The organism is Paenibacillus xerothermodurans, from assembly GCF_002220865.2.
Lineage (GTDB): Bacteria > Bacillota > Bacilli > Paenibacillales > NBRC-103111 > Paenibacillus_S > Paenibacillus_S xerothermodurans.
The window spans coordinates 1-57,671 of record NZ_NHRJ02000017.1 but is presented as its reverse complement, the minus strand read 5'-3'; the positions used below and the strand labels follow the sequence as shown (position 1 = coordinate 57,671).

The following is a 57,671-nucleotide window of genomic DNA, read 5'->3' as shown; positions in this document are numbered from 1 at the left end:
TACCCGGAAGAAATGAACCGGCAATTGACCGGCGTGCTGTCGGATTTGCATTTTGCTCCTACAGATGTGTCTGCCAACAATTTGCGTAAAGAGAACAAAGCTGAATCGTCCATCTTTATCACCGGCAACACGGTCACCGATGTGTTCCAGTATACGGTGAAAGAAGGCTTCACCCATCCGGTGTTGGATTGGGCTCGCGGCAAAAAGCTGATCCTCATGACGGCCCATCGCCGAGAAGCACAGGGTGAACCTCACCGCGAGATTTTCCGTGCCGTGCGGCGTATTGCCGATGAATTTGACGATATCGCCATTGTGTATCCGGTGCATCCAAGCCCTGCCGTGAAGGAGCCTGCGCATGAAATGTTGGGCGGACATCCGCGTATCAAACTCATCGAGCCTCTGGACGTTTTGGAACTGCACAATTTATATCCGCACACACATATGATTCTAACCGACTCAGGCGGCCTGCAGGAAGAAGCTCCTTCGTTCGGGGTTCCGGTACTAGTTCTGCGCGATACGACTGAGCGGCCGGAAGGAATTGATGCAGGGATTCTGGAACTGGTCGGCACGAGTGAAGAGAAGGTGTACTCGCGGGCTCGGGCGTTGCTTATGGACCCGGTGTTATACGATAAAATGAGCCAAGCGGCTAACCCATACGGAGACGGCAAAGCGTCTGAACGTATAGTAGAAGGCATTTTGTTCCATTTTGGTCACTCTGCCGACCGGCCGAGATCATTCTAACCGTGACAATCCTATGACAAAGTTCACAGCGTACAGTTATACTGTTTGGTTTGAACGCCCGGAAAACGTTGATATTACAAGGTTTTTCTAACTTTATTACCAAAAAAAACGTCACGCATGTTAATTGACAAATGGAGCCCACGTTAGATAAAATAAATAAGGATTGTTAGGGTGTAGTCCATGAATGAGAAGGATCCATACAATCAACCTTGGCGTGCGGCTGCTTTGGTCAGTGCGTTAGGCATAGACATCGTTGCATGCACAGGAATAGGATATCTGGTAGGTAGATGGTTAGGCAGTCGGTTTGGTGATGTGAAGGCTTGGATGATTGGCGGCGTACTGGTTGGATTTGTGATCGGTATTGTGACAATCATACTGGTACTGAAAAAATTTCTGGAGGACAAACGGGAATAATGAGTGACCAGGTAAAGCCCATCGTACGAGCCGCACTGTTGTTTCTTTCTGCCCTGCTTGTTGTCTGGATCCTCATGCCGGCATATCGGACGTACACGGCCGGATTCATGCTGGGCATGGTGATCAGCCTGGTGAATGGTTGGATGCTGCTTCTCAAAATTGAAGCGCTATCCCGGACTGAACAGACCGGTAGGCGGGTTAATTTAGGGACATTGTCCAGGATGTGTATGGCAATTATTGGGGTAATGATTGCGTTAAAGTTGCCTCATCACTTCAATCTCGTTTTTACCATTATCGGCATGTTTTTCGTGCAAGTGGTAACACTTTTCATGGGTTTTATGTTAAATAAAAGAAATCCTTAGTGCATGGAAAGGGGGGAATTATCTAGTGCATGAATTTCCGGTATTACAGCTGGGTGGTTTGAATATTGATATTTCCACTTTTTTAGGCATTATCGTTTCTGGTCTAGTTGTGTTCATTCTTGCACGCTTATGCGTAAGAAACTTGTCTGTGGAAAATCCGTCCAAGTTCCAGAACTTTTTGGAATGGGTCAGCGAATTTGTACACAATCTTATTGCCAGCACCATGCCGCTGGCAAGAGCAAGAGGTTATGTCGCGCTTGGCATGACGTTGATTATGTTCATCTTCGTCAGCAACCTGCTGGGTCTCGTCTTCGGTATTGTCACGACGCATGAAGAACCGCTCACCCTGTTTGGCTACACTGTCGTTTCTGAGCAGATGATTCATGAGGCTCACGGCGATCACGGAGCCGAGGTCGCATGGTGGAAATCGCCGACTGCGGACGTATCCGTCACTTTTGGTTTGGCAGCTATCGTGTTCGTGATGACGCATTACTTGGGGCTTAAGCTGAACACGAAGCATTATCTGAAACACTACTTCGAACCGTTCTGGTTCTTCTTCCCTCTGAATATCATCAAGGAGATCTCGAAGCCGTTAACACTCGGTCTGCGTTTATATGCTAATATTTTCGCGGGTGAGGTGCTGATTGCTACGATCTTGATGGCAGGGGTTTTAGGAACGCCACTGCTTCTTGCATGGCAGGGCTTCAGTATTTTCGTAGGCGCAATTCAAGCATTCTTGTTTACGATTCTTACAATGGTTTACATTTCTCAGGCTACCGTGCATGAAGAAGGCCACTAGCATTTTACGAACTTATTCTCCGTTGCCGGCGTGATAACGCACGCTGCGAGAATAAGATCAAATATCATTTCTTATCATTCATTCCAAAACTAGTAATTATTTCGAGGAGGACTTTTATAATGGAATTTTTGGCAGCAGCTTTAGCAATCGGATTGGGCGCACTTGGCGCAGGTATTGGTAACGGTATGATCGTAAGCAGAACAGTTGAAGGTATCTCCCGTCAGCCTGAGCTGCGCGGTACATTGCAAACTACTATGTTTATCGGTGTTGGTATCGTCGAGGTAGTTCCAATTATCGGCGTAGTACTCGGATTCCTGATCTTCTTCGGTGCTTAATTCCATGACGATTAGGTTTGGCGCGGAAGGCCTAAGCCATCCACGCCTTCGTTTTGCCTGAAATCACTGAAAGGAGTGGCTTAGATGGATTGGCATTGGGAATCGTTTGTGTTTACGATCGTATCTTTTTTCGCGTTGTACTTGCTATTGAATAAATATGCTTTTGGGCCTCTGTTTAAGATTATGGAAGAGCGCAGACGCATGCTGTCTGATCAAATTACTAGCACTGAGCAAAACCGCCGCGAGGCTGAGAAGTTGATGGCTGAACAGCAGCAGGCTTTGCAGGCGGTGCGTAAAGAAGCGCAAGACATTATTGAACAAGCTCGCAAAACAAGCAGCAAGCAAGGCGAGGAAATCGTTGATCTGGCTAAATCAGAGGCGGCTCGTTTAAAAGACGAAGCGCTTAAAGATATCGATAACGAAAAGAACAAGGCTGTCGCAGCTCTGCGTAATCAAGTGAGTGCGATGTCCGTAATGATCGCTTCCAAGATTATCGAGAAGCAAGTCGACGAAAAATCTCAGGAGCAATTGGTTGAACACTACCTGAAAGAAGTAGGGGGCAATCGATGAGCCAGGACACAATTGCAGCTAAAAGATACGCGCAGGCACTGTTTGAGGTAGCCCGCGATCAAAACCGGATTGTTCAAATTGAGCAGGAGCTTGCCTCCACCATTTCCGCAATACACGATCATGCGGATTTGTATAAGCTGATTAGACATCCGGGAATCGGGGCAGATGTGAAAATCGGGCTGATCAAGCAAATCTTTGCATCCCAAATTTCAGAGCCGGTGCTCAATACTATCGGGCTTTTGATCGAAAGAAGAAGAGAAGAATCGCTAGAAGCAGTAGCGAAAGCTTATACGAAGATTGCCAGTGATGCACTGGGTTTGGCTAACGCAACCGTGTACACGGCAGTCGAGTTGACTGAGGCGGAATTGGAAAACATTAGAACCACCTTCAGTCAATTGACAGGCAAACAAATTCGTTTGGAATCGGTTCTTGATAAAAACTTACTCGGAGGCATTCAAGTACGTATAGGCGACCGTTTGTATGACGGCAGCTTGGCGGGTAAACTTGAGCGCCTGCACAAATCTTTGAATCAAACTCAAGCACTGTAGATAGGGGTGAGGAAATTTGAGTATCAGACCGGAAGAAATCAGTACGCTGATCAAACAGCAGATTGAACAATATAAAACCGACATGCAAGTTGTGGATGTAGGTACAGTTATTACGGTCGGTGACGGGGTAGCCCGCGCACACGGCCTAGAGAACGTTATGGCGGGCGAGTTGCTTGAATTCCCTAACGGCGTACTAGGCTATGCCTTTAACTTGGAAGAAAGCAATGTAGGTATCGTTATTTTGGGGCCTTACACGGACATCCGCGAAGGCGACCAAGTAAAACGTACCGGCCGCATTATGGAGGTACCGGTAGGCGATGAACTGCTGGGCCGTGTCGTGAACGCTCTGGGTCAACCAGTCGATGGCAAGGGTCCACTGAACGCAAAGAATTTCCGTGCGGTAGAATCTCCTGCACCAGGCGTTATGGCTCGTAAATCCGTTCATGAGCCAATGCAAACAGGTATTAAAGCGATCGATGCGATGGTTCCAGTTGGCCGCGGCCAACGTGAGTTGATTATCGGTGACCGTCAGACAGGTAAAACTGCGATTGCTATCGATACAATCATCAACCAAAAAGGTTCCGGTATGAAATGTATCTACGTTGCTATCGGACAAAAGCAATCCACGGTTGTTAACGTAGTGGAAACGCTGCGCAAGCACGGCGCTCTTGACTACACAATCGTAGTTACGGCAAGCTCATCCGAACCATCCCCAATGCTCTGGTTGGCTCCTTATGCCGGCTGCGCGATGGGAGAGTACTTCATGTACAAGGGTGAGCATGTGCTCATCATCTATGATGACTTGTCCAAGCAAGCTGCAGCATACCGTGAGCTTTCCTTGCTGCTTCGTCGTCCGCCGGGTCGGGAAGCTTACCCTGGTGACGTGTTCTACTTGCACTCCCGTTTGCTGGAGCGTGCTGCGAAGCTCAGCGATGAGCTGGGTGCCGGTTCCATGACCGCTCTGCCGTTCATCGAGACGCAAGCAGGCGATATCTCCGCTTACATTCCTACGAACGTAATTTCGATCACGGACGGACAGATTTTCCTTGAGTCCGACCTATTCTACTCCGGTCAGCGTCCAGCGGTTAACGTTGGTAACTCTGTTTCCCGGGTAGGGGGATCCGCGCAAACCAAAGCGATGAAAAAGGTTGCAGGTACGCTGCGTCTAGACCTTGCTCAATATCGCGAACTAGCTGCGTTCGCCCAGTTCGGATCCGACTTGGATAAAGCGACACAAACCCGTTTGAACCGCGGTGTGCGTACGCTTGAAATCTTGAAACAGGGCGTGAATCAGCCGTTGTCCATGGAGAAGCAAGTGGCTTCCCTGTTCACGGTTGTAAGAGGTCACCTTGACGAGCTTCCGGTGCAGGACGTCCGCCGTTTCGAGCAGGGCTTCCTTGCTTATCTGGAATCCAACCGTCCTGAAATCTTACAAAATATCCGCGACGCCAAAGATTTGTCGGCTGATACCGAAAAGGCTTTGGTAGATGCGATTCAACAGTTCAAAAAAGGATTCGCTCCTTCTGCATAAATAATATTGTACGGGAAACGAAGAATGCCTCTAGCTGCTCTTTACGGAGCAGCCTGATGGCATGACTGGCACGGGCATCCGTGTGGAATGTGAACACAAGGCTTTTCGAGTGAAAGCTGTTCCTTAGGGAAGGCTTCGAGAGAGAGGTGAGCAAGCAGATGGCAAAAAGTATGCGCGAAATTAAGCGGGAGATCAAATCCAAACAAAACACCAAGCAGATCACAAAAGCGATGGAAATGGTTGCTGCGTCGAGACTTAGAAGAGCACAGATGGCTGCTGAAGCAGCGCGTCCGTACGCGGATAAGCTGAAGGAAGTGGTCGCCAGCATTGCAGCAGGCACCAAAGGCGTGAAGCACCCAATGCTGCAGAAGCGTGAGATCAAGAAAACGGCTTACTTGGTAGTGACTTCTGATCGTGGTCTAGCCGGCGGTTACAACGCTAACGTACTGCGCAAGGTGATGGCGGAGATCAAAGAAAAGCATAGCTCGCCGAACGAGTATGCAGTCTTTGTGATCGGCCGTAAGGGAAGAGATTTTTTCCGCAAGCGTAATATTGAGATAGTTGAAGAAGTTACGGGGCTTTCCGATTCGCCGTCTTTTTCTGATATCAAAGCGGTTGCCGCTGCAGCGGTAAAAAACTATGAACTAGGTTCATATGATCGGCTGTATCTGGTATACAACAGATTTATGAATGCCATCTCCCAAATTCCTACCGTTAAGCAGTTATTGCCAATGGAGGACATTGGCGGCACGGCAGCAGCTAATTATGAGTATGAGCCTTCACCGGAGGGCGTACTGGAAGTGCTTCTGCCTAAGTATGCTGAAACGCTAGTTTATAGTGCGGTTTTGGAAGGAAAAGCGAGTGAGTTCGGAGCTAGAATGACGGCGATGAACAATGCTACGAAAAACGCGACAAAGATGATCAATGGATTGACATTATCATATAACCGGGCGCGTCAGGCCAGTATCACGCAAGAGATTTCCGAGATCGTGGCTGGTGCAAACGCACAAGGATAATGTTTCGTATGGTTCATAGGTAATCAAAGGAGGGAAAACAGTGAACAAAGGACGCGTTGTGAATATTACAGGTCCTGTTGTCGACATCGAGTTTGACCGTGGACAACTACCTGAGATTTTGAATGCTATCAAAATCGATATAAAAGCTGAAAAAGAAGGCGAACGCGACGTTCAACTAACTGTTGAAGCCGCAGTTCATTTAGGCGATAATCTGGTTCGCTGTGTAGCGATGTCCACCACCGACGGTTTGATTCGTGGTGCGGAAGCGATCGACACAGGCGCAGCAATCACAGTTCCTGTAGGGGCGGCAACATTAGGCCGCGTATTTAACGTTCTGGGCGACCCTATTGACGGAGTTAACGAGGTAGATCGCACTATCTCTAGCCCAATCCACAAGAACGCTCCAGCGTTCGAGGATCTGTCCACCCAAGCGGAGATTCTGGAAACCGGTATTAAGGTTATCGACCTGATGGCGCCATATGCTAAGGGTGGTAAAATCGGTTTGTTCGGCGGTGCGGGTGTTGGTAAAACCGTTACGATGCAGGAATTGATCCACAACATTGCTTCCGAGCATGGTGGTATCTCTGTATTTGCCGGCGTGGGCGAGAGAACACGTGAAGGTAACGACTTGTACCATGAGATGAAAGAATCTGGCGTTATCACTAAAACAGCGATGGTGTTTGGTCAGATGAACGAGCCACCGGGTGCCCGTCTGCGTGTTGCCTTGTCCGGCTTGACAATGGCGGAATACTTCCGTGATGAAGAAGGCCGCGACGTGCTTCTGTTTATTGATAACATCTTCCGCTTTACTCAAGCGGGTTCTGAAGTATCGGCTCTGCTAGGCCGTATGCCTTCCGCGGTAGGTTATCAGCCAACACTGGCTACGGAGATGGGTCAATTGCAAGAGCGGATTACGTCTACTAAGAAAGGTTCCGTAACGTCCATTCAAGCGATCTACGTGCCTGCGGATGACTATACGGACCCGGCTCCAGCGACGGCGTTTGCCCACTTGGATGCCACAACGAACTTGGAGCGTAGTATTGCTGCCATGGGTATTTTCCCAGCGGTGGATCCGTTGGCATCATCTTCCCGTATCTTGACTCCTGAGATTCTTGGCGAAGAGCATTACAACGTAGCTCAAGGCGTCAAGAAAATTTTGCAGCGTTACAAAGAATTGCTGGACATTATCGCGATTCTGGGTATGGATGAGTTGTCTGATGAAGACAAATTGGTAGTACACCGTGCTAGACGGATTCAATTGTTCTTGTCTCAGCCGCTTCACGTAGCCGAGGCGTTCAACGGTATCCCTGGACTTTACGTGCCTGTTAAAGAAACTGTACGCAGCTTCAAAGAGATTCTGGAAGGCAAGCACGACGATCTGCCTGAACCGGCATTCCACAACGTTGGTACTATCGAGCAAGCAATCGAAAAGGCGAAAACTCTGTAATACAGAACGACGCCTTCACAAATGGGCTTACTCCGGTAAGCTCATACAACGTACGAAGTGGAGTTTGCCCCGACGAACTCAGCGACTCATTGTCTGACGGCATACCTCGAGGGAAGCCTCAAACAATGATTACAAAGTGGGTTTGCGCAGCAAACTTTTAGGAGGAGTCCAAGTGAGTACTTTCCTATTGGAAATTGTTACGCCTGAACGTAAAGTGTACGCTGAGGAAGTGGACATGATTATCGTGAAAGGCACAGAAGGTGAGCTTGGTATTCTGCCGAATCACATTCCTTTGGTTACTCCATTGAAAGTAGCCCCAGTCACCGTGAAAAAGAACCGTACGGATGAATACATCGCGGTGAACGGCGGTTTTATGGAAGTCCGCAAAGACAAAGTGGTTATTTTGGCGGAAAGTGCCGAGCTGCCGGAGCAAATAGATATTGAACGTGCGAAGCAAGCTAAGGCGCGCGCTGAAGAGCGCCTTGCTTCTAAGAAACGCGAATTTGACGCCAAACGTGCAGAACTGGCACTGCAGCGGGCGATCAATCGCATCGAAGTATTCGGAAGAAAATAGTCTTTTATCTGCAAAAAATGGCGGAGGAACCTGGTTCTTTCGCTTTTTTTGTTGCAGGAAAATATTAGACACTTAACCAGCCATTTGATATAATTGTCTGAGCATTAATGAGTGTAAGTTATGTGATCGATCAGGTTTCTTTATATATGGACGGCCTCAGAAATGATCACTTGAGTACGCTTACAAGCTTTCATGAACGAGACCCTCACAACGTGAACCCATCATCACATGGCGCACCTGGAAGGAACCTTTATCATTGTGGGAGGCGATTCGTTTACGATGTACATCAACAGTTACGTGGTCGTATCCATTTTTCTGATCCTTGGGGTACTGCTTCCGATTGTAGCGCTGACGGCAGGCCGGTTACTTCGTCCCCACAAGCCGGTGGAAGAGAAGTACACCACTTATGAAAGCGGAAACGAACCGGTCGGTGAAAGCCATGTACGGTTCAATATCCGTTATTATCTGTTTGCACTGATGTTCGTCATTTTTGATGTAGAAACTGTATTTTTGTATCCGTGGGCCGTTGCGTATAAGCAATTAGGCTTGTTTGCGCTTGTTGAAATGTGTATTTTCATCGGATTACTGTTAGTCGGATTAATATATGCCTGGAAAAAGAAGGTGCTGCAATGGACCTCAATTTAGAGTCAATCGCACTGGCAGACAGACGGGAGCTTGAGCGCAACGTATTTATGACTACGCTGGAACAGGTCAAGGCTTGGGCGAGAAGCAACTCTTTGTGGCCGCTGACCTTTGGTTTGGCGTGCTGTGCGATCGAAATGATGGGAACCGGGGCTTCACATTATGATTTGGACCGGTTCGGCGTAATATTCAGAACGTCACCACGTCAATCGGATGTAATGATCGTTGCCGGTACGGTGACAAAGAAGATGGCTCCCCTGCTGCGCCGTTTGTACGATCAGATGCCCGAGCCGAAGTGGGTGATCGCCATGGGTTCCTGTGCCACCGCAGGCGGCCCATACGTGAAGTCTTACGCGGTTGTAAAAGGTGTGGATCAGGTCGTGCCTGTCGACGTATATATCCCGGGTTGTCCACCGAATCCTGCTGCACTCATCTATGGGATCAACAAGCTCCAGGAAAAAATTCGTTATGAAGCTAAAACCGGTAAGCAGGTGACGAACCGATGAGCGATGATAACCGCAAAGACACATCACAGGCGGCGGTACCATCTCCAACTGAAGAACAAGCAACAGCAACGGAAGAGCAAGCATCGCCGGCCATTACCGGCAAAGAACCATCCCCTGCTACGCAAAAAGCCTCTTCGCCCACTAGTGCCAGCTCGTCCGTACCAACCGGAGCACAAGCATCGCCAGCGGGAGCATCGCGCAGCGACGCGGAAAAGGAAGCCAAAGCTAAGGCCGCTGCCGAGGCCCGTGCCGCACGTGCCAATGCGAGGGCGAAGAAGAGCGAGGAGGCGGAGGACGCTGCCCCTAAAGAGCCATCTCCGCTCCAGCCGCGACTCGATTATTTTGTAAAGCTGCTGAGGGAATCATTAGGCGAGGATTGTGTGGAAGACGCTTTTATCAACGAGAAAGACGCACATTTGCCGTGTGTGATTCTTGAAAACAGCAAATGGCTGGCAGCGGCCGAGCTGTTGAAGGACCATAGCGAGTTGCAGTTCAACTATTTGCGCAACGTGTCGGGCGTCGACTACGAAACACACATGGAAGTGGTTTACCACCTGCTGTCATTAGTGAGCAAGCACGAACTTTGTGTAAAGGTGAAAACGGAACGTGAAGCTGCCTCCGTGCCTTCCGTGACCCCGGTTTGGCCTACAGCAAACTGGAATGAACGCGAAATATACGATCTGCTTGGCATCGACTTCCCGGGACATCCGGATTTGAGAAGAATCATGATGTCCGATGATTGGGTTGGTCATCCATTGCGCAAGGACTATCAACCGCTTGACCCGGAGGTGTAGAGTGTCTTGATTAGAACGGAAGAACTGCTGTTGAACGTAGGCCCTCAGCATCCGAGTACCCATGGCGTATTTAGAGTCGTGGTCAAGCTCGATGGTGAAATCATTACGCATGCCGATCCGGTTATGGGTTATTTACATAGGGGCACGGAAAAGCTAGCGGAAAATCTAAATTATACTCAGATCATTCCATACACCGACCGGATGGATTATGTGTCGGCCATGACAAACAATTACGTTCTGGTTCATGCGGTGGAAAAACTGGTGGGGTTGGAAATACCGGAGCGAGCTGAATTTTTGAGGGTCATAGTGATGGAGCTGCAGCGTGTGGCAAGCCACTTGGTGTGGTGGGGCACCTATTTGTTAGATATCGGTGCTATGAGTCCGTTTTTATTCGCATTCCGCGACCGTGAAATCATAATTAATTTATTCAATGAGCTGTGCGGCGCACGTTTAACATATAACTATATGCGAGTGGGCGGGGTGAAGTGGGACGCACCGGAAGGCTGGATAGAAAAAGTCCGCCAGTTTATTCCACATATGAGGGCTAGATTAGACGAGTACGGGGACTTGGTGAGCGGTAATGAAATCTTCCTCGCCCGTATCAAGGGAGTGGGGAAATACGACGCGGAAACGGCCATCGCATACGGGCTGAGTGGTGCCAACCTCCGCTGCACGGGCGTGCAATGGGATATCAGGAAGGACCAACCGTATAGTCTGTATGAGCGGTTCGAGTTTGATGTGCCGACTGGCGTCAATGGCGACTGCTATGACCGCTACCTGTTACGATTCGAAGAGATGAGACAGTCACTGCGCATCCTGGAGCAGGCGGTGGAACAGTTTCCGGCCGAAGGCGAGACGATGGGGAAAGTGCCGCGTGTGCTGCGTGCACCGGAAGGTGAAGTATACGCACGTGTTGAATCGCCTCGCGGCGAAATCGGCTGCTACATTGTGTCCAAGGGTAAGGATAAACCCTACCGTTTAAAATTCCGCAGGCCTTCCTTTGTCAATTTACAGATTCTCCCTAAGCTGCTGGTTGGAGAAACCATGACCAACCTGATTACAATACTCGGAGGCATTGATATTGTGGTCGGGGAGGTGGACTGCTAAATGGCGGATTTATTGCAGCAGCAGTTGACTTGGTCGAATTTTGCGATCTTTTTTGCCTGGGGCGTCGTCGTACTGATGGTAGTGCTGGGATTTGTGACGTATGCGATCTACTTTGAACGTAAGGTCATTGGGTGGATGCAGCTGCGGGTTGGGCCCAATCGGGTGGGTCCGCTCGGACTTTTACAAAGTGTAGCGGACGTATTGAAGCTGCTGCTGAAAGAAGACACCATACCGCACAAGGCTGAGAAGGAACTGTTTATTTTAGCACCCGTGATCACGTTTGTGCCGGCATTCGCAGTCATCGCAGTGATCCCTTTCACCGGCACGCTGTTCAGCACCGATATGGACGTTGGTCTACTGTACTACGTGGCGTTGTCAGGCATATCTACTATCGGCATCGTATTAGGCGGCTGGGCGTCGAACAACAAATATGCCCTAATAGGAGGTATGCGCTCAGCTGCGCAGATGATCAGCTATGAAATACCTCTTGTGATATCTGTGATCGGAGTTATTATGATGACGGGCAGCCTCAATCTCAACGTGATCGCCGAGGCACAAGCAGGCGGGTTCTGGCACTGGAATTTCCTTCCTCAACTCATCGGATTCGTCGTGTTTGTGATTGCAGGGGTGTCTGAATTGAACCGGACGCCTTTCGATTTGCCGGAAGCGGAGTCCGAGCTAGTCGCAGGCTACCATGTGGAGTACAGCGGCTTCCGATTCGCCTTCTTCATGTTGGCAGAGTACGTGTACGTGTTCGCTATCGCAGGTCTGACAACCACTTTGTTCTTAGGTGGATGGCATGCACCGTTTCCGTTTCTAGAGTTTATACCGGGAATTGTGTGGTTTTTATTGAAGTTTTCGGCTATCGTGTTCTTCTTGTTCTGGATACGCGCCACTCTCCCGCGTATACGCGTGGATCAGTTGATGGGGTTAGGGTGGAAGGTGCTGCTGCCGCTCGCCCTGGTGAACATTTTTGTGACCGCTGCCTACATGAGTGTCGGACCGATGCTTTCAGTGTATTTCCTCAAATAATGCTCTTGGAAAGGGTGAGAAGACATGAAAGGCATAGTCAAAGGACTGGGCGTAACCCTGAAAAGCATGACACAGAAAAAAGTCACCTACGCTTACCCCGACGTTCCGCTTGAAATGCCTGACCGTTTCCGCGGAATACAGCATTTTGATCCGGACAAATGTATAGTTTGCAACCAGTGCGCTCGAATATGTCCGACGGAGTGTATTACATTGACCGGAAAGCCTAACCCGGACCCCGAGAAAAAAGGTAAGGTCATCGACACTTATGACATTAACTTTGAGATATGCATTTTGTGTGATCTATGTACGGAAGTGTGCCCCACCGAAGCCATTGTGATGACCAACAACTTCGAATTAAGCGCGTACAGCCGGGATGATTTATTCAAAAACCTAGAGTGGTTGAATGACAACAATGTGAACGTCAGGAAGGAAAACAATTCAGCTCTGCCGAAAGGTGGGGCAAAATAATCATGCTGGCGAACATCGTAGCTTTCTTATCCAGCGGGGAAAACGTCACCTTTTTCATCTTCGCCCTTCTCGCCATAGGCGGCTCCATCTTCATGCTCAGCTTCACCAAAGTTGTCCACATGGTGCTGGCGCTCGCGGTGGCGTTTATCAGCTTGGCCGGCTTATATGTGCTGCTGGATGCCGAGTTTGTCGCCTTTGTGCAAGTGTTGATATATGCCGGCGCCATTTCCATCCTAATGATTTTCGGGATCATGATGACGAAGCATCAGGGAGAAGAGGAAGAGCCCAAGCGTCCGGTGTATAACACATTGCTTTTTATCGGAGCGGCCGGACTATTCGGTATTCTGTTCTATGCGATTCAAACGGTTAATTTATCCCCGGGGGAATTTGAGGCCCCACAGGATAATACCATGGAGATAGGCAAGCTGTTATTTAACCAGCATGTCATACCTTTCGAGCTGATGTCGGTACTGCTGACGGTGGCCTTTATCGGTGCTATCGTGGTAGCCAAACGAGAGGAGGATTGATCAGGATGGAATTGGCCACTCCGTATTTGACGCTTGCAGCGATTTTGTTTTGTATAGGGCTGTATGGGGCTTTGTCCAAAAAGAATGCGGTGATCGTACTGTTATCCATCGAGCTGATGCTCAACGCCGTGAATCTAAATCTGGTTGCCTTCTCCAAATTCAGCGTACAACCCGGGATGTCCGGTCAGATCTTTTCTCTGTTCAGCATGACGGTGGCGGCGGCCGAGGCCGCTGTAGGGGTTGCAATTTTGATTGCATGGTATCGTAATCGGGCGACAGCCGATGTCAATGAAATGAACTCGTTGAAACGGTAGCCATGCCGCTAGTACATTCAATTAGTCGCTTACGGCAGATATCCCGGTGCAAGCTGAGAATAGCTGTGTATAGTAAGCTCGGTAAAGCAAGCGAAATAATACTATGCATGTGAGCTTGCCCGGGGTGATCTGAGCAACGCATTAGTGGTAAGCTTGGCTTTGAGCAAGCTCGGAGGAGGACAGAAATACATGATATCGGCCTACTCGCAGTACGCCTGGCTCATCCCTTTGTTTCCTTTGTTATCATTCTTAATTTTAACGGCCATTGGGCGTCAACTAAAGGAACTTGGGGCTTACATCAGCATTACTGCCGTATTCGCTTCGTTTATCGTGTCTCTGCTGGTTTTTGCGGAACGACTTAGCGGGCAGATCGAAGACTACACATGGAACAAACTGCTGTGGCTGCAGCTAGACACGGCTTCCTTGAACTTCGGCTTCGAAATAACCAACCTGAATGCACTAATGCTTGTGATCGTTACTCTTGTCAGCTTGTTGGTTAACCTGTATGCCAGAGGTTACATGCACGGCGATGAACGAATCAATGTGTTTTTCGCTTATATTGCATTGTTCACGTTCTCTATGTTGGGGCTGGTCATATCTGAAAACCTGGTTCAGTTGTACATATTTTGGGAGCTGGTAGGCGTGTGTTCCTTTCTGTTGGTTGGTTTCTGGTACCACAAACCGGAAGCCCGTGCGGCAGCGAAAAAGGCTTTTATTGTCACCAGGATAGGGGATGTCGGCCTGCTCATCGCGATTCTGCTGCTTTTCTGGGCAATGCCCAATCATGCTCTCGATTTTAGCTCCATCCATAACGCTTTCAGCACGGGAAAAATTCCGCCGGATATTGCGACATGGATTGCAATTTTGATCTTTGTTGGTGCGGCGGGCAAATCAGGTCAATTTCCGCTGCACACCTGGCTGCCTGATGCCATGGAAGGTCCGACTCCGATCAGTGCCCTAATCCATGCGGCGACAATGGTTGCAGCAGGCGTATATCTAGTGGCACGCACGTTCGACATATTTCTGGCGTCGCCGGTCGCGTTAACGGTGGTTGCCTGCGTTGGGGCGTTCACTGCTATTTTCGCAGCGACTATCGGGACAGTGCAGAATGATATCAAACGCATTCTCGCATATTCTACCGTCAGCCAACTCGGATATATGATGATGGCTCTCGGCATCGGCACAACAGTTGCCTACACTGCCGGGATATTTCATTTGTTCACGCATGCGTTCTTTAAGGCACTGCTGTTCCTAGGGGCGGGCAGCGTAATCCACGCCGTGCATACTCAGGACATTCACGCGATGGGCGGGCTCGGCCGCAAAATGAAAATTACCGCGTGGACATTCGGTATCGGCGCGCTGGCGATAGCGGGAATACCTCCGTTGTCCGGCTTTTGGTCGAAGGATACGATTTTGACGGAAGCCTATACGCATAACCAGCTGTTGTTCTGGGTAGGGCTAATCGCCGCATGTTTCACCGCGTTCTATATGTCCAGGCTATTTTTTCTCGTCTTCTTAGGCAAACCGCGCCATCAAAGTCATGTGCACGAGTCGCCAGCCACTATGACCATTCCGCTTATTATTCTAGCCGTGCTAGCCGTCGTGGCAGGATTTGTGTTCACCCCATTCAATCCGTGGCTGGGCACGTGGTTAACGGGAGACGCCGCAGAGGAGCACGCCAATGTCGCGGTTATGGTGTTATCTACGCTGGCCGGTGTTCTCGGCATTGGGCTCGGGTACATGGTGTACGTCAAACGTTCAATCCCCGCCGATGCGGTCTCCGCTCGTGCGCCCTGGCTTTACCGACTGCTGCATCGCAAGTATTACATTGATGAGCTTTACGACGCGGTGATTGTCAGACCTTTGGCGGGGCTCGGGTCGCTTCTGCATTTGTTTGACACCTATGTGGTAGATGGCGTAGTCCGGCTTGCGAGTTATTCGGTGGTCGGTATCGGCAAATTAGGCTCCCGTCTGCAGAACGGTCATTTGCAAACATACGGCTTGGCGACCCTGCTTGGTATGGTCATTCTGATCTTGGCTGTGGCGGGAAGGAGGTTTATCAATGCCGAATGACATTTATATCCTGTCACTGATTGCTTTCTCTCCAATGCTCGGAGTACTCGTACTTATGTTTATACCTCAGCATTGGGGGAAGTGGATCAGAACGATCGCCATTGTCACCACATTGATTCCCTTAACGTTATCGGCGTGGTTGTATGCCGCTTTCAATCCTGAGCTGGTTGGAATGCAATTCAAAGAAGAAGCGGCATGGATTCACGTACCCCTGAATCACGAAGTGGGCGGCCTGAATCAATTGACATCGTTTTTCTTCGAGTTTCAATACAATATGGCAGTCGATGGACTCTCATTGCCGCTAGTCTTTCTTACCGCTCTGGTGAGCACGATGGCAGCTGTTGCCTCCGTCTACATCAAAAAAAGGTGGAAAACGTACTACATCTTGTTTCTGCTCCTCGAGACTGGGATGTTCGGCGTGTTTATGGCTCAGGATCTGTTTTTATTTTTCGTATTCTTTGAAGTGACACTAATCCCGATGTTCTTTCTGATCGGCATTTGGGGTTATATAGATCGGGAAAAGGCGGCAAATAAATTCCTCATCTACAACGGGCTTGGTTCCGCAATTATGTTAGTAGCTTTCTTGATTCTCGTCAGCACGGCCGGCTTCAAAGATTCCGCGGAGACAGGAACCCTGTTTTATACCGGTGATCTAAGCGTTATTACGCATAATTTGTTCGGCGAAGCAGCCTCTTACGTGAACCAACCCGACCTAGGGGGGACGCCGAATCCGTTTTATTTGAGCGATGCAATGAAATGGTCATTGTTCATTATGTTGTTGGTTGCTTTCGGAATTAAACTTCCGATTTTTCCGTTCCACACGTGGATGCTTAAAGTGCATACGGAAGCGCCACCGCCCATCGTTATGATTCATTCCGGTGTTTTGCTGAAAATGGGTGCATACGGGATGATACGATTTGGGGTGCTGTTGTTTCCCGAGCAGGCAGCGCAGTGGGCCACCGTATTAGGCGTATTAGGCGTGATCAATATTTTGTACGGTGCGGTATTGGCATTGGTACAAAAGGATTTCAAACTGGTACTCGCCTATTCCAGTATAAGCCACATGGGTATTGTGCTCTTAGGGATTGCGGCATTTAACTCGATCGGCCTGCAAGGCGCTATCTTCCAATTGGTATCCCACGGGCTGATCTCCGCGTTGATGTTTTTGCTGGTTGGCGCTATCTATGAACGAACGCAAACCTCCATGCTCGACGAAATGGGCGGCTTAGCCAAAAGCGTCCCATTTATCTCAGGCATTCTTCTTCTTGCCGGGATGGCCTCGCTGGGGCTCCCGGGCTTATCCGGTTTTGTTAGTGAATTTCTGGCGTTTGTAGGCTTGTTTCAGACCGCGAAAGTGATTACCATCATCGGTACGCTTGGTGTGATACTGACGGCGGTGTATGTGCTCCGGGGTGTGCTCAGCATCACATATGGCCCCCTGAAGCAGCAGCAGGACAGTATGCGCGACGCACGGCTGGTAGAGGCCATCCCCATGGTGACCCTTGCCGCATTTATCCTTGTGCTTGGTATTTACCCAGCGGTGCTGAACGACCCGCTGCAGCAAACGGTGAGCAGCGTTGATCAATTTATCCAAAGCATCGCTAAGATAGGAGGTTAGGCCGGTGGATCAACTACGGCTCCAATGGAGCGACCTGGGATATATGGCACCGGAGCTGACTCTGGTCATCGCTGCTGTGGTATTGTCATTGATCGACCTCGTGCTCCCAAAGCAGGTGAACCGCTCTTTACTGGGCTGGCTCTCCCTGGTTGGCATCATTATCTCTACCCTTTTCGTCATCAGCGCACTCAATCCGGCTGAGCCGAAGCATCTGCTTGATTACAGCTACCGGGTCGATGATTTCGCCAATATCATGAAACTTGTCCTGCTGGCAGGCGTCGGCCTGGTAACATTTATGAGTATCGGCGCGGTTCGGCAAGAGGAAGTACCGCATGTCGGAGAGTATTATTACATGCTGCTGCCGGCGACAGTAGGGGGTATGATCATGGCCTCCTCAGGAGATTTGATTACGCTGTTTGTCGGCCTGGAGTTGCTAAGCATTACGTCTTACATTTTGGTAGCCATGCGCAAAAAAGATATTCGGGCCAATGAAGGTGCGTTTAAATATATCGTGCTCGGAGGTATTTCCTCGGCAATAATCTTGTACGGCATGTCCTTTTTATACGGCATCTCAGGTTCGACAAATTTAGCCGAAATCAACACTGCCCTGGGGCAAAACGCTGCTGATGCAATGCCCTTCATCTACGTCTCGTTCTTTCTGCTGCTCGCCGGATTTGCTTTCAAAGTCGCTGCAGCGCCGTTTCATATGTGGGCGCCGGATGTATATCAGGGGGCCGCGACCCCTATCACGGCATTTCTAGCTGTCGTGTCCAAAGGTGCGGCATTTGCGATTTTATTCCGTGTGTTGTACGGCGTGTATGGAATAGGCGCACTGATGGAACACCCGCTTCATAAGGATGTTTTGCTGTCATTAATGATCGTGGCGGCAGTGGGGATGATACTCGGTAATTTCATCGCGCTGCGTCAGACTAATTTGAAACGTCTGCTCGCCTATTCCGGAATCGCCAATTCCGGCTATCTGCTTGTGCCTATTGCTATCCAGTTTTCGATGGTCCATTACTCGAACTTTTCGGAATTTGCTTTTTATCTGATCGCGTACCTCTTTATGAATATTGGTATATTTGCCGTGGTCATGGTGTTGGAACGGTCGACGGGGGAAGAGCACATCAATGGACTGGCCGGGCTATACTATCGGGCGCCGGGCCTCGCGGTGGCTACTGTACTGCTGGTGTTATCTTTAGCGGGGCTGCCTCTGTCGGGCGGATTTTTCGGTAAATTGTACATCATGCTGGGGACCGTGCAGACTCACAATTATTGGTTGGCTGCCGTGTTGATCGGCACCAGCGTTGTATCGTTTTACTACTATTTCGGTTTGATTCGTCAGATGTTCATGCGTAGCGACTTTCAATCGCGTCCGGTGTCGGCAACATGGCAGTTGGCTATCACCATATGGTTGTGCGCCGGCGTCAGCGTGCTGTTGGGCGTGATACCGCACTGGGTGTTAGGGTGGATAGAAGGAATTTTCTCATTGACCCAGGACTTGTTCTTTCTCAGCTAAGCTTAGAGATTGTCGTTAAAAGAGACAGTGCTGTCAGTCTCTTTTGCGACCGCGATGGTCGTAAGTTACCATTGTTGTCAGGCCTCACGCCGGCTGCAATGGTGTATAATCAAGCTCAGAGGGTCCGCACAAGGCGGAAGCCGCTGAGCTTTTCTTCATGTTACGAAACTGCTGCCCTGGCTGTTGTCGTTCTGCTGCGCACACACCGGATTTATACTCTCTTACGTCCACCCGCTACCGATAATCACCCTACCTTAAATGGTTATTTTTGATTACGAGCATGTGGGGTTGGAGTCGAATTTTGACTCACACATTGAAATAATCTACAGCTTCCGCTCTGCAGCATGCTTGTAATAATATTATACTGGGTAATAGCTTACAGGCAGAGTAGAACGCGAACAAAAATAGATAGTAGTGCGGTAATGCAGCGGTCACTTATGCAATATTATGGTAACATGTAATCCAATATTTACTAATTTGTTTTTTGTGTGATTGCAGGGAAATATCCACCTTTTAGCGAATACTTAAATGCTGTTATCAAAAAGATGTAAAGGAACCATGAGCATGCTTCATACCAAGGTAGTACGTCATTTCTTTCTTTGGATCATGGTCTTATTTCTGGGCACGCTGTGTGCGGGAAATGCGTACGCCAAAAGCTCGGAAGTGCTGACTGCAGCGGCGGCGGACGATCCCTTCGTGGAGAAGCAATCTTATTTAGCGCAAATTCATGCGAACCAGGCTTGGGATGTCACAACCGGAAATGCCGGATTAACTATAGCAATTGTTGACACGGGAGTAGACTTGAATCATCCGGATCTTCAGCCTAATTTGGTGGATGGGGTCAATTTGATTGATCCAAACCTGCCGCCTCAGGATGACAACGGTCACGGCACCAATGTCGCTGGCGTTGTCGGTGCTGTAGGTAACAATGATAAAGGCGTGGCAGGTATACTATGGCAGACCAAGATCATGCCGATCAAGGCGCTGGAATCCGATGGCTCCGGAGGCGAGGCGAAGCTCGGCGAGGGCATTCGCTATGCAATCGACCATGGCGCGAAAATCGTCGTGCTGTCACTTGGTTTAAATAAGTACTCCACTTACATGAGTGACATAGTGCGCTATGCAGAAGAGCGTAATGTACTGCTGGTGGCGGCCACCGGTAACGAAGGTAACCGGGTCAAGTATCCGGCCGCATATCCGACGGTTTTAGCGGTCGGGGGCATGGACAGTAATTTAACTGCTGACGAACGCTCCAACAGCGGGTCCGAGATCGATCTTGTGGCTCCGTGGGACGTATTCACTACCGCCAGAGGAGGCTCATACGAGCTGAAAGATGGAACTTCAATGGCCGCCCCACAAGTGGCAGCGGTCGCCGCTTTGGCGTGGAGTCGTCATCCCGATTTGAATGTTGCCCAGCTGCGTCAACTGCTCAAGCAGACAGCGCAAGATTTGTCGACTGCCGGCTGGGACAGAACCACAGGGTATGGACTGCTGCGCGCTGACCGTGCCTTGACAGAGACTCCCCGCTCGGACATGTATGAGCCAAACAACCGTAAGGATCAAGCGAAATCAATCTCAGTCAGTAAAATGAACAGCGCTGCTTTTGCGGGAGGCTCCGATCAGGATTGGTTTTATTTAGATGCCCCGTACGATGGGGTAGTACACTTAAATTTTCACATACCATCCGGCCAGACAGTGACAGTGCAGCATACCAACGTACACGGCACATTCACCAACGTAACGGCAAAGCCGGGCCAGCCGACAGCCCTCCAAGTGAGCAAAGGCAGAAGTCACGTGCAGCTGCAGCTGTCCAACCGCAGCGTTGAATCGGAAGTACGCTACCAATTGACGACATCTTTTGACATATATCGCGATCAAATGGAGGACAACGATCGACAATATAAGGCTTCGGTCCTACCCTCGCGCAGCCAAACGATCAAGGGAACTTTCCACCAGATGAACGACGAGGATTGGTTTGAGCTCCCGGTGCAGATATCGGGCAGTCTACGTATCCGGTTAAGCTCGGATACTGCGCGAATTGATCCAGTGCTGTTTGTGCAAAAGCAGGGCGAGAGGTCCTACTCGGTTGACGACGGCGGAGATGGTGCGGCGGAGACGATGCAGCTGTCCGAGGTATTTCCCGGCAGCTACTACATCCGCGTTTCGAATGTGAAGCAATACGCGCTTCCGGTCGAAGGCGAGTACACACTTGTGATAGACTATGATGCCAAGCAGATCGATCCGAATGAGCCTAACAACCGATCGTATCAGGCCACCGCAATATCGTTGAACTCGCCTTACTCAGGTTTGTTCGACAAACAATCGGATACGGACTGGTTTCAGTTTGAAGTGCCGCAAGAGAGTGTAGTGCAGTTGAGCTTGAGCGAGATTCCTGCTAACATCGCTATGCAGATGTCCCTGTATGACAGCAGCATGCGGCCAGTAACGAACGCGTCAGGCGGCAAGCAGGTTGAACTCAACGAACGTCTGCCTGCCGGAACGCACTATGTAAAATTGACTGCTGCTCAGCCCTTTGACCGGCATCTGTACCAATTCACAGTAAGTGCAAAGCCGCTCACGGCCGGATATAGTGACGTCCAAGGCCATTGGGCAGAGAGCAGTATTATGCTAATGAGCCGCCAGCGCATCATTGATGGTTACGCCGATTATACATTTCGCCCGGATCAGACTATCACCCGTGCCGAGGCGACCGTAATTTTGAGCAGGGCATTTCAACTGAAGCAGCAAAAAAATGTCGATTACACCGATCTCCCGGCAGATCACTGGGCATTCGCTCACATAGCAAGGGCGTCACAGAGTGGGATCGTGGGCGGTTATCCTGATCAGTCGTTTGCTCCGGATCAGCCTGTCAGCAGGATGGAGATGATTACGATGTTCGCGCGAAGCATGAACAAGCCGGGACAAGTCAGGGGCGATCCGCCATTCACCGATGTGGACAACGATTATTGGGGCGTCAGCGTACTAAGACAAATGAAAGCTGAAGGTTGGATAGGCGGTTACGCGGACGGCACGTTTCGGCCGGACCGGCAAGCTTCGCGTGCGGAGTTTGTTACCATGTTAGCAAGAATGAAAATGTAGATTAATACGAAGCAGGGATGACATTGGACTATGTAGATCAAATGAACGCCTCTATGGGCATGAACGGATTGTTGAATATTGTTATCGTACTCATCTGTATCGGTGGATCGTGGTGGGCGCTTCAGGAGCTTAATTTCGGTAAACTATTGAAACGGCCAAAAAGCGTTCAGAGCACATTGCTGCAAATCCTGCTGTCGGTCTCGGTAGGCTATCAGGCCGCCCGATTTATCATTGATTACTATCACTGGTCAACCTGGATCGGAGGCATGTTTTGACGGGATTATCGGAATAACAGAGGAGAACTTTGTCAACAATGGGTAGTACCACCGTTATAAATCCCTTGTTGGTTCCGAATACTATCTTGATTGATTTGTCACAAAATGAAAATTTACATGCTGAAGGTTCAATGCTAAACTGTTACAGTGTGCAAAGAAAACAGCGCGGAGGGGGACCATGATGAGCAAGATTATCGTCCGCGGCGGCCAAAGGTTGTCAGGCAGAATCAAAATACATGGAGCAAAGAACGCAGTCCTGCCGATTATAGCAGCCTCTATATTGGGTTCAGAAGGAGAGAGTGTGATTTACGAGGCACCTCCTTTGGACGACGTCATCGTCATTAACAAAGTGCTTGAGAGTCTTGGAATCGAAATTGAGTATAAAGATGAGACAATACGCGTAAACGCGCAAAATATTAGTACTTGTGAGGCTTCCTATGATTTGGTACGAAAAATGAGAGCTTCCTTTCTCGTAATGGGACCTTTATTGACCCGGATGGGCCAGGCGAGAATTTCACTGCCCGGCGGCTGTGCTATTGGAACCCGTCCGATAGACCAGCATCTAAAAGGGTTTGAGGCGATGGGCGCTGAGATTGTGCTCGGGCAGGGCTTCATCGAAGCCCGCAGCAAAGGACGGCTTAAGGGCGCCAAGATCTATCTGGATGTTGCCAGTGTTGGCGCAACGGAGAATATTATGATGGCAGCCTCGCTGGCTAAAGGCACGACTACCATCGAGAATGCAGCGAAAGAACCGGAAATTGTCGATTTGGCCAACTATTTGAATGCCATGGGCGCCAAAATTCGTGGGGCCGGCACCGGATTGATTCGAATCGATGGTGTGGAGCGGTTGAACGGTGCCGCACATACGGTGATTCCTGACAGGATCGAAGCGGGTACATATATGATCGCCGCTGCCATCACAGGCAGTGACTTGTATATTGAAGGAGCGATCGGCGACCATTTGCGTCCGGTCATATCAAAAATGCAGGAAATGGGCGTACAAATCGAGGAAGATGAGAACGGATTGCGGGTATTCACCCACGGACCGCTTCGCTCTGTTGATGTGAAGACTTTGCCTTATCCGGGTTTTCCTACCGATATGCAGTCCCAAATGATGGCACTGCTTTTAACGGCCGACGGCACTAGCATCGTCACCGAGACCGTGTTCGAAAACCGTTTTATGCATGTGGAACAATTGGTGAATATGAACGCACAAATCAAGGTGGATGGCCGTACTGCTGTGATCAACGGCGGCGGTAAGCTCCGGGGTGCAAAGGTTTGCGCGACCGATCTGCGCGCTGGCGCGGCCCTCATCTTGGCTGCTCTTGCTGCAGAAGGCGAAACCGAGATCACGGGCATCCATCATATTGACCGCGGTTACGTGGATATCGCCAGTAAGCTCAAGCAGGTTGGCGCAGACATCGAACGTCTCGTAGTTGACACGTTGGAAGAAGAAGTGAAGAAGGACAGCATTTCGATCTTTACCATTAGCCCGAGCCCTAGTATGGCTTAAACAGGCATCTTTATCATGCAACCGAAAGAGGAGATTCTCTGTAACTTTTGAGAGTCTCCTCTTTTCTATGTCCGGGTTCTATTCTATCTTTCTCATTCATATCATGGTTTTACCTGTAACGAGCAGGCAACTTTCCTGTCACGATAGAATGATGGAGGAACACAATTTGGACAAACAGAAAGTACTTCAATGGGTGGCAGCGTGCCTGTCCGGGTTTATAGCGGTGATAGTGGCCGTTCCATCGATTCTTGAAAAGGATACGCCCGCGCCCTCCCCCACGCCTGCTGCTTTCGATGACGATGCGCCGGTGATAATTGAACGAAAGCAGGCGGAGACTACACCGTCATTGGAAGTCGCTCTTTACTTGACGAAACAAAAAAAGGTCGTCCGACTAGAACTCAACCAATACGTGAGAGGTGTAATCGCGGCGGAGATGCCGATAGAGTTCGAATTGGAAGCTATGAAGGCGCAAGCGATGGCTGCTCGAACCTATATTATTAGAAGATACGTGCAGCAGGATTTTAGCAACGTGCCGGTCGCCGGTGCCTGGGTCACTGACACGATTGCTCATCAAGCATATGTCAGCGATGATGAACTTAAGCAGCGTTGGGGAGCGGATGCGTATACGGCTAACTCGGACAAACTCGACCGTGCTGTGAATGAGACTGAAGATTTCATACTAACCTATGCGGATGAACCGATTCAGGCGAACTTTTTTTCAACCAGCAACGGCTACACGGAGAATTCGGAAGATTATTGGAATGCGTACATCCCTTATTTGCGGAGTGTACCTTCACCTTGGGATATTCATTTATCACCACGTTACGCAGAAACGGTCAGCATTTCCGCCAAAGAGCTGCAGAGGAGATTGGGAACCAACCGGATGATTCCTGTTTCGGCGGGCAAAAGCAGCGGTTTACGAGTGTTGGAGACCAGCCAAGGGCGGCGTATCAAAAAAATGACAGTTGGCGGCAAAGTGTTCAGTGGACGGGAAATTCGGGAAAGGCTCGGGTTAAACTCATCGCATTTTCAATGGAACTGGAAGGGAACAGATCTCATCATCACCACGTTTGGTTACGGTCATGGGGTTGGGATGAGCCAGTGGGGCGCCAATGGCATGGCCCGGGAAGGCAAGACCGCGGAGGAAATCGTCAAACATTATTACACCGGTATAGCAATACAAAGCGCAGCCAGTCTAATAGGCTCGTAACCGAGCTCTGCGATCTTTCGAATTGGCCTACGCCGCGTCTGTTTGGATGTTATATGAATATTTGAAAAAATGTCTGTAAAAGTAGAGCACCTCGCGTATAAAACTCGTATCCGTGGCAACAATGGTTAGCGAGGTGATAAATCTATGAGTGAACAAAAAAAAGATTTACAGAACAAGGAAGAAGCTCCTAAATCCAACGAGGGAGCACAGAGCAGCACAACGTTTACATGGAAAAGGTTTTTGGCAAAAAAGTGGGTATTTCCTGCAACGTACATGGCGGCCGCGGCAATTATCTTAACGTTAATGTGGGTCTACCAGGATGCCGGCAAATCGGTTTTCACCGGTGAGCTTGGACTTGGTGACAAGGACCAAACCACAGTAACTGAGAGTGTAAGCAAGCCTGAGGCGGTCGAAGCGAACACCGCTGCTGAAGCAATGCAATTGCCATTCGCGGAAAAGGGAGAACTCGAGGTAGTACTGCCGTTCTTCGACAGCAAAGCTTCCAATGAAGTACGACAAGCTGCAATGGTTGAGTATGGCGACACCTTTACGCCTCACATGGGTATGGATTTTGCAAAGCCTGACGATCAAACGTTTGACGTGCTGGCGGCAATGAGCGGCAAAGTAACGGCTGTTGAAAAAAATCCTGTGGTTGGTAACTTGGTTGAGATCACGCATAGCAACGGACTGGTGACTGTCTACCAGAGTCTCGCGGAAGTGAAAGTCACTAAGGACGCCGAAGTCAAACAAGGAGATCCGATCGCCAAAGCCGGTCGTAACGAGCTGGAAAAAGAGCAAGGTGTGCATCTGCACTTCGAAGTGAGACAAGGCGAGGGCGGACAATCGGTTAATCCGGAGCAGTTCTTTGCCGAGACTGAATAAGCATCTACATAATATATCAGGAGCGCTGGAGCGCTCCTTTTTTTCGTATGGGAAGAGTTATACAGCCGGAAGAAGTTCATCGATGGTTTGTCTGGTGAGACCATTTTTTTATGCGAACTTCCCTGGCATTTTATCCGCGGATTTGTCGCTTGTCCTGAAAATAATTGTAAGCGGTTGGGCTTGTCAGGCTTGGAAACAAAGAATATAAGTAAACGCCCCTCATATAATGTACCAAACTAACTCGAGTAGGGAGGCGAGGGGATTGCACGATTACATCAAAGAGCGAACCATCAAAATCGGCCGATGCCTGGTGGAAACAAAGCACACGGTTCGCACAATCGCAAAAGAATTCGGCGTTTCCAAGAGCACGGTGCATAAGGATCTGACCGAACGATTACCCGAGATCAATCCGGACTTGGCTAATCAAGTGAAACATATTTTGGAGTATCATAAGTCGATTCGTCACCTGCGCGGAGGGGAAGCGACCAAGATCAAATATCGGAAAACCCGCAGTCCCAAAACGCAAGATAAGCTCGTGACCGTCAAGTAATAGGCTGAAACAGCCTCGTGTCAAGCTCCCTCACCGTATCGAATGACGCAGGAAGCGCTATTTGTCGAAAAAAAAGATAGGTATAAAGAGGAATTTGCAAATATATAGCGAATTTACCTTATAAATGATTGAAATTAGGTACCGCTTCTTAATTGAGAATGGACGGTTGTTGTTGGGAGGAAATTTTCAATGTTGAGTAAGGATATTGGCATCGATTTGGGCACGGCGAATGTGCTGATCCATGTCAGGGGGCGTGGGGTTGTGCTGGATGAGCCCTCCGTAGTCGCGATTGAAAGCGATACGAAAAAGGTGCTCGCTGTTGGCGTGGAAGCCTTCCGTATGGTCGGCCGTACACCGGGCAACATCATAGCGATCCGCCCGCTCAAGGATGGTGTAATCGCCGACTTTGACATTACTGAAATGATGTTGAAGTATTTCATTAACAAGGTAGGAGGCAAGCAGTGGTACAGTCATCCAAGAATCCTCATTTGCGCTCCTACTAATATAACCTCCGTTGAACAAAAAGCGATACGTGAAGCAGCCGAACGAAGCGGGGCTCGCGAGGTATTTTTGGTGGAGGAGCCCAAGGCTGCAGCTATCGGTGCGGGGATGGATATATTCCAGCCAAGCGGTAATATGGTTGTAGATATCGGTGGAGGCACGACGGATGTGGCCGTTTTATCTATGGGCGACATCGTCACCTCCTCTTCTATTAAAATCGCGGGGGACAAGTTCGATTCATCCATAATGAAGTACATCAAAGATAAATATAAATTGTTGATCGGCGAACGGACATCGGAAGATATTAAAATGAAGATTGGCACAGTATACCCGGACGGACGGAGCGAAACGATGGATATCCGCGGCCGAGACATGGTCAGCGGACTGCCTCTGACGATATCCATAAATTCTAAAGAGATACAAGAGGCACTAAGTGATCCGGTAGCGTCCATCGTTGCATCAGCCAAGAGCGTCCTCGAACACACGCCACCAGAGCTATCCGCCGACATCATTGATCGGGGAGTCATCTTGACAGGCGGTGGAGCTCTGCTGCACGGAATAGACCAGTTGTTGGCGGACGAGCTGAAAGTGCCGGTATTGATCGCGGACGATCCCATGCATTCTGTGGTCAACGGTACCGGAATTATGTTGGACAACCTGGAAAAGTTACCAAAGCGGAAAATTTAAGTAGTCGTTTACCAAACAACAACATCGGCCCTGGGAGGGTTTTCTAGTTTATGTTAAGAGGTCTATATACTGCAGCGTCGGGCATGATTTCACAGCAGCGCAAACACGACATCGTGACGAATAACATGGCCAATGTCAATACACCGGGATTTAAAGCGGGTAATGCCATCAGTCGGTCCTTTCCGGAAATGCTAATTGCCCGTATCGGTAACGGCAGGGGTGAGTCGGTCAGCGTGCCGGTCGGCCGCCTGAACACAGGAGTCATGGCCGAGGAGAATGTCGCAGTTCGCAAGCAGGGAGATCTGCAGCAAACGAACAATCCATTTGATTTTGCTCTTATTTCTAACCTGCAAGTTCCCGGTGTGCTATTCGATGAATCCGGTAAGTCCGTTGGGCCAGATGGTGAAACGATAGTTCAACCGCAGGCATTCTTCACAGTTGCTAATGGCGAAGGTGGGCAAAGCTATACTCTAAACGGTAAATTTTCCGCCACTGAAGGAGGACAGCTGATCACCGGAGATGGTTACCCTGTGTTGGGCGGCGATGGACAACCCATCATATTGCGTGCAAGTGGCACCGGAGAGCCTATCACTGATTTCCGTATCAACAGCCGGGGCGCACTGTTGAATTTGGACGGTACACCTATAACGGACGCCAACAATCAGCCAGTTAGCTTATTGATCACTCGAATTGAGGATCCGGATCGCCTGGTTCGTGAGGGTAATGGCGTGTATCGGCTTAATCCCGGCGAGGAGGGTCTGGCGGCTGAAATCAATGCTGAGGACATTGTCGAAGTTCGACAAGGATTTGTAGAGCGCTCGAATGTGGATGCAGCTCAATCTATGGTTGATATGATGACTGCACTCAAGGCTTACGAGGCCAACCAAAAAGTCGTACAATTTTACGACCGCAGTATGGAAAAAGCAGTGAACGATGTGGGTCGTATATAACAACATGATGCTAATTGTACAAGCCCGTTTTGCTCGGCAAAGCGTGTGGGAGGAACAACATGAATAATTCTTTAATTACTGCTTCTGTATCAATGCACGCTCTTCAGCGCAAGCTGGATATGTTGTCAAATAATATTGCGAATATCAATACTGCCGGTTATAAGAGAATGGACGCTTCGTTCCAGGATGTGTTGACCAGCGTGAAGCAGCAGCCGATGAGCTTTCAGCAGCAAGGGCGTCTATCGCCACTGGGGTATAATCACGGCTGGGGCTCAAGACTGGTGCAGGCCCAAATGGATATGGCGCAGGGCTCCCTCGCAGCTTCCGACAATCCACTGGATGTCGCCATAGAGGGCAACGGGCTGTTTGAAATTGCGAGCGCAGATGGCAGTGCCCCAGTGTACACCCGAGACGGCTCGTTCGACCTGCGCCCGGACACGGATCCGACGAACATGGTATTGACCACCAAAGATGGCGGCACGGTGATCGGCGTTAACGACGACCCCATTCGAATACCGGTGGACCATCGCATTCAGATTCAGTCCGACGGTACCATTTTGGCGTTTAACGACGCCGATAAGACAGCCGCCCCGGTACAGGCTGGACAGTTAAAGCTGATGCGTGTACTACGGCCGCAGCTGTTGCAGCCGCTGGGCAATAACCAATACACCCTGGCGGGGGGCATTGCAAACCCGGACGTGCTGCAGCCAGCGGCTAACAATGCGGAGACTCCTATCACGGTAAAACAAGGCTTCGTAGAACAATCTAACGTCAACCTGGCCGATGAAATGACGGATCTACTGCAAGTGCAGCGCGCCTTTCAGTTGAATGCGCGAGCCGTGACTTCGTCGGAGACGATGATGGGAATCGCGAACAACTTACGTAATAGCTAGCGCGAACCCTTAAAGCGAGGTACTGAAAAGCATGACCGAAACAGAAGCTGGCAAGTCGAGGCCGCCCAAGAAACGCAGACGAAGAATATGGGTTCTTTTGGCGAGGATCGGGCTGCCGGTCTTATGCGTCGCGGCCGTGGTAGCCGGATTAGTTACAGGGTACGTGTATTTAGGCAGACGGCCTATGCATGAGGTCTTTCAAATTGAGACCTGGCGCCACATCTATGACCTGATTTTTGCTGAAAACTAACAACTGTTACACCAGGCGGCTCCCCTGCGAGGGAGTTTTATTTTTGTATTAACAACGTTATAATGATAGTGGTGGCACGAGTGCCCAAAATACGTGGGGAGGACCGAAAGGTTATGTGGAATTTGCCGAATTTATTAACCGTCTGCCGGTTTTTGCTCATTCCCGTATACCTGTTGGTCTTTAGTGCGGGCCATGTCAAGGCGGCCTTCTTGGTTTTATTGTTAGCGGGTATCACCGACGTGTTGGACGGTTATATCGCCCGGACACGTAATTTGGTGACGCAGTTTGGCTCAATGTTAGATCCGTTGGCGGACAAGACGATGATGATCGCCGTCATCCTCTCTCTTGTGTTCTCGGAGATGATCTCCTGGCAAGCGGCGATTGCCATGTTTCTCCGTGATGCTGGAATGATTATTGGTTCAGCGATTTTCCATTTCCGCGGCAAGCAAACGGTTCCCGCCAATGTGATGGGCAAGCTGACCACGGTGTTGTACTATTTCGCCATTCTATTGATTATTTTCGAATTTCCGTATGCGCATGTGTGCCTTTGGATTGTGATTGCGATCTCATTTTTGACTTCGATTATCTACATTTATCAGTTTGCCGGGCTTAACAGAAATGACGAAGTAAATTCGCAGCGGTAGTGCCGCTGTGGATGTGCTCCGTGCTAATCCGTTTGGGACCGCAAAAAGGAGCTTACCGCCGGTTCCGCTTTGGGCACTTGGCGATAAGCTCCCTTATATGAACCCTCATTACTGCAGATCATGAAGGGACATTCCTAGTGTAAGTTGAATTTACTAATTTTATACTAAATCGAGGGAGGAGCATTCTTAGGTGTTGGATGCTATGCAAATTCAAGAGATAATACCCCACCGGTACCCTTTTTTGCTGGTGGACCGCATATTAGAAGTGGAGCCTGGTGTACGTGCGGTAGGTGTGAAAAATGTAACGATAAATGAACCTTTTTTCGCCGGTCATTTTCCGGGATATCCTGTGATGCCCGGTGTGCTCATTGTAGAAGCACTGGCTCAGGTGGGAACGGTTGCGATGTTGATGGTTGAAGAAAATAGGGGCAAGCTGGGCTTCTTCGCGGGTATTAATGATTTCCGGTTTCGGGGCCAGGTCGTGCCCGGCGATACGCTGGTATTGGAGCTCGCGATTACCCGTTTCAAGGGCAGCATCGGCAAAGGTCAGGCAGTCGCCAAGGTCGGCGATAAAATTGTTGCGGAAGGCGAGTTAATGTTTGCTCTGACGGATGCAAAGAAGGCTCAAGAATAGCTTGGACAAATGTACCAGCTGGCTCTGAGTTGTACCTCTCTTTAAAATTGGGTAACAACCTGTATGATTTTTAATATTTATGCAGATGAGAAAGGGATGGACCATATGAGTACGGAAATCCGCGCGCAAGAGCAATATCAGCTGTGGCTGAATGACTCGGCTATTGATGCTAATACAAAGAATGAGTTAAAACAGATTGCAGACCAGCCAAAAGAAATCGAAGACCGGTTCTACCGCGATCTCGAGTTCGGCACAGGCGGACTGCGCGGCGTAATTGGCGCCGGGACAAATCGCATCAATCTCTACACGGTTGCACGAGCAACCCAGGGACTCGCACAATATGTTAACAACACCGCAAAATCCGATCCATCTGTCGTTATCGCTTACGATTCCCGCCATCAATCCCCAGAGTTCGCTCTCGAAGCTGCTAAAGTACTGGCAGGCAACGGCATTAGAGCCTACGTGTTTGAATCGCTGCGCCCGACGCCTGAGCTATCCTTTTCCGTGAGAGCGTTGAAGGCGGACGCGGGTATCGTGATAACAGCCAGCCATAATCCTCCGGAGTATAACGGTTACAAAGTGTATGGCTCGGACGGGGGACAATTGGTGCCGCATCAGGCTAAACAGGTTATTGCAGAAATAGGGAAGGTCCAGTCGTTCGCAGATGTAAAGCGGGAGAAGAGAGCGGACGCTGAAGCGAAAGGTCTGCTGCTTTGGATCGGTGACGCGCTGGATGTGCAGTACATGCGGGCGGTCACCGCGGTCAGTCTGCATTCTGATGTGGTAAGGGAAATGAGCGGTGATTTCCGCGTAGTTTACACTCCTCTGCATGGGGCAGGCAATCTGTCGGTGCGTGCAGCGCTGAAAAACATTGGTGTGAGCCAGGTCCATGTGGTAGACGAGCAAGAGCTGCCGGACGCCAACTTTTCCACTGTGAAATCGCCGAACCCCGAAGAAAAAGAGGCTTTTGCGCTCGCAATGCTGCTGGCCAAAGAAGTTGATGCCGACATTATCATTGGCACCGACCCTGACTGCGACCGCATGGGTGCCGTGGTGAAGGATGACAATGGAGAATATTTCGTATTGACCGGTAACCAGTCCGGTGCTATCATGATTGACTATTTGCTAGGTAGTTTAAAACAGCGTGGTGCTCTGCCGGAGCGGGGTGTAGTCATCAAGACTATCGTTACCAGCGAGATGGGGGCCGCAGTAGCTGCGCATTACGGGGTAGATACATTGAACACACTCACCGGGTTCAAGTACATCGGCGAGAAGATGACTCAATTTGAAACTACCAAGGAAGCACAGTTCCTGTTCGGTTATGAAGAGAGTTACGGCTACCTGGCGGGTGACTACGCACGCGATAAAGACGCGGTGATCGCATCCATGTTGATTTGTGAAGCCGCCGCCTACTATAAGAGCCAGGGGAAAAACCTCTACCAAGTGCTGCAAGAACTGTATGACCGTCACGGCCATTTCTTGGAGCAGCTTGAATCCCGGACAATGAAGGGCAAGGATGGGGTAGAGAAAATCAAAGCCATCATGGAACAATGGCGCAGCCATCCGCCGGTGTCGATTAATGGACATAAGGTGACCAAAGTGGAGGATTTTGCCCAAGGCCTCTATGGGTTGCCCACAGAAAACGTACTAAAATATACACTGGCGGACGACTCATGGTTCTGCTTGCGTCCCTCTGGCACGGAACCGAAAATTAAAGTATATTTTGCGGTGCGTGGTGATTCAGCGGATGCCGCCTCGGCCGCCCTGCGTTCGCTCGTAGATGAAGTGATGAGCCGGGTCGACCAATAAAAACGTAGGAGTGAACGTGTTGAGCGGGCTTTACTTACGATTAAATAAAAAATTACTTAAATGGCTGTGGGTGTTGGTCATCCTTGGAGTGCTGGCTTCACTGCCTTTAGCCTTTGTCAGAAATGAAACGGAACAAGACACTGCGCAAAAAGTCGAATTCGTTCTAGATTATCGAGATTTGCTAGAAATTTCGGACACTCAGACCGATCCTCGCTCTTTTGTCACGCACCAACTGACGGAAGCGAAAAAATCGGGGATTTATTCCATGGCCGTTTATGAATCAACATTGAATGAATTTAGGCTGAGCCGGCGCATTGAGGTATTCTCTTCACATGAGGCGACCGCATTGACGCAAACCCCGGTTTTACCTAATGAAAACTTCACCTACATCCTGTTCGCAGACAAAGAAGCACAGACGAAGCTGCAGCCGCTAATTGAGCAGACCTTCAAAAGCCTGAACGTAAAGATGCGACCTTGGAGCTTCAAAAACCAGGCGGGAATGATCATTGAGATGGGCATGGAGGAAGCCAACCTGAAAACGATGGATCCTGATCCCATCGCCCTTGATACTTTGAAGGAAAAAGGCTTCAAGATCGTCGTCCGCATGTCCAACCGCAGACCGTTCGATGCCGCTCAGATGAACGCATTGCTTGCCCGGTTGAAGCAGCAGTATGGTGTGAAACGGTTTGTCATCGATGGCGAAACGGTGCCGGGATTCATCAATGAAAACAACCATGAGCACCTTGACGCAATGGCCGAGCTGATGAAGAAGTACAACATCGGGCTTGCCGTCATTGAACCATTATTTCAGAAAGTTCCACAAAAAGGCTTCAGCCGGCTGGCGAAAAACATTAACTACGATGTGGTGAGGCTGCATCCATTAACAGAAAAGGATGGAGAAAAGCTAACCGAAAACATCACAGAGCCAGAGCTGAGACAACGAGAGATAGACGTGGCGGATCGCTTAGTGCTCGCTGTGAAGGATCGTAACATTCGTATGGTATTCTTGAATGCCAAAGCCGTGAGGAGCGTGGACAAAGGCACCATAATCAACCCGCTCGATTCAATTTACGCCAGCTTGCAAGGCGAGAACGGCGCGATTCCTCGCATTCAGGCGGCCGGCTACTCAACAGGCGTCGCGGAGAAGTTCCAACCTGCTTATCCCGGATGGCAGAAGATCGCCAAAGCCGTCGCCTGGGTTGGTGCTGTAGCTCTCATTACATTAATGATCTCTTATTTTATTCCGCAGATAGCATTGTTTGTGTTTGTCATCGGATTAATCGGTTCGGCCGGCTTGTATGTATTGTCGCCCAGCTTGTTCGCTCAAGCTCTCGCATTGGGTGCCGGGACCAGTGCACCGACGCTTGCAATCATGATGGCGATCCGGGAGGCCCGGGCAAAACATCAAGCCAAACTCGGCTCCCGGATAGCCTACGCGATTGTCTTACTATTACGCACTTCGTTGGTATCACTGATCGGAGCATGCTTTATCATAGGCTTGCTGAACCAGGTAACTTATGCGCTAGTGTTGGAGCAGTTCAGGGGCGTCAGCGTGTTACATCTGATGCCAATCGTGCTGGTATGTATCTATTGGCTGCTGTTTAGTGAGGAATCAACATACAAAGAAAAGCTGCGAAAAGCAAGAGCTCTCCTGTCCTCTAACATAAGCGTACTCTGGGTGGTCGGCGCGGCGCTGCTGTTTGCAGTGGGCTTCTATTACCTGTCGAGAACCGGTAACGAGGGCCAGACTACCGCCTTGGAACGGGTGTTCCGTTCGTTTTTGGAGAATACTTTAGGCGTACGTCCCCGGACCAAGGAGTTTCTGATTTCACATCCGTTATTTTTGCTAGGGGCTTACTTGTGTGTGAAGCATCGGAAGGCAGCACTGCTTATGCTGACCGGTGTAATCGGACAAGCTTCGATCGTCGATACGTTCGCGCATCTGCATACCCCGCTTGAAATTTCGTTAATCCGTGTAGCTTACGGACTCTCGTTCGGCATATTAATAGGTATTGTCTTTATTATCGCGTGGGAGATTTTATCAAGGAGTTGGCGCCGTTGGACACCGCTATTGCAACAAGAATAGTATTATCCGGCTACTACGGGTTTGACAACAGCGGTGACGAGGCTGTACTGCAATCTATACTGCTGGCCTTAGAAGAGCAGGGCAAGGCCCAAGGGGTACGTTTTGTGCCGGTGGTTCTTTCCATCGATCCTGAGAAAACAAGCAGAACATACGGCGTGGAAAGTGTACATCGCATGAAACTGGGTGCGTTATTCCGAGCCATTCGTAGTGCTGACGGTTTGATCAGCGGAGGCGGAAGTCTGCTGCAGGACGAAACAAGCAGTAAAACGATCCCGTACTACTTGACGGTTCTCAAAATCGCACAGTGGCTGGGAAAGCCGACATTCGTTTATTCGCAGGGGATCGGTCCGGTCCATCGGCCGCGGTTCTATCGCTGGATTCGTACGGTGTTTAATCGCTGCAGATTCCTCTCGGTTCGCGATGAGGAATCGAAGCAGCTGCTTAGACGAATGAATGTTGCCGCGGAGATCGCGGTGGTGCCGGATCCAGTGATGGGCATGCCCATGGCAGCGGCACATCAGGTGGCGGAGCCTCTGATATCCGCGGCGCCTGTGGTAGGCGTCTCAGTGCGGTATTGGAATGAGGATCGCTCGGAACTCCAAGGTTTGGCGGAGTCGCTGCGGACTATGCTAGACCAAAGCGATGCGCACCTCCGGTTTCTGCCGTTTCATCTGCCTTCCGATGCCTCAGCGTCGCAATATGTGATAAGCTTGGTAGGTGACCGCTATGCGAATAGAATTACTGTTGCAGCTGATGTGACCCACCCGCAGCATATGCTGGCTGAGGTTGGCCGATGTGATATGCTCATTGGCATGAGACTGCACTCACTCATTTACGCTGCTTCCCAGCGTGTGCCAATGGTCGGCATATCATATGATCCCAAAATCGATCAGTTTTTGAGCAGGCTCAACATGTCGGCGGCAGCCGATACCAGGACGGTTGACGCGAATGCGCTGGCGTCGCACGCTCTGAACTTACTCGCGCACCGCCGCTCTTGGCAGGAAGAGAAAGCACATTTAATCGAGGCGCTAAAAAGTGAAGCGCACATACCTGCACAGCAAATCGCATCTTTTTTTGCCGAAGGACGTGATGTCAGGTGAATATACCTAAAGTTTCAATATTTGGAGTACCTTTTTCCAAGCTAAATATGAACGACACGGTGGACCTTATCACTCGGATGATCGCAGCCCGGAAGCCGAATCAGATTATTACGGCGAACCCAATTATGGTGATGTCGGCGGTCGAAAATCCAGCCTATCTGGATATGATGCGACAGGCGGACCTGATTGTTCCGGATGGAGCCGGTATCGTTTGGGCGGCACAGCATGTCGGAAACCCCGTTGCAGAACGGGTGACAGGCTTCGACCTATTGCAGCGTCTGATGCAGCTAGGGGAGTCGGAGCAGTGGAAGATTTATCTGGTAGGTGCCTCGCCAGATATTATCGAGGCGGCGGCCGACAACCTGCAGAGGCAGTATCCGAGGCTGAACATCGTGGGTTACCGGGACGGCTATTTTGCCGCGGAGGATGATGGTCGGGTTATTGCCGAAATACGAGAACATGAGCCGGATATCTTACTGCTCGGTCGGTCAGCAGACAAGCAGGAACCGTGGATCGCGAAGTATAAAAATGAACTTCAGGTGCCTGTCATAATGGGTGTGGGCGGCAGCTTCGACGTTCTATCCGGCAAGCTCAAGCGAGCCCCCAAGCTGTTCCAAAAACTGCGGCTTGAATGGTTTTACCGGCTGCTGCAGGAGCCGTGGCGCTACAAAAGAATGCTAGTGTTACCGAAATTCGCGCTGAAAGTGATTAGGGAAAAGGATACTGTGCAGAAACCTTGAAAATAACTATGAAAATACCCGAATATGCCTGGAGTCTAAATCAATGAAGGTAGTATTACGGGCTCAAACCAAGTATAATCGTAATAGTTTGGGGCTTTTTATAGAAAAAAGGGGTTGTGTGAATTAAATGAATGTATTGTACGGAGTTGGCTTTGTTGCCGCTTGTTTGATCGCCCTCCTTATGACACCTGTGGTAAAACGCTTCGCATTTCGGGTAGGGGCTGTCGACGCGCCCAATCACCGGAAGGTACATAGTCGCATAATGCCGAGATTAGGCGGACTGGCTATTTTTACTGCGTTCGTCGGCGCGTATCTCGTTATTTCACCGGCCATAGGCTCGATCAACACAGACGTGGCGTTGGGCCTGTTGACAGGTGGCACCATTATCGTCATTGTCGGCGCATTGGATGACCGCTTCGATCTCTCGCCAAAGGTGAAGCTGTTGGGTCAGCTGATCGCCGCCAGCATTGTAGTGTACTCAGGTGCCGTAATAGATTTAGTGAACGTGCCTTTTGGCGATACGACTATCTCACTTACCTGGTTAGCGATCCCTCTCACGATTTTCTGGATCGTGGGCGTGACCAACGCAATCAACTTCATTGATGGGCTGGATGGATTGTCGGCCGGGGTCTCAGGCATCGCGACCACAACAATCCTTGTTCTGGCAGTAATGATGGGTAACGTGACTGTTGTGTTATTAAGTGTGATCTTGCTAGGAAGTATTGTTGGCTTCCTATTTTATAATTTTCACCCGGCCAAGATCTTCATGGGGGATTCGGGGTCCTTGTTTTTGGGGTTCAGCTTGGCGACTCTGTCCATTCTGGGTTTCAAGCAGGCCACCGTGCTGTCTCTCTTGGTGCCGATAATGATATTAGGCGTCCCGTTGTCCGATACATTTTTCGCAATTCTTCGCCGTTGGGTGAACAATCTGCCGATTTCCAAGCCTGACAAAAGTCATCTGCACCACTGCCTGCTGCAGCTCGGATTTAGTCATCGCGTAACTGTACTGATCATCTACGGTGTCGCCTCTGTTTTCGGGCTTTCAGCGGTTCTACTTTCTTATATGTCGGAGCGGCAGGTGATCTGGGGAATGGTTGTGATGATTGCGGTATTGCTAGCGATCTTAGTGCTCGGCGCTGAAGCGATCGGCATCATCAGTCAAACGAAAAAGCCCGTTCTCCGGTTTCTGCAAAAAGTACGCGAGCTGCGCAGCACCGACACTCGTATGCCTAAATGAATACGCACTTCAACCCCAAACCACATTGGTTTGGGGTTTTCCGTTTTATAATGCCTGGTGAAAATTATGACTAGATCAGAAAATACTCATTTTCTGTATCACGGTATTTTGATCCGACAAAAGTCCCCCTCAGGATGGGCTTTTATGGTGATACTACATGGAAAATAATCTATAATGACGAAATCTGGAAGGTAGTTGTTTACTCATTTTCGTGAGTCAGGGACACGTGATTTAATGAGGCTGCCGCGTGGAACGCCCGCTCTCCTTCTGACTGCTTGGTTAGAAAATACAAAAGTTTTTTTTCGAAGGCGCAACTTTTCCAGAAACGCTGCGTTTAATACATTGAACATCACAGCGGGACCTAGTAATAAGATGAAGTGCCGAGTTGCTTCTGGATATTTTTCACAAAATAAGCACTTTACCTTACTAGTTTCACAGTGTATAATGTGTTAGGGCATGCCAATGCCTAGTCTTTCCATGGTTATTGTTTACTAGTTTCTGCAATATTATACATTGCAGGCCTTAATAAATAAAAATTATTTTGCTCTAACTCTGGGAAGGGGGTGAATCGGCTAATGAGTGAATCGAGCGATAATTTAACTAAACAACACTCTCAAAACCCGAAAGATATTCAAGGAGGAGACAAAAAGGTTATGAAAAAAAGTTTATCTACAATCCTGTCCCTTGCTATGGCTTTCTCGATGTTTTCTTCCGTAGCAATGGCAGCAGATGCGCCTAAGACTTCCGCTGATTTCACGGACTTGAAAGACCTTGATGCAGCAACAAAAGAGAAATTCGACGCAATGATTTCCGCTGGAATCTTTGACGGCGTGGACGAGGGCAAATTCGGTCTTAAAGACGAAATGAACCGTGCTCAATTCGCTAAAGTAGCATCTTTGATCTTCGGATTGAAAGTTGACACTACTTTAAAAACTTCCAGCTTCAAAGACGTAAAGGCTGACGATCCAGCTAACGGATACGCTCTTCCTTACATCGAAGCGGTTAGAGCAGCAGGCATCACTGATGGTTATGCTGAGGGCGAATATAACCCAGCTGGTAAAGTAACGAAAGAGCAATTGGCGACTTTCTTGATCCGCGGATTGGGTAAAGATGCTGATGCTAAAGCAACTGCAGGCGTGGCTGACGCAACTGTTTCCGATTGGGCAAAAGGCTATGTAGCACTGGCTATTAATCTGAAATTGTTGGCTAACGGCGCTGACGGTAAGTTCAGCGGTACTTCCAACGCTACTCGTGACTTGTTGGTGTTGTCATCCTACGAAGCGAAGCAACAACACAAGCTAGATTTCAACGGTCAGTATGCAATTGCTTCCTTGAAAGCAACTGATGCAGACAAGTTGACTCTTGAACTGAACGGTGCTTTGACTGAAGAAGCTGCGAAAGCTTTGACAATCGAAGTTAAGAAAGATGGAGCTGTAGTTTCCAACTACACTACAACTTGGGATGAGAAGAAAACTGTCGCTACTTTGAAGTTTGATTCCAAATTCCAAAACAACAAGTATGATGTTACAATCGGCGGCGTTAGCAACCTTGATTCAACAGCTAAAACTGCTTCCGTAACAACAACTGTTGAGAAAATCACTAAAATCGACTTCTTGACAGCGAGCGAAACAATTCCTTTGGCTTGGGATGAAGACGAGAACCCGCAAATGCTTCATAAAGTTCGCGTTGACTTCAAAGCTACGAACCAATACGGTGCGCAAAGCAGCCTGACTTCCAGCGCTTTCGACATCAAAGTGAGTGGTGATTCCACTACTAGCCCAATCGCGGGTCAGCAAGCATTCTACTTGTTGCAAGACGATGTAGACACTAACGACCGCATCAATATCTCCATCCTGCATGAAGAAAGCGGCGCTCAAGTCACTCGTACTTTCGTAGTGGGTATGGAGTCCCAAGTAGCGAAAATCGAACTTGCCGATCTCTTGGATTCGTCCGGTAACAAGCTTGACGCTATCGATGGCGAAGGCGGGTATGGCTACCTCGACTTTAAAGCTTACGACCAATACGGTTTCCGCGTTGACGATGTAGATGTGCTGAACGACAGCGTAAGTGTATACACTAACGATGGCGACTTAGACACAGGTACTGACACTAACGACGATCCGTTTGTGGATAGCGTAATTGGCGATGACGCTGCTGAGTTGAGACTCTGGTCCAGCACTGCTGAGCAAAAAGAAGTAACAGTTACTGTGAGTGCAGGTGGATCTGGCCAAAGCGTGAGTAAGGCGATCAAAATCAGTGCTACTAAAGAACCTGCCACAGTTGAATTCGGCAACTACAGCTACACATTGGCTGAAGGCGACAACATCGACCGCTTGCAAGAAGACGAGTTCACCAACATGTTGTATGTACCAATCATCGTGAAAGATGCTAAAGGTGAGCAGTTGACTCAGGACGAAATCGTTGACGCATTTGACGATCAGAAATTCGATTTCGACACTTCAAGCGGTATTGACTTGGTAGAAGGCGAAGAAATCAAACGCACTGGTAAATATAAAGGCTATGTAGCGATTGCTAATGTTGATAACACAGGTTCTCAAGAGATCACAGTGACCTTGGAAGATGTGAACAACGCAAGTGCTACTTGGAGAACATCTGTTGCGTCTGTTCGCACAGTTGAAACTGCGAAATTCTCAACTACTCCTAAGAAGTACATGACAAGAGGCGCTACAAACGACTTCAAAGTGAAGTTCTATGACCAATATGGCCAGCCGGTCAAGTATGAGAACGATGAGGACTACCAATACAGAGCAGAGTTGACATTCAGATACACTGGTTCCGGCGCAGCTCCTGGCGGACTCACTTTGGTGAACAGAGCTACTGGCAGTGTCTTGAACGCAACTTATGCTCCACAAGTAATGAGCTTGGAAGACCTGTACGACAAGAAGTTTGAATTTGTCACAGAGAACATCGATTTGGCTAACGCTCCATATGAATTGAAAGTGGAACTGTTCAGACAAGAGGCAGGGGAGTCCGAGTGGAATTCCATCAACTCCTTGACTACTACTATGGAAGTTCTTGATATTCGCGATAACAGCAACAGCTTCACTTATGAAGCTTACCTGGATAAAACTGTTGACAACAACACTATTCTGGCAGCTGGCGAGTACTTCGATGCTCCAGGATCATCCGTACAGCAAGCCACTTACCTGCTGGTTGACAACAAGTTGACTAAGCTTGGCAAAGAGGTAAAAGTCAGAGTTAAGCACAACGGTGAGGAAGTTAAAACCGCTGCTCAGGTCAGCAACGTAAGCTCCACTAACCAAAACGTTGCGTACGCACTGGATGTTGATAACAGCGCGAAGAACAAGTTCATCGTTGCAGGTATCGATGCAGGTACAACTAACCTTCAAGTCGTGTACACTAACTTGAAAAACGAAAGAAACACAGCTGGCATTCCTGTGACCACTAAGAACGAAGCTCCTTCCGTGAAGAGCATCGATCTGAAGCGCTCCGAGAATACTTTCAGCAGAGCTACCATTGCTAATGGCGTAACTCTCGATGATCTCGCTGAAAAAGTTACGATCAAGGACCAATACGGTAATGAAATCGTATCTGAAAAAGGCACTAATGATCAGTTCGTTGAAAGCCATGATCAAGCGCTGAACTTGACGTACTACATCTCCGATATCGAGGGTGGCACGCAAGAGAACTTTGATCAGGCAGCATTGAATGATGGTGTTATCAAGCTTGTTAATGGAGGCAGTGTAACATCCTTCACTGTTAACATCTTGGCGCCAAGCGGCGTTGCTGGCAGCTTCAGTGTAAACCTGCAGTAATTGCATTTATTTAAAGAGAAGGCCCTTCGGGGTCTTCTTTTTCTATGTTCCGGAGGTGTGGCGAAAAGACGTTTCAGCATTGGTCTGTAGAACGTTACCAGTCCATTCGGCACTGCCCTAATTGAGAACGACCTGTAGAGTTATCATTTGTTTTGGGATCGCCCGAAATTTCCGCAATCATCATCCAATTGTTGCCTTTATCACGGGACAACTATACAATAAACTTAAGACTCGACTGCGCTGATTACATACCCTTACAGCAGATAGGAATTCCCTGGAGGTGCCTGATGAAAAAACGAACATTTAAAGTGGTACTCTGCACAGTGATGCTGTGGACATCGACTGTCGTGATTGCCGTCGCAGATGGGGTGAACTCCGACTCGCAGGCGGGATCCATTGAAGATCCGGTGATTACGAAAAGCTACTTTGAGCAAAATATCCAATCGAGAATAGCTGAAGAACTGCACAAGCAAAGCGTCACAGAAGATAAAGTAAAACAAATGATAACTAAGCAACTAGCTGGCAGCGGAGCGCAGACCTCCACGGACAGTGCGTCTACTTCCTGGCCATCCACTGAGGGTTCTAATCTCACCGTTGTGACCTTAGAACCAGGACAAGTTCTCATGGGTGCGGCGGGAAGCGAGATTATTGTGCGCACGGGAAAGGTCACTGTCACCAGCTCTGATGACAATGGCATACCGGATATTACGTCAGGTAAGGACATTTCTGCGGGCGCGCCGGTAGAGCTGAACCATCTGCTGGTGGTCCCACGGGATGGTCGCGGAGTCAAGGCTGATGCCAGGTCCAAGCAGGAGATTTTTGTCATGGTTCGCGGAGCTTACGAGGTAACCAACCCCGACGGCTCTAAGGCTACACCATAATTTTACCCCGAATGACAAGCGTTTATACGTTTGCTCGCTCCGTACGCGGACATACTATGGTTACAGTCACGGAGGGAGGTCTATTCATGGCAAAACAGAAAAAAGTGGTACCGGAAAGCCATCAGGCCTTGGATGCATTGAAGTATGAGATAGCCGCAGAGCTTGGGTTGCCGGTGGGCAAATCTATCGCTGACGCGAACGTGGAGTTTGCCGCGGAATTGGGTGAAATTCCAGCCGCCACCACTCCTGCGGATTACTGGGGGTACATCGCGACCCGAGACACTGGCGCCGTGGGGGGCCATATGGTACGGCGGTTGATCAGCCGTGCGGAGGAAATGCTGTTAAAATTGTGAGCTGAGCCTGGTTATTCGACGAACTCATGCGATATTATTGACAGTACTGTTCAAATCCAGTAACATAACTAAAAGAAGGTCCGTAGAAGCCTTTTCCTACCGGAAAAGGTTAATTTTTTTGCATACACGCTGCATTTTTTTGAACTCACCAATAGGAGGTCGGTAATATGTCGACACCGCGCGTTCGACGCTTATTCACATCTGAATCAGTGACCGAAGGACATCCTGATAAAATTTGCGATCAGATATCCGATTCTGTTTTAGATGCTTTTCTAGCAAACGATCCTAACGCTCGCGTGGCTTGCGAGGTTTCAGTTGCGACAGGTTTGGTTCTCGTCATTGGGGAGATCACCAGCCGGTCGGAATACGTAGATATCCAATCCATCGCCCGTCAAACAATCAAGGACATTGGCTACACTCGCGCAAAATATGGTTTCGACTATAAGACGTGTGCTGTGCTCGTATCGCTGAACGAACAATCACCGGACATCGCGCAGGGCGTGAATAAAGCTCTTGAGGCGCGCGAAGGGCAGATGACCGATGAGGAAATAGAGGCTATCGGCGCAGGCGACCAAGGCATGATGTTTGGATACGCGGTCAACGAGACACCAGAGCTAATGCCTTTGCCGGTGTCTATGGCCCATCAATTGTCTCGCCGCTTGGCGGAAGTTCGCAAGAATGGCACGCTGCCGTATCTGCGCCCTGACGGCAAAACCCAGGTGACAGTCGAGTATGAAGGTGATACGCCGGTGCGCGTTGATACAATCGTCGTTTCAACTCAGCACGGTGAGGACGTCACGTTGGAGCAGATCCAAGCTGACATTAAGGAGCATGTTATTAAACCAATCGTGCCGGAAAAATTCCTGGACGGGGACACCAAATACTTCATCAACCCGACAGGTCGTTTTGTCATCGGTGGCCCACAAGGGGATGCCGGCTTAACCGGGCGGAAAATCATCGTTGACACGTACGGCGGTTATGCGCGCCACGGCGGAGGCGCATTCTCCGGTAAGGATCCAACAAAGGTTGACAGATCCGGCGCATATGCAGCGCGTTACGTTGCTAAAAACATCGTAGCCGCGGGCCTGGCGGACCGTTGCGAAGTCCAACTGGCATACGCTATTGGTGTCGCTCAACCAGTGTCTATCACCGTGGACACTTTCGGCACAGCCAAGGTGAGTGAGGACAAGCTGGTCCAAGTTGTGCGTAAGCACTTTGACCTACGTCCAGCGGGTATCATTAAGCAACTCGATCTACGCAGACCAATTTATAAGCAAACCGCTGCGTACGGTCATTTTGGCCGTACAGATGTCGATCTTCCTTGGGAGCGCACAGATAAAGCAGACCTGCTCAAGCGGGATGCCCTAGCCTAAATCCATAATACTGACTCATGTGAAACAAACTCAGTCTTCTTTTGCAAGGCTGGGTTTGTTTTTTTTGTCGTTTTTATGACTCTAGTAATTTTCCCCGCTTTCAACGTAACTTTTGTGATAGATTAAGAGTCTATTATAAAGGAGATGGAATAGAAGGGAGAACGCAACGTGAGTAAACAGAAAGCATGGGTTAGAATGTCATCTTTAGTGTTGTCAGCGGCGATCTTTTTCACACCGATTGTGTCGATGCCAACCGTGCATGCTGCTGCAGAGCCTACGGTAGCTATGGTAGGACAAGAAATTTTGACATCAGGAGCAGTACTTAAAAAATATGTCTGGAAATCTATCAGGAATAACAAAGAGATTACGACCAATGCCAATGTGATTGAGGTGGATTTAACTAATCCGTATGTGAAGTTGGATGTGATGACGGGCACGAACAACCAATTCACCAAGAAGCAGACCGTCCTGGGCATGGCAACGGAAACTAAGGCGGTCGCCGGGGTTAACGGGGATTTTTACAACACACAGGCTGAAGGGGTGCCGGTGGGACCACAGATCAGCAACGGGAAGTTGATGGCTACGCCACCATACCTTCCAGGATTTTATAGCTTCGCTTTAACAAAGGACAATGTGCCTGTGGTGGACTTGTTTACATTTAACGGTACGGTCACTGCGAACGATGGAGCGAGCTTCCAACTCGGTGGGATTAATAAAACGTATTATTGGTTTGAACCAGGTGGTGAGCATAGTCATGTCGACGCGATGTTCATGTATACGGACGCATGGGGACAGGCTGACCGCTCCAATGACGGTGTCACCGTGCCCACAGAAGTACTCGTGCAAAATGGCGTGATAAAGCAGATTGCGGACAATCAAGTGATCAACATGGTGGCTCCAGAGGATGGATACATATTGCGTGCGTCAGGTAAAGCGGCTGACTTTGTGAGGCAACATATGAAGGTAGGCGATCCGCTGACGGTGAATTATCAAGTACTGCCGCAGGACCCAAACAAGTCCTATGATGTGGACAACTTCAAAATGATGATCGGCGGACATACCATTGTGGTTGATCAGGGGCAGCCGGCACAGTTTTCGCGACAAGTCAACGATCTATGCTGTACCCGTTCTAGAACCGCGATTGGTTATTCACAGGACCAAAAAACTGCTTACATCATAACGGCGGATAATGCGGGTGACAGCAAGGGATTAACTATGACGGAACTGCAGCAATTTATGATCAAGGTCGGGGTGTGGAAAGGTCTTAACCTCGATGGCGGTGGTTCCACACAGATGGTTGCACGGCCATTGGGTGAATTTAATCCCGTACTGGTCAATAAAACAGAGACAGGTATTCAACGGCGGGTAGTCAATGGGGTGGGAGTATATTCAACTGCACCGCAAGGGCAGCCCAAGGAACTACTGATCCAGGCGCCCAGCGTGCTCTTTTTGAATGAACAGGCACCGCTAAGCTTCAGAGGATACGATGAATTCTATAATCCCATTGTATCGGAGAGTGCAGCAGTCGGCGCGAGATGGGCGGTTGACAGCCAGTCGGGCTCTTTTCAAAACAATGTCTTTACGCCAACCAGAGCGGGCATGGTAAAAGTCACCGCTTCCTCAGGCGCCGGAACTCAGACCACTGAGCTTGAAGTCGCCGGACGAAATCAACTGAGCGGGTTGAAGATCGACGCCCCTAATATCGCTTTATCCGAGGGAGAGAGCTACAAGCTGCCTGTGATCGCCACAACCAAATCCGGAAAAACAAGGGAGATTCCGCCCACACTCATACAATGGGAAATCATCGGTATGAAAGCAGAAGTAAAGGATGGAATGTTGCACGTACAAAGCTTGGCGGGAACCAACCACGCCCAATTGATTGCTCGCTACGACGGCTACAGCACTATGCTTACGATCCCCGTAGGCTGGGACAAGGTTTGGTATGATTTAGATAACTTCGCTGTCATGACCAAATCCAGGGCACTGCCTGCTGAAGTTTCCGCCTCAGTGTATACCAAGGATGATGAGGCTAAAAATAAATGCTTAGAATTAAATTATGATTTCACACAGGGTACCGGCACTAAATGGGCGTATGCCGACTTGGACCCAAATATTCAAATCGAAGGGCAACCACAGCTCATGAAGCTGAGGGTGAATGGTGACGAGAGCTTAAACGCGCTGAAAGCTGAAATAAAGGATAACAGCGGCAACACTTCCTATGTCGAAATTGAGCCCCGTATTAACTGGAAGGGTTGGAAAATGGTCACTGCCGACCTAACAGGGTATAATTTGAAATATCCGATCGTCGTGAAGAGCATATATGTAGTCAACGATGAAATCGGCCAGGATGAGCGCGCAGCTAAGGGTACAATCGGAATCGATGATATTACTTTCTCCTACAAGGGACAAGTGACGACCCCCTCGTTCACTGCGGTCGACCTGACTGTCGATCAGACTGCAGTGTCCGTGAATGGTAAAAAGATGACTTTGGAGCAGGCACCTGTTATTGTTGAGGGGAATACACTGATACCTATTCGCTTTGTGACAGACGCTTTGGGCGGAGAGGTGCGATGGGACGACAACGAACGCAAAGTTACTGTCATCCGCGGGGATAAAATAGTAGACCTATGGGTTGGGCAAAAGGATTTGATCGTGAACGGACAGCGAATTACTGCAGAGGTACCTCCACAAATCATGAAGGACCTAACGATGGTTCCTTTACGCATAATTTCAGAGAATTTAGGCTGGAAAGTCACTTGGGAGGAAAAAACAAGGCGAATTACACTCCAATAATTAGTTCCTTATATCCTCCTACAGACGACAGGAATTGTGATAATATAGTGCATAGGAGCCAGTTCGAATTAGGGACAAAGTTCGAGCTGGCTTCACTGTATGGAATCGCTTATGAAGGAGCCGGACCTAAATGCAAGTGGATGCTTTAGACCACGTGATCAAAAATGCAATTGATGTCATGGTGAGCAGTAAGTACCAAATATTTGAGATCTGCGAGAGTGTGCGAACGGAGAGAGCCTCGCTGATCACTGAATTAGAGTCGGTCATAAATGACGCTAAAACGACGATAGAGAAGGTTGACCATTACGAATTGGAATATCGCAGGGCTCGTGTTCGGCTAACGGAAGTGAGTCGGGATTTCAAGCGATTTACGGAGCACGATATTCAGGTGGCGTATGAATTCGCGACACAGATGCAAACGCAGCTGGCGATGTGTCGGGAAAAAGAAATTTATCTGAAAGCGCGCCGGGATGATCTGCAGAAACGTATAAAAAATGTGGATAAACAGCTGGAACGGGCGGAATCTGTCGTTTCACAGGTGAACGTAGTACTGGAGTATTTGTCCGGAGATCTGAATCAGGTCACACGGCTGCTGGAATCCGCGAAAAATCGACAACTGTTGGGCTTAAAGATCATTCTCGCACAAGAGGAAGAGCGCAAGCGGATTGCTCGGGAAATACACGATGGATTGGCGCAAACTATGGCTAATGTCGTGCTGAGAACGGAAATCGCAGAGCGTATGCTCTCTAAACAAGCATATAATTCTGTCAAGGATGAGCTGGTAGACCTAAAGGGTCAGGTACGTGGAGGGATTGAGGAGGTTCGAAAGATTATTTTCAATCTTCGTCCGATGGCTCTGGATGATTTGGGGCTTATTCCTGCATTAAGGAAATTTGTGCAGGATTACGAGGAAAAAACGCGAATTAGCACTAAGTTTGAAGTCATAGGCAAAGAAGGTCGTCTGCCGTCGGGAATGGAAGTGGCGATTTACCGTCTGGTGCAGGAGGCGTTTTCTAACGTGTTGAAGCATGCACAGGCTTCTCATGTTACACTGGAAGTAACTTTCCAACAACAAATGGTGAAAATAGTCATATCCGATAATGGGGTCGGCTTCGTTGTTGATAATATAGATAAAAAAATCGAAAAAGGCAGCCACTATGGGCTGATGGGCATGCGTGAAAGAGTAGAGCTGCTCGAAGGACGAATGGAATTTCAGTCAACGTTGGGTGCAGGGACAAAGGTTTCGCTGCTGATCCCAATCAAGCTAAAGTCAAAGGAGGAATAATACATGGAGATGGTAAATACTACAAAACGAAACATTAGACTCGTTCTTGCGGACGATCATCAGTTGTTTCGCGAAGGGGTTAAACGTATTTTGAATATGGAGAACGATTTGGAGGTCGTAGGCGAATGCGGCGACGGCATTCAAGTCATCGAGCTGTGCAACAAGTTGAATCCCGATATCGTTTTGATGGACATCAACATGCCGGTGGAGAATGGCGTCGTTGCTACCGAGAAGTTAAAGGAAATTTTTCCTGATATCAAGGTTATTATCCTATCTATTCATGATGACGAGAGTTATGTTTTTGAAACACTGCGCAAAGGCGCCTCCGGATATTTGTTGAAGGATATGGAAGCTGAGTCACTGATTAACGCAATCCGGTCGGTGGTGGCCGGTCACGCATACATACATCCGAAGGTAACAGGTAAGCTGATAAATCAGTTGCGCCGGATGACTTATTTGGATGAAGTGGGCACAGCTGGCGGCAGCGCGGTATCCAAAGAAGCCGGCGTGAAATACATACATACCGATAACAGTCCTTTGACCAGAAGAGAGGCGGAAGTCCTCCGGTTGATGGCGGAAGGCAAGAGTAACAAAATGATTGGTGAATTTCTGTTCATTAGCGAGAAAACTGTCAAAAACCACGTCAGCAGCATTTTGCAAAAAATGGAGGTTGATGACCGTACTCAGGCGGTTATTGTTGCGATCAAGAATGGCTGGGTCACGCTGTAAGTCAATGGCTCAGCTCTGCTAAGCATCGGGATCGAACAACCATTTTCCAAGCGGCTAAGGAACCAACCGACCCACAGAGGCATATAATGGGGGCAAGGGAGGGAGCCGCGATGATTATAGGCTTGTTATGGATCTTCGGCAGCTACGCTGCAAGTATTGCCCTGGTGCACTGGTTTTATCGACGGCGGCGTGAAGAGGATCAACATATAACGTATTTTTTGCTTGTTACGTATAATAGTCAAATGCAGGTCGAATGGTACATTCGGGCGTTACACTTTTTCTCGCGGCTCAAAGGCAAAGAGATTCGTGTGACTTTAGCCGACGAAGGATCCGCCGATGACACAATGGCCATCATTGAACGATTTTGTCGAAAAGATGATTTGCAGTTCCGTGTTTTCGACGCTCGGGGTTCAATTGATGACTGGATACGTGAGCACGAGGATAAACGTGTCATTGTGGTCCGGGTAGCTTCGCAGGACGGTTTGGCGACAGCTTACAGGGCATTTTAGCCTTGGCCCTAAGAAACTATTCTCAAGAAAATAATTTTGCAGGTGGAAGATGAAAGTAACTTTGTATGCGCTGGTGAGCGGGCACCAAACTATTTGGCAGCTTTCTTTGGATATACGAGCGGACATGATGCATTGGTTCGGTTGGCATAGGGATTCAGTGAGAATCTTGATGCTGGAGCCGGCCATTTCTTTTGGACAAGCGGTTGCGATGCGAGACAAATTAAATGCACGCAAATGGCACGCTAACGCGGCGCAGCAGCCTGAGCTGTTTTTGCGATATGTGGTACGGACCGCTGCCGAACTCAACGTTCCTCTGGAGAAGACCGACTGCGAAAGACCACGTTTGGTCATATGCGATTTTCAGCAGTGGCAGGCGTATCGCGTGAGTGCCGCACAAAGTTGGAACCGATTCAACGAGCTAACGCTAATGCAGCTGATCACCATTTTGGACGGCCGGAGCTTATTGTGGGACGAACTGCTACAGTTGATTGAACATCACGGATTTAGTGAGGCTGCTGTCGAACCCGCGCTCTATTTACAAACTGCATACCTGCGAGGTGCGCTGCGGTTGGATTTAGGTGTCACGTCGGAGATGGTGCGTAAGCCCCCTTTTTTTCGCGCTCTGACGGACTATCGTTGTCGACGCTGTGGTGGTGGAGGCGAACATATCGCCTTGACGCAATGCAGCGTGTGCAGAACCTTATGTCCTTATTGCGAGCAATGTCTCACGATGGGGCGTGCGAGATTTTGCTCAATCGTGGTCAGCACAGCACAAGCCGCAGAACCATACTGGCAACGGGACACAAGTCCAGCCGCACACAGCTTAACATTGCCACACCGGCAGCAAGTCGTTGAAAGAGACCCAGAGCAAGAACCTCATTACGGTCAACCACACCCACATCATGATGCTTATCAAGATCCACACCATGATCAACATTGCGTTCAAAGAGAGCGAAAGCGTGATCCACATCCACACCCACATCAAGATCCACATCAAGTCGCACACTTCGATCAAGGAGATCGACAGCAAGATCCACATCTAGACCCACGGCATGAGGTTCGACCAGATGCACAACGAGTCATACTAGAAGGGAAACACAGCGGTGCAAACCGAGGCATACAACCACACACGCCTCGCGACGCACAGTGTTCGACAAGCAGCTATACAGAACTAGCGCCGCTCACATCAGCGCCACCGCTGAACACATACATCGAACCTTGGGGTTTGAGTGAAATACAATCAGAGGCGTCTGAGCAAGCTTTACTCTTTTTGCAGGATTTACAATTAAAAACAGCAGCAGATGGCAGACCTGCGGAAGCACCGCGGCAATTCCTGATTTGGGCCGTCACAGGAGCGGGCAAAACAGAAATGATTTTTCCGTTGATTCAATACACGGTGGAACATGGGGGCAGAGTAGTGGTGGCCACTCCGAGACGGGATGTCGTATTGGAGCTGAAACCCCGTTTGGAAAAAGCGTTCGCCGGCATGCCGGTCGTGACTCTCTACGGCGGAAGTCCTCAGCGCTGGGACGTCGGCAGCATCACCATCGCAACAACACATCAGCTCATGAGGTTCGAGCACGCCTTTGATCTGGTCATCATAGATGAATTAGATGCGTTTCCGTATCATAATAATCCGATGCTCCATTACGCAGCCGAAAAGGTTCGCGCACCGGGTGGCGCAACCATATTGCTGTCCGCCACACCTCCCAAGAACCTTCAGAAGATGGTTAATCGCCGTATGATCCCTCATGTAAAAGTAGCAGCCCGCTACCACCGACATCCGCTGCCTGTGCCTATCCTCACGACAACACTTCCACTGCAAAAGCAGATCACGCAAGCATCCCTATCCGCTGGTTTGAAAGAAGCACTTTCAAGTTCGCTGCAAAGAGGCGCACAGATTTTTGTCTTCGTTCCGAAGATTCATATGGTCGAGCCGATGATGAACTTGCTACGGCACTGTTTTCCACACGCAAATATCGATGGTACCTCCTCCAAAGATCAGGATCGCGCGCAAAAAGTCACCGATTTTCGTACGACCAACATCCGAATGCTTGTTACAACGACCATCTTGGAGCGCGGCGTGACCATTCCGAAGTCGGATGTTTTTATTTTGGATGCCGATGCCCCAATCTTTGATTCAGCGGCTCTAGTTCAAATGGCTGGACGAGCAGGCAGATCGGCTGCGGACCCGTCTGGCCGTGTGATTTTTGCAGCAAAGGATAGAACTAAGGCACAGGTGGAGGCGATTAAACAAATTCGAGGAATGAACTCTCTAGCCCGGAAAAAAGGCTACTTGGTGCCAGTCGACGGGGATGACACAGTTTCTAGGTAAAAAAAGGGGGTGTCAACAGTGAAAACAATGAAGAAACGTTCCGGCATCGGCGAGTGGATCAAGCAGTGGGTGGACAAAGCGGAGCGCCTGCTAGCGCCTACTTGGAATACATGCTCCGCCTGTGGGGTGTCTTACTCAACAGAGCATGCGCTCCCTGTGTGCAAAAGATGCAGCGAAGTCATTCCCTGGATACTCAATGTACGATGTGACCAGTGTGGGCGGTCAGAGGTATGTTTGGATTGTACCCGGCGCAAGCAGCGGTTTTTTGTACGAAATCGCAGTGTTGTCAGGTACAGCCCGGATATGAAAGAGTGGTTGGGACTATATAAGTACCGCGGCAACGAAAACATGCAGCGCCTGATGGGGACAATGCTGCTGCACGCCTACAATTTGCACAATGAGAGCGCCGCCACCTCAGGTGACTTCAGCAGATGCGTTGAGCTTATCACCTACGTTCCATTGAGTGACACCCGATTAGCTGAACGAGGCTTTAACCAGGCGCAACAGCTGGCGCAAGAACTGGGACGGCATACGGGAATCCCGGTAATTTCTATGCTAGAGCGGGTGCGGCACACAGACAAACAAAGTTTCAAAACCAGGGCTGGCCGGCTGCAGGATATGCAGGGCGTATTTGCGGTCCTGCCGTCTGCTAAAGTGAAGTACAATGACCTTTTTTCTCACGGCTCGGTCAAGCTGTACATAGTAGATGATGTTTATACGACCGGAAGTACCTTGAACGAATGTTCCAAAGCGATCAAAAAGGAACTGCCCGCCGATGTCTTTGGCATCAGTTGGGCCAGATGAAAGCGGAACAACGTGGTGCTAACTGGAGCAGACGTGCCATCCGGTGCGAGCAAGTTTGCAGTCACCACCTATGAATGCCGCTAAACAAAACCAGTCGATAGCCGATATATTATATATATGTGAGGGGGAATTAACATGACTCTTAACGTGGACAATTGTCCCGGCTGTGGTAAATTGTATGTGAAAAATAGCCAGGGTGTGTGCATAGACTGTATCAAATCGATCGAGGAGCAGTATGACAAATGCTTGGAATATTTACGGGAACAACGCAACTGCACCATCACGGAACTCAGTGCCGCGACGGGCGTTTCCATAAAACAAATTACGAAGTTTATCCGTGAAGGCCGTATTTCGCCCAGAAACAATGCGAACTTGACATATTTTTGTGAGGTTTGCGGCTCGTCGATACGTGAGCATACGATGTGTGAGCCCTGCCGAACTAGGCTGACGAAGGAATCCCTTAAGCTGCAGGAGAAATTGCAGCAAGAGGCGGAGCATAACAGAATTGCCTTTAATATACGGGACCGCTTGAAGGAGCGGCACAAATAACTGGATTTATCCGATTCAGTCTAAACTTTGCCGTGGGCTTCACCGATAAAAGTAGTAACGCTTTCTCGGTGAGGTTTATTTTTTTATAAAGAATGGGGTGTTTGTGATGAAAATAAACGGAACGAATCCTATAGGAGCGACTAATCCATATAAAAAATCGCTTGACACCATGCCCAACTCGGCCGCTGGCAAGACCGGCAAAAAGAAGGACCAAGTTGAAATCTCGGAGGAAGCCAAGGAGCTGTTGAACTCGCACAACCTAACTGCAACCGAACAAAGAAGACAAAAGATCGACGAGTTGAGGTCAGCTGTAGCCTCTGGCACGTACAACGTGGATGCGAGAAGGATAGCGGAAAAACTGTTGCCTTTTATAAATTAGCTCAAACAAAATTTAAAACATTAGGTGGATGAGCATGGCGTTCCAAGCTTTAATTGACACGATGAAAGATTTAAACAGGATACACGATACTTTATTGGAATTGGCGGAGCAGAAGAAGCACGTGCTCATCCACAATGATGTGGAGAAATTGACACAGATCGTGACAAAGGAAAATAAGCTGCTGCGGCAGGTGGGTGACCTGGATCAACAGCGGGTGGAGGTAATCGGCCAATTCCTAATGGAAAAGGGCTACAAGCCGAACCCGAAGGTCACGGTCAGTGATTTGACTAAAATTATATTTAATGTCCAGGATAAGAGAACGCTTCTCGGTCTGCAGAAGCAGTTGCTCGGAACGATCCGTAAGCTCCGGGAATTGAATCAAATCAATCAGCAGCTGATAGCGCACTCATTGGCGTTTGTCGATTATTCTTTGGATTTGATCGTGGGCCCTCCGGAGGATGAAGTTGTGTATCAGCATCCACAAATGTCGACATATGGGTCGAAAAGAAACAGCTTGTTCGACGGAAGAGTGTAATGATCTAGGCAGGCGGAAGGAGATAGAAAAATAATGCGTTCCACTTTCGGGGGAATAGAAATTTCCAAGCGCAGCTTGTTCACTCAGCAGGCCGCTCTTCACACAACAGGGCATAACATTGCCAACGCCAACACCAAAGGCTATTCACGTCAGGTCGTCAACATGGTTGCTGCTCGTCCGATCGAGTATCCAGGTCTCATGCGCAGCGATGTTCCGGGACAAATGGGGCAGAGCGTGGAGTTCGACCATATTAAGCGGATTCGGGAGAAGTTTCTGGACAACCAATTTCAGAACGAGAACAAGAACCTAGGTGATTGGTCTATCCGCAAAGATACATTGGACAAGTTGGAGTCCATCATCAATGAGCCATCCGATACCGGCGTTCGGCAGACCATCGAAGGCTTTTGGAATGCATGGCAGGAGCTGAGCAAATCCCCCGAGAACACCACGGCACGTGTATTGGTAAAAGAGCGGGCGTTGGCTATGACGGATGCGTTTAACCAAACTGCTCGTCAATTGAAAGATTTGTCGAACGACTTGACGGAAAATATCGGCGTGAAGGTGACCGAAGCCAACCAGATTATTAATGAGGTGGCTAAGCTGAATGAAGCTATTTTTCGCGTGGAGGGTCTTGGGGATGACGCCAACGACCTACGGGATCAGCGCGATCTGCTAGTCGACGGATTGTCTAAAATTATTAACATCAACTACACGGAAGAAGCACGAGGTTATACCATTCGAATGGGCAACACCCAACTGGTAGCGGGAAATCAGCCGGCTGCCCCACTTACTACGGCAGGAATACAAGCTGCTGCGGCTGCAGGCGGCAATCTCAACAGCGGCGAAATTTACGGAATGATCCAATCCCGTGATTACTACGTGGCAAATTATCAATACCAATTGGACTCCATGCTGAGCACTTTGGTGCAGGGAGATATGAAGGTGACCCTGCCGGCAGGAATGGTAGTACCGCAAGGGGCGACGTTAAATGTAGTTCAGCCGGATGGAACATCGCTCCCCCAGCAGTTTGGCGGCCCAACGATCGGCGAACGCACCTTGGCCAACAGTACGGAAGTGATAGTGAAGGGCTTTAACGGTTTACATGAGCTGGGCTACACGGGCGCTGCCGGCTTGACCTCCGGGATTCCGTTTTTTAGCATGAAGCCAGGGGCAGCCGGTTTTACCGCAGAGAGTGTCACCGTGAACCCGGCAATTGTCAGCGATGTGACGAATGTTTCGACTTCCACGCGGACATATTTGGATACCGACGGAATTGAAAAGGTAGTCAAAGGTAATAATGAGATGGCTTTATTGATCGCGGGCTTACGCAACACTCGGGTTGGCTTTGATCCTAACGCTACTGGCAGACCTGCGCTTAAGGACGGTACGTTGGATGAATTTTTCCGATCCATCGTAGGCTCACTGGGCGTGCAAGCGCAGGAAGCCAACCGGCAAGCGACTAACCAACAAATGCTGGTCGATCAGGTAGATTCTCAACGGCAAGCCGTGAGCGGCGTGTCTTTGGACGAGGAAATGGCAAATATGATCAAGTTTCAGCATGCCTATAACGCGGCCGCGCGTGCGATGACAACATTCGATGAGATGTTGGATAAAGTGATCAACAGCATGGGCGTTGTCGGTAGATAGGATTTTAGTGCAGATATTCCTTGGTCTTTTTAAGGAGAGGTGACTATAATGTCGATGCGTGTGACGCAAGGCATGCTGAACAATCAGCTGCTGCGTAATATGAATTCCAATCTGACGAGAATGCAAAACGGTCAAAATCAGCTGTCCACTGGCAGAAGAATCAACGCTCCATCGGACGATCCGGTGGGGATGAGCTTCTCGCTCCGTTACCGCAGTGAACTGTCCGCGAACGAACAATTTGACAGCAATTTAGACAGCGCGATATCGTTGATGGACTATACAGATACGATGATGGGACAGGCCAATAGTGTTATTCAGCGTGCTCGTGAGCTTGCGGTGCAGGGGGCGAATGGGACAAATCCACAGGAAGCGCGTGAAACTATCAAAAGTGAAATAGATCAATTGTATTCCCAAATGGTGAGTATCGCTAACAGCCAGTTTAACGGCCGTTACATTTTCAACGGTCAAATCACCGACAAGAAACCTTATGACGAAGCCACGGCGCAATTCGACAAAGTGGATTCGGGTGACGTTGTTTTTGATATCGGGGTCGGTGTCCGAATGTCGGTGAATAAAACGGGTGACGATGTATTCGGCACGGCGGATGATCCTAATAGTCCGGGCACTAACGATAACATTTTTAGAGTATTAAAGGATCTGTCCGCGGCGCTGCTTCCTACGGGAACATCCACGGATGTGAGTAATATTCTTGGACGCTTAGATGCATGCAACGATCGATTCCTCGCGGCACGTGCCGACGTTGGGGCCAAAATGAACCGGCTGGAACTGGCTGAGTCCCGTCTGGCAGATCTAGGCACCAATCTACAAACCTTGCAGTCGAAAACAGAAGATGCGGATATCGCTGAAGTGATTACCAATTTAAAAATGGACGAGAACGTCTATCAAGCTTCCCTGTCCGTTGGAGCCAAACTTATTAGTGCCAGCCTAATTGACTTTCTAAGATAAGACAGGGGGAAACGACTTGCAAATTCCCCAAATACAAATTCGGCAACAGCATACTCAATTGAACATTGATGCGGATCTTGGGCAGTTCGATATGAGACAACCCGAAGCGACGGTTGATATTCAGACGACGCCTGCGCGATTGGAGATCCATACTCAACAGGGTCACCTGTCTATAGACAATACTGATTGGCGGGATGCGCTTGGCGACGGTCCACATCTGGAGGCTATGCATCGAATCTACTCAACATGTAAGCAAATCGCTTTGCAGGCCATCGCTAAAAAGGTCGAGGACGGTAATATCATGGCAGCTATTCACACCCGGCGGAACGCTATCGCGGAGCTTGCTGTCGAAAGCACTAACGATGTCGATAATTTTCAATTTATGTACATGGGCGACGCGTCATACGACAACATAGACATTCGTTACCAGCCAGCCACGGTGCACATTCAAGTGCAACAGGGCCAAGTCGACATGGACGTGCAAGTGAATCGACCTGAAATTCAATATTATCGAGGAAAACTGGACATCTATCTCTCAGATTATCCTTCCGTTGAAATCATCCCACCTCAGGTGAATTTGAAAATATAATACTATATAAGTTGAACTAAAGATTTTAGAAAACTATGGTAAGGAAATTCATACCTACTTGTCGAATAAGTAATGAACATGAACAGACAGGTAGGGAATGAAGATGGAAAACGCATCAAAATTAGAAGAAGTTAAGCAAGCGATGAAAAA

At 49.2% G+C, this 57,671-nt stretch carries 56 protein-coding genes (1 of these 56 running past the window's edge); all 56 read left to right on the top strand.

What is annotated here, in order from left to right:
- Positions 1–741, top strand: the 3' portion of a protein-coding gene (wecB, locus tag CBW46_RS18750; protein WP_279386475.1) for a non-hydrolyzing UDP-N-acetylglucosamine 2-epimerase. The gene continues 402 nt to the left of window position 1, outside the view; 741 of the gene's 1,143 nt are visible here — the last part of the coding sequence; its start codon lies beyond the left edge, outside the window; its stop codon occupies positions 739–741.
- A gap of 180 nt (positions 742–921) precedes the next feature.
- A complete protein-coding gene (locus CBW46_RS18745) occupies positions 922–1,155 on the top strand; it encodes an AtpZ/AtpI family protein (RefSeq protein WP_089201500.1) in 234 nt (77 codons plus the stop codon).
- A complete protein-coding gene (locus tag CBW46_RS18740) occupies positions 1,155–1,517 on the top strand; it encodes an ATP synthase subunit I (protein ID WP_089201499.1) in 363 nt (120 codons plus the stop codon). Before CBW46_RS18745 ends, CBW46_RS18740 begins: the two co-directional genes overlap by 1 nt.
- Positions 1,518–1,542: 25 nt before the next feature.
- Positions 1,543–2,316 carry a F0F1 ATP synthase subunit A gene (atpB, locus tag CBW46_RS18735; protein WP_089201498.1) on the top strand — a complete coding sequence of 258 codons (774 nt, stop codon included), beginning with the start codon at positions 1,543–1,545 and terminating at the stop codon, positions 2,314–2,316.
- A 119-nt stretch (positions 2,317–2,435) separates the two neighbouring features.
- Complete coding sequence (gene atpE / locus CBW46_RS18730; RefSeq protein WP_089201497.1) at positions 2,436–2,651, top strand: F0F1 ATP synthase subunit C; 216 nt, start codon at positions 2,436–2,438, stop codon at positions 2,649–2,651.
- A gap of 84 nt (positions 2,652–2,735) precedes the next feature.
- Entirely contained in the window at positions 2,736–3,221 is a 486-nt protein-coding gene (gene atpF, locus CBW46_RS18725; RefSeq protein ID WP_089201496.1) for a F0F1 ATP synthase subunit B, read from the top strand.
- Positions 3,218–3,769 carry a F0F1 ATP synthase subunit delta gene (locus tag CBW46_RS18720; RefSeq protein ID WP_089201495.1) on the top strand — a complete coding sequence of 184 codons (552 nt, stop codon included), beginning with the start codon at positions 3,218–3,220 and terminating at the stop codon, positions 3,767–3,769. The genes atpF and CBW46_RS18720 overlap by 4 nt, the downstream gene beginning before the upstream one ends.
- A gap of 16 nt (positions 3,770–3,785) precedes the next feature.
- Positions 3,786–5,300 (top strand): F0F1 ATP synthase subunit alpha, encoded by a 1,515-nt coding sequence (gene atpA, locus CBW46_RS18715; protein ID WP_089201494.1) that lies wholly within the window; start codon positions 3,786–3,788, stop codon positions 5,298–5,300.
- Positions 5,301–5,458: 158 nt separating this feature from the next.
- Positions 5,459–6,316 (top strand): ATP synthase F1 subunit gamma, encoded by an 858-nt coding sequence (gene atpG, locus CBW46_RS18710; protein WP_089201493.1) that lies wholly within the window; start codon positions 5,459–5,461, stop codon positions 6,314–6,316.
- Positions 6,317–6,356: 40 nt separating this feature from the next.
- On the top strand, positions 6,357–7,763 hold the full coding sequence (atpD, locus tag CBW46_RS18705; protein WP_089201492.1) for a F0F1 ATP synthase subunit beta: 1,407 nt from the start codon (positions 6,357–6,359) through the stop codon (positions 7,761–7,763).
- Between the two features lie 172 nt (positions 7,764–7,935).
- Positions 7,936–8,337, top strand: a complete 402-nt coding sequence (locus tag CBW46_RS18700) for a F0F1 ATP synthase subunit epsilon (RefSeq protein ID WP_089201491.1) — start codon at positions 7,936–7,938, stop codon at positions 8,335–8,337.
- A 279-nt stretch (positions 8,338–8,616) separates the two neighbouring features.
- Positions 8,617–8,982 carry an NADH-quinone oxidoreductase subunit A gene (locus CBW46_RS18695; protein WP_089201490.1) on the top strand — a complete coding sequence of 122 codons (366 nt, stop codon included), beginning with the start codon at positions 8,617–8,619 and terminating at the stop codon, positions 8,980–8,982.
- The gene (locus CBW46_RS18690; RefSeq protein WP_089201489.1) at positions 8,967–9,485 is read left to right on the top strand and encodes a NuoB/complex I 20 kDa subunit family protein; all 519 of its coding nucleotides are present in this window, start codon (positions 8,967–8,969) and stop codon (positions 9,483–9,485) included. The genes CBW46_RS18695 and CBW46_RS18690 overlap by 16 nt, the downstream gene beginning before the upstream one ends.
- A complete protein-coding gene (locus CBW46_RS18685) occupies positions 9,482–10,279 on the top strand; it encodes an NADH-quinone oxidoreductase subunit C (protein WP_089201488.1) in 798 nt (265 codons plus the stop codon). Before CBW46_RS18690 ends, CBW46_RS18685 begins: the two co-directional genes overlap by 4 nt.
- 6 nt (positions 10,280–10,285) lie before the next feature.
- Positions 10,286–11,386: an NADH-quinone oxidoreductase subunit D gene (locus tag CBW46_RS18680; protein ID WP_089201487.1), complete on the top strand. Its 1,101-nt coding sequence runs from the start codon at positions 10,286–10,288 to the stop codon at positions 11,384–11,386.
- Positions 11,387–12,418 (top strand): NADH-quinone oxidoreductase subunit NuoH, encoded by a 1,032-nt coding sequence (nuoH, locus tag CBW46_RS18675; protein WP_089201486.1) that lies wholly within the window; start codon positions 11,387–11,389, stop codon positions 12,416–12,418.
- Between the two features lie 24 nt (positions 12,419–12,442).
- Positions 12,443–12,886: an NADH-quinone oxidoreductase subunit NuoI gene (gene nuoI / locus CBW46_RS18670; RefSeq protein ID WP_089201485.1), complete on the top strand. Its 444-nt coding sequence runs from the start codon at positions 12,443–12,445 to the stop codon at positions 12,884–12,886.
- Positions 12,887–12,888: 2 nt separating this feature from the next.
- Positions 12,889–13,413: an NADH-quinone oxidoreductase subunit J gene (locus CBW46_RS18665; protein ID WP_089201484.1), complete on the top strand. Its 525-nt coding sequence runs from the start codon at positions 12,889–12,891 to the stop codon at positions 13,411–13,413.
- Positions 13,414–13,418: 5 nt separating this feature from the next.
- A complete protein-coding gene (nuoK, locus tag CBW46_RS18660) occupies positions 13,419–13,727 on the top strand; it encodes an NADH-quinone oxidoreductase subunit NuoK (protein ID WP_089201483.1) in 309 nt (102 codons plus the stop codon).
- Positions 13,728–13,916: 189 nt separating this feature from the next.
- A complete protein-coding gene (gene nuoL / locus CBW46_RS18655) occupies positions 13,917–15,800 on the top strand; it encodes an NADH-quinone oxidoreductase subunit L (RefSeq protein WP_089201482.1) in 1,884 nt (627 codons plus the stop codon).
- Entirely contained in the window at positions 15,790–17,418 is a 1,629-nt protein-coding gene (locus CBW46_RS18650) for a complex I subunit 4 family protein (RefSeq protein ID WP_089201481.1), read from the top strand. The genes nuoL and CBW46_RS18650 overlap by 11 nt, the downstream gene beginning before the upstream one ends.
- Before the next feature lie 43 nt (positions 17,419–17,461).
- Positions 17,462–18,937 (top strand): NADH-quinone oxidoreductase subunit N, encoded by a 1,476-nt coding sequence (locus CBW46_RS18645; protein WP_089201529.1) that lies wholly within the window; start codon positions 17,462–17,464, stop codon positions 18,935–18,937.
- A gap of 564 nt (positions 18,938–19,501) precedes the next feature.
- Positions 19,502–22,036 (top strand): S8 family serine peptidase, encoded by a 2,535-nt coding sequence (locus tag CBW46_RS18640; protein ID WP_243633394.1) that lies wholly within the window; start codon positions 19,502–19,504, stop codon positions 22,034–22,036.
- 23 nt (positions 22,037–22,059) lie between these two features.
- Positions 22,060–22,311 (top strand): DUF1146 domain-containing protein, encoded by a 252-nt coding sequence (locus CBW46_RS18635; protein WP_089201480.1) that lies wholly within the window; start codon positions 22,060–22,062, stop codon positions 22,309–22,311.
- Positions 22,312–22,492: 181 nt separating this feature from the next.
- Positions 22,493–23,824 carry a UDP-N-acetylglucosamine 1-carboxyvinyltransferase gene (gene murA / locus CBW46_RS18630; protein WP_089201479.1) on the top strand — a complete coding sequence of 444 codons (1,332 nt, stop codon included), beginning with the start codon at positions 22,493–22,495 and terminating at the stop codon, positions 23,822–23,824.
- Between the two features lie 166 nt (positions 23,825–23,990).
- Positions 23,991–25,034: a stage II sporulation protein D gene (gene spoIID, locus CBW46_RS18625; RefSeq protein WP_243633393.1), complete on the top strand. Its 1,044-nt coding sequence runs from the start codon at positions 23,991–23,993 to the stop codon at positions 25,032–25,034.
- A gap of 144 nt (positions 25,035–25,178) precedes the next feature.
- Positions 25,179–25,916 (top strand): M23 family metallopeptidase, encoded by a 738-nt coding sequence (locus CBW46_RS18620; protein ID WP_089201478.1) that lies wholly within the window; start codon positions 25,179–25,181, stop codon positions 25,914–25,916.
- Positions 25,917–26,178: 262 nt separating this feature from the next.
- Positions 26,179–26,466: a sporulation transcriptional regulator SpoIIID gene (gene spoIIID, locus CBW46_RS18615; RefSeq protein WP_089201477.1), complete on the top strand. Its 288-nt coding sequence runs from the start codon at positions 26,179–26,181 to the stop codon at positions 26,464–26,466.
- Positions 26,467–26,655: 189 nt separating this feature from the next.
- Entirely contained in the window at positions 26,656–27,654 is a 999-nt protein-coding gene (gene mreB, locus CBW46_RS18610) for a rod shape-determining protein (RefSeq protein WP_089201476.1), read from the top strand.
- 50 nt (positions 27,655–27,704) lie between these two features.
- The gene (locus CBW46_RS18605; protein ID WP_089201475.1) at positions 27,705–28,604 is read left to right on the top strand and encodes a flagellar hook-basal body protein; all 900 of its coding nucleotides are present in this window, start codon (positions 27,705–27,707) and stop codon (positions 28,602–28,604) included.
- Positions 28,605–28,663: 59 nt separating this feature from the next.
- Complete coding sequence (locus tag CBW46_RS18600) at positions 28,664–29,497, top strand: flagellar hook-basal body protein (RefSeq protein WP_089201474.1); 834 nt, start codon at positions 28,664–28,666, stop codon at positions 29,495–29,497.
- Positions 29,498–29,528: 31 nt separating this feature from the next.
- Positions 29,529–29,747, top strand: coding sequence for a DNA-directed RNA polymerase subunit beta (locus CBW46_RS18595; protein ID WP_089201473.1), 219 nt, complete (start codon positions 29,529–29,531; stop codon positions 29,745–29,747).
- Positions 29,748–29,860: 113 nt separating this feature from the next.
- The gene (locus CBW46_RS18590; RefSeq protein ID WP_089201472.1) at positions 29,861–30,391 is read left to right on the top strand and encodes a CDP-alcohol phosphatidyltransferase family protein; all 531 of its coding nucleotides are present in this window, start codon (positions 29,861–29,863) and stop codon (positions 30,389–30,391) included.
- A 190-nt stretch (positions 30,392–30,581) separates the two neighbouring features.
- Positions 30,582–31,025, top strand: coding sequence for a 3-hydroxyacyl-ACP dehydratase FabZ (fabZ, locus tag CBW46_RS18585; protein ID WP_089201471.1), 444 nt, complete (start codon positions 30,582–30,584; stop codon positions 31,023–31,025).
- 105 nt (positions 31,026–31,130) lie between these two features.
- Positions 31,131–32,834 (top strand): phospho-sugar mutase, encoded by a 1,704-nt coding sequence (locus tag CBW46_RS18580; RefSeq protein ID WP_089201526.1) that lies wholly within the window; start codon positions 31,131–31,133, stop codon positions 32,832–32,834.
- A gap of 19 nt (positions 32,835–32,853) precedes the next feature.
- Positions 32,854–34,920: a DUF5693 family protein gene (locus CBW46_RS18575; protein WP_089201470.1), complete on the top strand. Its 2,067-nt coding sequence runs from the start codon at positions 32,854–32,856 to the stop codon at positions 34,918–34,920.
- On the top strand, positions 34,893–36,020 hold the full coding sequence (csaB, locus tag CBW46_RS18570) for a polysaccharide pyruvyl transferase CsaB (RefSeq protein WP_207802330.1): 1,128 nt from the start codon (positions 34,893–34,895) through the stop codon (positions 36,018–36,020). The genes CBW46_RS18575 and csaB overlap by 28 nt, the downstream gene beginning before the upstream one ends.
- A 47-nt stretch (positions 36,021–36,067) precedes the next feature.
- The gene (locus CBW46_RS18565; RefSeq protein WP_089201468.1) at positions 36,068–36,760 is read left to right on the top strand and encodes a WecB/TagA/CpsF family glycosyltransferase; all 693 of its coding nucleotides are present in this window, start codon (positions 36,068–36,070) and stop codon (positions 36,758–36,760) included.
- A 127-nt stretch (positions 36,761–36,887) separates the two neighbouring features.
- Complete coding sequence (locus tag CBW46_RS18560; protein ID WP_089201467.1) at positions 36,888–37,997, top strand: MraY family glycosyltransferase; 1,110 nt, start codon at positions 36,888–36,890, stop codon at positions 37,995–37,997.
- Between the two features lie 575 nt (positions 37,998–38,572).
- On the top strand, positions 38,573–41,794 hold the full coding sequence (locus CBW46_RS18555; protein WP_089201466.1) for an S-layer homology domain-containing protein: 3,222 nt from the start codon (positions 38,573–38,575) through the stop codon (positions 41,792–41,794).
- 287 nt (positions 41,795–42,081) lie between these two features.
- Positions 42,082–42,675, top strand: coding sequence for a hypothetical protein (locus CBW46_RS18550; RefSeq protein WP_089201465.1), 594 nt, complete (start codon positions 42,082–42,084; stop codon positions 42,673–42,675).
- Between the two features lie 86 nt (positions 42,676–42,761).
- Entirely contained in the window at positions 42,762–43,028 is a 267-nt protein-coding gene (locus CBW46_RS18545; protein ID WP_089201464.1) for an alpha/beta-type small acid-soluble spore protein, read from the top strand.
- Between the two features lie 167 nt (positions 43,029–43,195).
- On the top strand, positions 43,196–44,401 hold the full coding sequence (gene metK / locus CBW46_RS18540) for a methionine adenosyltransferase (RefSeq protein ID WP_089201463.1): 1,206 nt from the start codon (positions 43,196–43,198) through the stop codon (positions 44,399–44,401).
- A 168-nt stretch (positions 44,402–44,569) separates the two neighbouring features.
- The gene (locus CBW46_RS18535; protein WP_089201462.1) at positions 44,570–47,194 is read left to right on the top strand and encodes a stalk domain-containing protein; all 2,625 of its coding nucleotides are present in this window, start codon (positions 44,570–44,572) and stop codon (positions 47,192–47,194) included.
- Positions 47,195–47,324: 130 nt separating this feature from the next.
- Positions 47,325–48,479, top strand: a complete 1,155-nt coding sequence (locus CBW46_RS18530; protein ID WP_089201461.1) for a sensor histidine kinase — start codon at positions 47,325–47,327, stop codon at positions 48,477–48,479.
- Positions 48,480–48,482: 3 nt separating this feature from the next.
- The gene (locus CBW46_RS18525; protein WP_089201460.1) at positions 48,483–49,208 is read left to right on the top strand and encodes a response regulator; all 726 of its coding nucleotides are present in this window, start codon (positions 48,483–48,485) and stop codon (positions 49,206–49,208) included.
- A gap of 110 nt (positions 49,209–49,318) precedes the next feature.
- Positions 49,319–49,717, top strand: a complete 399-nt coding sequence (locus CBW46_RS18520; protein WP_089201459.1) for a hypothetical protein — start codon at positions 49,319–49,321, stop codon at positions 49,715–49,717.
- Positions 49,718–50,568: 851 nt separating this feature from the next.
- Complete coding sequence (locus tag CBW46_RS21965) at positions 50,569–50,760, top strand: hypothetical protein (protein ID WP_243633401.1); 192 nt, start codon at positions 50,569–50,571, stop codon at positions 50,758–50,760.
- Positions 50,761–50,942: 182 nt separating this feature from the next.
- Positions 50,943–52,052 carry a helicase-related protein gene (locus CBW46_RS21960; RefSeq protein WP_341538199.1) on the top strand — a complete coding sequence of 370 codons (1,110 nt, stop codon included), beginning with the start codon at positions 50,943–50,945 and terminating at the stop codon, positions 52,050–52,052.
- A 27-nt stretch (positions 52,053–52,079) separates the two neighbouring features.
- The gene (locus tag CBW46_RS18510) at positions 52,080–52,856 is read left to right on the top strand and encodes a ComF family protein (protein WP_089201524.1); all 777 of its coding nucleotides are present in this window, start codon (positions 52,080–52,082) and stop codon (positions 52,854–52,856) included.
- A gap of 135 nt (positions 52,857–52,991) precedes the next feature.
- Positions 52,992–53,405 (top strand): flagellar protein, encoded by a 414-nt coding sequence (locus tag CBW46_RS18505; RefSeq protein ID WP_089201458.1) that lies wholly within the window; start codon positions 52,992–52,994, stop codon positions 53,403–53,405.
- Positions 53,406–53,511: 106 nt separating this feature from the next.
- Positions 53,512–53,784, top strand: a complete 273-nt coding sequence (gene flgM / locus CBW46_RS18500; protein ID WP_089201457.1) for a flagellar biosynthesis anti-sigma factor FlgM — start codon at positions 53,512–53,514, stop codon at positions 53,782–53,784.
- A 34-nt stretch (positions 53,785–53,818) separates the two neighbouring features.
- The gene (locus CBW46_RS18495) at positions 53,819–54,319 is read left to right on the top strand and encodes a flagellar protein FlgN (protein WP_089201456.1); all 501 of its coding nucleotides are present in this window, start codon (positions 53,819–53,821) and stop codon (positions 54,317–54,319) included.
- A 33-nt stretch (positions 54,320–54,352) separates the two neighbouring features.
- Positions 54,353–55,966, top strand: coding sequence for a flagellar hook-associated protein FlgK (flgK, locus tag CBW46_RS18490; protein ID WP_089201455.1), 1,614 nt, complete (start codon positions 54,353–54,355; stop codon positions 55,964–55,966).
- Between the two features lie 54 nt (positions 55,967–56,020).
- Entirely contained in the window at positions 56,021–56,932 is a 912-nt protein-coding gene (gene flgL, locus CBW46_RS18485; RefSeq protein WP_089201523.1) for a flagellar hook-associated protein FlgL, read from the top strand.
- Positions 56,933–56,948: 16 nt separating this feature from the next.
- The gene (locus tag CBW46_RS18475; RefSeq protein WP_089201454.1) at positions 56,949–57,521 is read left to right on the top strand and encodes a DUF6470 family protein; all 573 of its coding nucleotides are present in this window, start codon (positions 56,949–56,951) and stop codon (positions 57,519–57,521) included.
- Positions 57,522–57,671: the final 150 nt, after the last annotated feature.

Bases quoted from the DNA above. Each gene is read 5' to 3' on its own strand.
- CBW46_RS18745 (WP_089201500.1), top strand. From the start codon at position 922: ATGAATGAGAAGGATCCATACAATCAACCTTGGCGTGCGGCTGCTTTG.
- CBW46_RS18740 (WP_089201499.1), top strand. From the start codon at position 1,155: ATGAGTGACCAGGTAAAGCCCATCGTACGAGCCGCACTGTTGTTTCTT.
- atpE (WP_089201497.1), top strand. From the start codon at position 2,436: ATGGAATTTTTGGCAGCAGCTTTAGCAATCGGATTGGGCGCACTTGGC.
- atpF (WP_089201496.1), top strand. From the start codon at position 2,736: ATGGATTGGCATTGGGAATCGTTTGTGTTTACGATCGTATCTTTTTTC.
- CBW46_RS18720 (WP_089201495.1), top strand. From the start codon at position 3,218: ATGAGCCAGGACACAATTGCAGCTAAAAGATACGCGCAGGCACTGTTT.
- atpG (WP_089201493.1), top strand. From the start codon at position 5,459: ATGGCAAAAAGTATGCGCGAAATTAAGCGGGAGATCAAATCCAAACAA.
- CBW46_RS18695 (WP_089201490.1), top strand. From the start codon at position 8,617: ATGTACATCAACAGTTACGTGGTCGTATCCATTTTTCTGATCCTTGGG.
- CBW46_RS18690 (WP_089201489.1), top strand. From the start codon at position 8,967: ATGGACCTCAATTTAGAGTCAATCGCACTGGCAGACAGACGGGAGCTT.
- CBW46_RS18685 (WP_089201488.1), top strand. From the start codon at position 9,482: ATGAGCGATGATAACCGCAAAGACACATCACAGGCGGCGGTACCATCT.
- nuoH (WP_089201486.1), top strand. From the start codon at position 11,387: ATGGCGGATTTATTGCAGCAGCAGTTGACTTGGTCGAATTTTGCGATC.
- nuoI (WP_089201485.1), top strand. From the start codon at position 12,443: ATGAAAGGCATAGTCAAAGGACTGGGCGTAACCCTGAAAAGCATGACA.
- CBW46_RS18665 (WP_089201484.1), top strand. From the start codon at position 12,889: ATGCTGGCGAACATCGTAGCTTTCTTATCCAGCGGGGAAAACGTCACC.
- nuoK (WP_089201483.1), top strand. From the start codon at position 13,419: ATGGAATTGGCCACTCCGTATTTGACGCTTGCAGCGATTTTGTTTTGT.
- nuoL (WP_089201482.1), top strand. From the start codon at position 13,917: ATGATATCGGCCTACTCGCAGTACGCCTGGCTCATCCCTTTGTTTCCT.
- CBW46_RS18650 (WP_089201481.1), top strand. From the start codon at position 15,790: ATGCCGAATGACATTTATATCCTGTCACTGATTGCTTTCTCTCCAATG.
- CBW46_RS18645 (WP_089201529.1), top strand. From the start codon at position 17,462: ATGGCACCGGAGCTGACTCTGGTCATCGCTGCTGTGGTATTGTCATTG.
- CBW46_RS18640 (WP_243633394.1), top strand. From the start codon at position 19,502: ATGCTTCATACCAAGGTAGTACGTCATTTCTTTCTTTGGATCATGGTC.
- murA (WP_089201479.1), top strand. From the start codon at position 22,493: ATGAGCAAGATTATCGTCCGCGGCGGCCAAAGGTTGTCAGGCAGAATC.
- CBW46_RS18620 (WP_089201478.1), top strand. From the start codon at position 25,179: ATGAGTGAACAAAAAAAAGATTTACAGAACAAGGAAGAAGCTCCTAAA.
- mreB (WP_089201476.1), top strand. From the start codon at position 26,656: ATGTTGAGTAAGGATATTGGCATCGATTTGGGCACGGCGAATGTGCTG.
- CBW46_RS18605 (WP_089201475.1), top strand. From the start codon at position 27,705: ATGTTAAGAGGTCTATATACTGCAGCGTCGGGCATGATTTCACAGCAG.
- CBW46_RS18600 (WP_089201474.1), top strand. From the start codon at position 28,664: ATGAATAATTCTTTAATTACTGCTTCTGTATCAATGCACGCTCTTCAG.
- CBW46_RS18595 (WP_089201473.1), top strand. From the start codon at position 29,529: ATGACCGAAACAGAAGCTGGCAAGTCGAGGCCGCCCAAGAAACGCAGA.
- CBW46_RS18590 (WP_089201472.1), top strand. From the start codon at position 29,861: ATGTGGAATTTGCCGAATTTATTAACCGTCTGCCGGTTTTTGCTCATT.
- CBW46_RS18580 (WP_089201526.1), top strand. From the start codon at position 31,131: ATGAGTACGGAAATCCGCGCGCAAGAGCAATATCAGCTGTGGCTGAAT.
- CBW46_RS18565 (WP_089201468.1), top strand. From the start codon at position 36,068: ATGAACGACACGGTGGACCTTATCACTCGGATGATCGCAGCCCGGAAG.
- CBW46_RS18560 (WP_089201467.1), top strand. From the start codon at position 36,888: ATGAATGTATTGTACGGAGTTGGCTTTGTTGCCGCTTGTTTGATCGCC.
- CBW46_RS18555 (WP_089201466.1), top strand. From the start codon at position 38,573: ATGAGTGAATCGAGCGATAATTTAACTAAACAACACTCTCAAAACCCG.
- CBW46_RS18550 (WP_089201465.1), top strand. From the start codon at position 42,082: ATGAAAAAACGAACATTTAAAGTGGTACTCTGCACAGTGATGCTGTGG.
- CBW46_RS18545 (WP_089201464.1), top strand. From the start codon at position 42,762: ATGGCAAAACAGAAAAAAGTGGTACCGGAAAGCCATCAGGCCTTGGAT.
- metK (WP_089201463.1), top strand. From the start codon at position 43,196: ATGTCGACACCGCGCGTTCGACGCTTATTCACATCTGAATCAGTGACC.
- CBW46_RS18530 (WP_089201461.1), top strand. From the start codon at position 47,325: ATGCAAGTGGATGCTTTAGACCACGTGATCAAAAATGCAATTGATGTC.
- CBW46_RS18525 (WP_089201460.1), top strand. From the start codon at position 48,483: ATGGAGATGGTAAATACTACAAAACGAAACATTAGACTCGTTCTTGCG.
- CBW46_RS18520 (WP_089201459.1), top strand. From the start codon at position 49,319: ATGATTATAGGCTTGTTATGGATCTTCGGCAGCTACGCTGCAAGTATT.
- CBW46_RS18510 (WP_089201524.1), top strand. From the start codon at position 52,080: ATGAAGAAACGTTCCGGCATCGGCGAGTGGATCAAGCAGTGGGTGGAC.
- CBW46_RS18505 (WP_089201458.1), top strand. From the start codon at position 52,992: ATGACTCTTAACGTGGACAATTGTCCCGGCTGTGGTAAATTGTATGTG.
- flgM (WP_089201457.1), top strand. From the start codon at position 53,512: ATGAAAATAAACGGAACGAATCCTATAGGAGCGACTAATCCATATAAA.
- CBW46_RS18495 (WP_089201456.1), top strand. From the start codon at position 53,819: ATGGCGTTCCAAGCTTTAATTGACACGATGAAAGATTTAAACAGGATA.
- flgK (WP_089201455.1), top strand. From the start codon at position 54,353: ATGCGTTCCACTTTCGGGGGAATAGAAATTTCCAAGCGCAGCTTGTTC.
- flgL (WP_089201523.1), top strand. From the start codon at position 56,021: ATGCGTGTGACGCAAGGCATGCTGAACAATCAGCTGCTGCGTAATATG.